The organism is Clostridium saccharobutylicum DSM 13864 (genome assembly GCF_000473995.1).
Classification (GTDB): Bacteria; Bacillota; Clostridia; order Clostridiales; family Clostridiaceae; genus Clostridium; species Clostridium saccharobutylicum.
The window spans coordinates 172501-230171 of record NC_022571.1 but is presented as its reverse complement, the minus strand read 5'-3'; the positions used below and the strand labels follow the sequence as shown (position 1 = coordinate 230171).

The following is a 57671-nucleotide window of genomic DNA, read 5'->3' as shown; positions in this document are numbered from 1 at the left end:
GAAATCCATGTATTACTTGCTCATTTACTGAGATACATAGTGACGAAGGAAAACCATATAAGCCTTTAAATGAAGGTTTTGCTCCATGCTTAGTTATAAATTCTTCTGCCATTCTGTCTAAATCTGCAGTTGTTATACCGGGTTTTACCTCTTTTTCAAGCAATAGCAATGTTTCTCCTACTATTTTACCTGCTTTTCTCATTAGGGATATTTCATCATGATTCTTTATTATAATCATTATTTGTTATTCCCTAAAATTTCACATATTCCTCTGAAAACTTCGTTGATAGCTTGTGTTCCATCTACTTCTGAAAGTAATTTTTTATTATCATAAAAATTAATTAATGGTTGTGTTTCTTTTTCATATACATCAAGTCTTTCCTTTACAGTTTCAACTGTATCGTCTTTTCTTTGTATAACTTCATTTCCACACAAGTTACATTTTCCTTCATTAGTTGGAGGATTAAATTTAACATGATAACTTGCTCCACATGATGGACATACTCTTCTACCTGTCATTCTTTCTAGAATGAACTCACTAGGTACTTTAATTAATAATGCAGTATCTAATTGTTCTCCTCTTTCTAGAAGGAAACAGTTAAGAGCTTCAGCCTGAGCCACAGTTCTAGGAAAACCATCTAATAAATATCCACTCTTACAATCATCCTGCTGTAATCTATCTTTTACCATATTTATAGTAACTTCATCAGGAACTAATTGACCTTTATCCATATAGCTTTTAGCCTCTATTCCTAAAGGAGTGTTTTCAGAAATGTTCTTTCTAAAAATATCTCCGGTAGAAATATGTGGTATTGAATATTTATTACTGATTGATTTAGCCTGTGTTCCCTTTCCAGCCCCCGGAGGACCTAGTAATACTATCTTCACTAGCTTCATCTCCATTTATTCTAATCTATTTAAGAAATCCTTTATAGTGCCTAACTACCATTTGAGATTCTACTCTTCTTGTAAAATCTAATGCAACATTTATAATAATTAATGATCCTGTTCCTGTAAATGCAACATTTTGAAATGCTGTATAATTATCAACAAGTACTGGAGTTATAGCAAGAATAGCTGCTAATATTCCTCCAATAAACGATACTCTATTTAAAACCCTTTCAAAAAACTGTGTAGTTTCTTCTCCAGGTCTCACACCTGGCACAAATCCTGCAGACTTGTGTAAGTTTTCAGACATCTCTTCTGGTTTAAAAGTGATTTGAGTATAGAACCAGTTAAAGAATATTGTAAGCACCGCATATAATGCTATGTACATCCAACTTTTTTTGTTAAATATACATGTAGGATTGGTTAATATCCATTTAGCCCATTCTTTATCGTTACCAAATAATGTTGCTATTGTCTTCGGAAATTCCATTACAGACATAGAAAATATAATTGCAAGTACTGCTGATCCAATAATGCTTAATGGAATATGTGTTGATTGCGATTTCACCATATTACTATTACCAGCTGCAAACTTACCTGCGTATTGAACAGGAATTCTTCTCTCTGATAAGGAGAAATATAGGATTATTGCAAGCAATAACACAACAAATACTCCGAATAAAACAATTTCTACAATGTTTGCACTTCCTGCTTGTTTTAGTGTCATCATTGAAGCAATTGTTGCTGGAACCCTTGAAATTATATTTACAAAAATAATCATAGATGTACCATTACCGATTCCCTTAACCGTAAGTTGATCTCCTAACCACATACAGAATGTTGTACCTACTACTAAAGAAAATACTACAACTAACTTTTGAATTAATTGCAATTGTGCAGTTGCACCGCTACTTGAAATTGTAGCAAATGTTCCATAAGCTAACACGAAAGATAATACTAAAGATACATAACGCGTTGCTTCTTGTATCTTCTTTCTTCCATTTTCACCTTCTTTAGAAAGTTGTTCTAACTGAGGAATAGCAACAGTCAACAATTGTATTATTATTGATGCATTAATATAAGGCATAACTCCCAATGCTAAGATACTCGATCTACTAAAAGCACCTCCGGAAATCATATCATAAAATCCTAATAAACCTCCAGATTGAGATAAACTTTTCAAATATTCTGAGCTAATTCCAGGAAGAGGAATATAACTTCCTATCCTGAAAATTGCAACTAGTAATATTGTCCATAAAAGTCTTTTCCTAAGGTCTGGAACTTTAAATGCATTACTTAGGGTTTGAAGCACTTTACATCACCTCAACTTTTCCCCCAGCTGCTTCAATTTTTTCTATAGCAGACTTAGAGAACTTACATCCTTTAACAGTTAAGCTTTTTTCTAATGTCCCATTTCCAAGAATCTTTACTCCGTCTAATACCTTACTTATAACTCTTCTTTCAAGTAATACTTCTGGAGTAATTTCTGTACCATTTTCAAAGATATTTAATCTGTCAAGGTTTATGCTAACAATCTTCTTAGCAAAAATGTTAGTGAACCCTCTCTTAGGAAGTCTTCTATATAAAGGCATTTGACCTCCTTCAAAACCAGGTCTTACACCACCACCTGATCTTGCATTTTGACCCTTTTCACCTTTACCAGCGTTTCTTCCTAAGCCAGAACCAGTACCTCTACCGATTCTTTTAGGTGCTTTCTTGCTACCTGCTGCTGGTTTTAATTCGTGAAGTTTCATATTCAGTGCACCTCCTTATTTATTATACTTCTTCTACTTTCAATAAGTAGCTAATCTTTTTAATCATACCTTGTACTTGAGTTGTTGCCTCAGGTTCTACAGTTTTTCCAATTTTCTTAAGTCCAAGAGCGTTTGCAGTAGCGATGTGGTCTTTTTTTCTACCGATTAAGCTCTTTACTAATGTAACTCTTACCTTAGCCATTGCAATACCTCCTAACCTAATATTTCTTCTACAGATTTTCCTCTTAATCTAGCAATATCTTCTGCTGTTCTTAAGTTAGCTAATCCGTTTATTGTAGCATTTACCATGTTATTAGGATTGTTTGAACCTAATGATTTAGCTCTAACATCCTTTAATCCTGCTAATTCTAGTACAGCTCTTGCTGGACCTCCAGCGATAACTCCTGTACCTTCTTTAGCTGGCATAATTAGAACATCAGCTGTTCCAAATTTACCATGTATTTCATGAGGAATTGTTGTTCCTACCATTGAAACACTTACTAAATTTTTCTTAGCATCTTCTATTCCCTTTTTGATTGCTTCTGGAATTTCGATAGACTTACCCATTCCTACGCCAACGTGTCCGTTCTCGTCTCCGACAACAACTAATGCGCTGAATCTGAAGTTTCTACCACCTTTAACAACCTTAGTAACTCTGTTTATAAAAACAACCTTTTCCTTAAGGTCTAGTGTACTAGGATCGATTCTCATTTATTTCCCTCCTCATGTATTAGAATTTCAAGCCTGCTTCTCTAGCTGCTTGTGCTAATTCTTGAACTCTTCCGTGATATACGTATCCACCTCTGTCGAATACTACTTCTTGAATTCCTTTTTCTATAGCTCTTTTAGCAATTACTTCTCCAACAAGTTTTGCGCCTTCTTTGTTTCCACCTTTAGCAGCAAAATCTTTATCTAAACTTGAAGCAGCTACTAATGTAACACCGTTTATATCATCAATAACTTGTGCATATATATTCTTTTCACTCTTAAAAACTGAAAGTCTTGGTCTTTCCGCAGTACCAGATACTTTCTTACGAACTCTAAGGTGACGTTTTTCTCTGCTTGCTTTTTTGTCTACCTTTTTGAACATATAAAGTCACTCCTTTCTATTATTTCTTACCAGTTTTACCTTCTTTACGTCTAATCACTTCATTTTCGTATTTAATACCTTTACCCTTATATGGTTCTGGTACTCTCCACTTTCTAATATCTGCAGCTGCAAAACCAACTTTTTCTTTGTCGATTCCTTTAACTACTACTCTAGTAGCCGCTGGAGTTTCAAAAGTAATTCCGTCAATAGGTTCTATTTCAACTGGATGTGAATATCCAAGGTTCATCACAAGTTTTTTTCCTTGTAATTGAGCTCTGTAACCAACACCAACTAAATCTAAAGTCTTTTGGTAACCTTCTTTAACTCCAATTACCATATTATTAATTAATGCTCTTGTTAAACCGTGAAGAGCTCTGTGATCTTTTTGTTCACTATGTCTAGTAACAATTACTTCGTTGTTTTCAACCGCTACACTAATATCTTTGTGCATAGTTTTAACTAATTCACCTTTTGGTCCTTTAACTGTAACAACGTTCTCTGGTGTTACAGTTACAGTTACATCAGCAGGAATAGCTATTGGTAATCTACCTACTCTTGACATAATTGCACCTCCTGTATTATTTCAAAATCGTATGTTCTTACAATTTTTTCTTCTTAATATTTATCTATATATTACCAAACGTAGCAGATAACTTCTCCACCTAAACCGTTCTTTCTAGCTTCTCTATCTACCATGATTCCGTTTGAAGTTGAAACAACAGCAATACCTAATCCATTAAGAACCTTAGGTACTTCGTCTTTCTTACAATAAACTCTTAATCCTGGCTTAGAAATTCTCTTAATACCAGTTATAACTCTTTCTTTGTTAGCTCCATATTTAAGAGATAATCTTAACATTGGAACAACTCCATCGTTATATTCGTTAATTTCTTTTATATAACCCTCTTGTAATAATATATTAGCAATTTCCTTCTTTACGTTTGAAGAAGGTACTTCTACCACTTCATGTCTTACAGCATTAGCATTTCTTACACGAGTTAATAAATCTGCTATAGGATCTGTCATAACCATTTAATGTGCCTCCTTTCACTACATGTGTATCTTACCAAGATGCTTTTCTACAACCTGGAATTTCGCCCTTATAAGCAAGTTCTCTAAAACAAATACGGCATACTCCATATTTTTTTAGTACAGAATGTGGTCTTCCACATATTCTGCATCTTGTATAAGCTCTTGTTTTATATTTAGGAGTTTTGCTCCACTTTTCAATAATAGCCTTACGTGCCATTGTGTTCCCTCCTTATTATTGAGCGAATGGCATTCCAAGGAATCTTAATAATTCCCTAGCTTCTTCATCAGTGTTTGCTGATGTAACGAAGATTATATCCATTCCTCTTACTTTATCTATTTTATCATATTCGATTTCTGGGAATATTAATTGTTCTTTAATTCCTAATGAGTAGTTTCCTCTACCGTCGAACGCTTTACTTGAAACTCCTCTGAAATCTCTAACTCTTGGTAAAGCAATGCTCATTAATTTATCTGCAAATTCGAACATTTGAGCTTTTCTTAAAGTAACCTTGCATCCTAATGCCATGTTTTCTCTAATTTTAAAGTTAGCTACAGATTTCTTAGCTCTTGTTAAAATTGGCTTTTGACCTGCTATTAAAGTCAAGTCAGCAACAGCTGATTCTAACACCTTTTGATTTTCTTTAGCTTCTCCAACACCCATGTTGATTACGATCTTTTCTAGTTTTGGAACTTCCATTAAGTTTTTGTATCCGAACTTTTCTACCATAGCTGGAATTACTTCTTTTTGGTATTTTTCTTGAAGTCTTGTCATATTAGTTACCTCCTTTCAAAGTTTAGAATGTTTCTCCGCATTTTTTACATACTCTAACCTTAGTACCATCATCTAAAATTTTGTTACTAATTCTAGTTGCATTCTTACATTTGTTGCAATATAACATAACTTTTGAGCTGTTGATTGCTGCTTCTTTTTCAATTATAGCGCTTTCAACTTGACCCTTATTAGCTTTTTGATGTTTCTTAACTATATTAACTCCTTGAACAAGAACCTTTCCTGTCTTTGGATATGCTTTTAACACTTCACCAGTTTTGCCTTTATCTTTTCCTGATACGACAATAACTGTATCATTCTTTCTTACATGTATCTTCAAATTAGCCACCTCCTCTTATAGAACTTCTGGTGCTAATGATAAGATTTTATTAAATTCTTTATCTCTTAGCTCCCTAGCAACAGGTCCGAAAATACGTGTTCCTTTTGGTTGTTTGTCATCTTTGATTATAACTGCTGCGTTTTCATCAAATTTAATATATGAACCGTCTGCTCTTCTCACACCTTTAACTGATCTAACTACAACTGCCTTTACGACTTCACCTTTTTTAACAACTCCACCTGGTGTTGCACTTTTAACGCTAGCTACTATAACATCACCGATGTTACCAAACTTTCTTTTAGATCCGCCTAAGACTCTGATACACATAATTTCTTTTGCACCTGAATTATCTGCAACCTTTAATAAGGTTTGTTGTTGTATCATTGAATTACCCTCCTTTCAGCTTTAAAGCTTATTTAGCTTTTTCAACTATTTCAACAAGTCTCCATCTCTTATCCTTAGATAATGGTCTAGTTTCCATTATTGATACTCTATCATTAATTTTAGCTTCGTTCTTTTCGTCATGAACTTTGAACTTTGTAGTTCTGTTAACTGTTTTTCCGTATAGTGGATGTCTAACCTTAGTTTCAACAGCAACTACGATAGTCTTTTCCATTTTATCAGAAACAACCCTACCAATTCTTTTTTTTCTTAATGCTCTTTCCATTAGGGCTTACCTCCTTCCAAAAATTATTGTTCCAATGCTTTTAATTCTTCTTCTCTTAAGATGGTTTTTATTTGGGCTATAGATTTCTTAACTTCTTTTATTCTCATTGGATTTTCTAATTGTCCTGTAGCTAATTGGAATCTTAAGTTAAATAATTCAGCTTTAAGATCACCTAATTTAGCTATTAGTTCTTGAGGATTGCTTGATTTTAATTCTTTTAATTCTCTAGCCTTCATTATTCTTCACCACCCATTTCCTCAAAATCTCTCTTTGAAACAAATTTTGTTTTTACAGGAAGTTTATGTGAAGCAAGTCTCATTGCTTCTCTTGCAGTTTCTTCTGGTACTCCTGATAATTCAAATAATACTCTACCAGGTTTAACTACTGCAACCCAGTATTCTGGTGATCCTTTACCTGAACCCATTCTTGTTTCAGCTGGTTTTTCTGTAACTGGCTTATCTGGGAAAATCTTTATCCAAAGTTTTCCACCTCTTTTGATGTATCTATTGATAGCAATTCTGGCAGATTCGATTTGGTTGCTTGTAATCCATCCACAAGTAAGTGCTTGGATTCCGTAATCTCCATAAGCTAAGAAATTACCTCTTGTAGCTTTACCTTTCATTCTACCACGTTGTACCTTACGATGTTTTACTCTTTTAGGCATTAACATGATTTATTCCTCCTTTCCTATGCGTTAGCCTCTTCCTTTTCTACTTTCTTAGTTGGAAGAACTTCTCCATTATAAACCCAAACTTTAACTCCGATCTTACCATATGTTGTATCTGCTTCAGCAAATCCATATTCGATATCAGCTCTTAATGTTTGTAGTGGTATTGTTCCTTCATGATACTGTTCTGTTCTTGCGATTTCAGCTCCGCCTAATCTACCTGAACATGCAGTTTTAACACCTTTAATTCCATGTTTCATAGCTCTTTGCATTGTTTGCTTCATAGCTCTTCTAAATGAAATTCTCTTTTCTAATTGTGCAGCAATGTTTTCTGCCATTAATTGAGCATCAGCTTCTGCACTCTTAACTTCAACTATGTTTATTAAAACATTCTTGTTACTTACAAATTGAGTTAACATATTCTTTAATTTTTCAATTCCAGATCCACCTTTGCCTATTATAACACCTGGTTTTGCTGTATATATGTTTAACTTAACTCTTTTAGCAGCTCTTTCGATTTCTATTTTAGAAATACCAGCTGAAAATAGTTCTTTTTTAACAAATTTTCTAATTTGATTATCTTCTACAAGATTATCAGCAAAATTTTTCTTATTAGCATACCATTTTGCGTCCCATCCCTTTATAACGCCTACTCTAAGGCCATGAGGATTTACTTTTTGACCCACTTGCTTTTCCCTCCTTCTATAAACTAAGCTCTTTCTTTAACAATTACTGTTATATTGCTTGTTTTCTTTAAGATTTTGAATGCTCTACCTTGAGCATGAGGTTGAAATCTCTTTAATGTTGATCCTTGACCAACAAAACATTCTGAAACATATAAGTTGTCAGCATTTAACTCTAAATTATTTTCTGCATTTGCAACAGCTGACTTTAAAACTTTGTTAATTACTACTGCTGCTTCTCTTGGAGTATATTGTAAAATAGCAAAAGCTTCATTAACTTGCTTTCCTCTTATTAAATCAAGAATTACTCCTACTTTTGTTGGAGACATTCTGACATATTTTGCTATAGCTCTAGCTTCCATTTAATAATCCTCCTTTCCAGGCTATCTTTTTGATGTTTTATCTGCGTCGTGACCTTTATAAGTTCTAGTTAATACGAATTCACCTAACTTATGGCCAACCATATCTTCTGAAATATATACTGGTACGTGTTTTCTTCCATCATGAACCGCAATTGTGTGACCTATGAATTGTGGGAAAATTGTTGAACTTCTTGACCAAGTTTTAACAACCTTTTTATCTCCACTTGCGTTCATTTCTTCTATCTTCTTGAAAAGTCCTTCATGAACAAAAGGTGCTTTCTTTGTTGATCTACTCACTAAATATGCCTCCCTTCATAAATTAGAAGTATTAGTCTTGAAGAGAACTTACTATTCTCCTCAGACTATTTTCTTCTATCCTTAATAATAAATCTATCAGAATATTTCTTATTCTTTCTAGTTTTGTATCCAAGTGCTGGTTTACCCCATGGAGTAACTGGACTTGGTCTACCAACTGGAGATTTACCTTCACCACCACCGTGAGGGTGATCGTTAGGATTCATTACAGAACCTCTTACTGTTGGTCTCCATCCCATGTGTCTCTTTCTACCTGCTTTACCAATATTAACGATATCGTTAGTAGCATTTGAAAGTGTTCCGATTGTAGCTCTACATTCTATTCTTACATATCTCATTTCACCTGATGGTAATCTTAGAGTTGCATAATCTCCTTCTTTAGCCATTAATTGTGCTGAGTTACCAGCAGCTCTAACTAATTGGCCACCTTTACCTTTTTGTAATTCGATATTATGAACAACTGTACCTACTGGTATGTTCTTTAATGGAAGAGCATTACCTGGTTTGATATCTGCGTTAACACCTGATTCAATGATATCTCCAACTTTTAATCCTGCTGGTGCAAGAATATATCTCTTTTCTCCATCTGTATATATAACAAGAGCAATATATGCAGTTCTGTTTGGATCATATTCTATAGATGCAACCTTTGCTGGAACTGCATCTTTATTTCTTTTAAAATCTATTATTCTGTATTTTCTCTTAACAGTACCACCACGATGTCTAACAGTGATTTTACCTTGGTTATTTCTACCCGCTTTAACTTTTAACGCAACAAGAAGTGACTTTTCTGGTTGTTGTGAAGTTATTTCTTCAAATGTTGGCATAGTCATTTGTCTTCTTGATGGTGTAATAGGGTTAAACTTTTTAACTGCCATTTAAAATTCCCTCCTTCTTTAAGCTTCTCTGGTGTTTTCACCAATAATGGCTTTAATACTATTGCATTCCTTCAAAGAATTCAATTGCGTTGCTTTCTTCTGATAATTTAACAATAGCTTTCTTGTAGTCTGATCTCTTACCTACATGTACGCCCATTCTCTTAGTTTTTCCTAAACCGTTTATAGTATTAACATCTTCAACTTTAACATTGAAAACTTCTTCCACAGCTCTCTTTATTTGAGATTTGTTAGCATCCGCATGCACTATGAAAGTGTACTTTTTGTCGGCCATAGACGCCATACTCTTTTCAGTAATAACTGGCTTTCTTATTATATCATGGCTTGTTAACTTCATTATGCGTACACCTCCTCAATTTTTGATACAGCATCTTTAGTTATGATTAATTTTTCATATTTTAATAAATCATAAACATTTATATTGTTAGCTGGTATAACATTGATTCCTTGGATGTTTCTTGCTGATTTGTAAACACCTTCATTTGATTCTGCAGTTATTATTAATGCTTTAGTAGCTTCAAAAGCTTTTAACATTTCTACTACATTTTTAGTTTTTGGTGCATCGAAATTTAATGAATCAAGAACGATCATTTGATTTTCTTGAACCTTGCTAGTTAAAGCAGATTTCATTGCAACCTTTCTCATGCTCTTTGGCACTGAAACTCTGTAATCTCTTGGCTTTGGTGCGAATACAATACCACCCTTAATCCATTGTGGTGCTCTGATAGAACCTTGTCTTGCTCTTCCAGTACCCTTTTGTCTCCAAGGCTTAATTCCGCCCCCTCTAACTTCAGATCTAGTCTTAGTTGATTGAGTTCCTTGTCTCTTGTTAGCTAATAATGCAACTACTACTTGGTGTAATGCATATTCATTAACTTCTGCTGCAAATATGCTTTCGTTTAACTCCATATCAGCAACTTTATTTCCTTCTTTATTAAATACTCCTACTGTAGGCATTCTAATTCCTCCTTTCCTTACAGAAATTAAGCTCTAACTGTGTCTTTAATTACTACTGTACCTTTGTTAGGTCCTGGGATTCCACCCTTGATTAGTATTAAGTTCTTTTCAGCTATTACTTTAACAACTTCTAAATTTAGTACTGTTGTATTAACAGATCCCATATGTCCTGGCATTCTCTTATTCTTGAATGTTCTTGATGGATCTGATGATGCTCCCATTGAACCTGGTGCTCTATGGAATTTAGAACCGTGAGTCATTGGTCCTCTTTGTTGGTTCCATCTCTTAATAGATCCTTGGAAACCCTTTCCTTTTGAAACTGCAGATACATCAATCTTATCTCCTGCTCCAAATACATCAGCCTTTATTTCTTGACCAACTTCATATTCACTTATGTTTTCAAGTCTGAATTCTTTAAGAGTTCTTCTTAAAGTAGCTCCAGCTTTAGCAAAGTGACCTTTTCTTGGCTTATTAGCTAATTTTTCTCTTATTTCATCAAAACCTACTTGTATTGCTTCATACCCATCATTTTCTAATGTTTTCTTTTGAACAACAACACATGGGCCAGCTTCTACTACAGTTACAGGAACTACTTTACCATTTTCATCAAAAATTTGAGTCATTCCTATTTTCTTTCCTATTATAGCTTTTTTCATGTATTTACACCTCCCAAACTAATTAGCGGATTGTTAACAATCATAACTAGCCGTTTTCGTATTTTATTTCCAGTATTATAGTTTGATTTCTATATCAACACCAGCTGGAAGATTTAATCTCATTAATGCATCAACAGTTTTTGGTGATGGATTAACGATATCGATTAATCTCTTATGAGTTCTTATCTCAAATTGTTCTCTTGAATCTTTGTACTTGTGAACCGCTCTTAATATTGTAACAACATCTTTTTCTGTTGGTAATGGTACTGGACCTACAACCTTAGCTCCTGATGTTTTTGCAGTTTCAACAATTTTTTCAGCTGATTGATCTAATATTGTATGATCAAAAGCCTTTAATCTAATTCTTATTTTTTGCTTTGACATTTCATTTCCCTCCTTTTTATGTACGTTTTACTTCGAACGCACAACAGCGGTTGTTCTGTAAACTGCTCCAGGTGTTTCACGCCTTCTAACAATTTACCAAATCCCTGTCGTTGGATTCTAGATCCAAACTTACTTATCAAGAATTACCCGGAAGTCCGGCAACCTCCTGATAGATCGCTGTATGCTATGCAACTTCTTTATTATACTATTGTTGCAAAGCCTTTTCAAGCTTTTTTTAGACTTTTTATCTTTTTAAATTTAAAATTTTTTTATAATTTCTTTCGCTTTTATTATTTTAAATATATTTCCGATAAATTTCAAGGTTTCATTTTAGGTTTTTTGCCCATTTTTTTCTTTAATGAAATCTCAATTCATATTTTTTAATATATTAAAAAGCAAGGAACCTAAGTCCTTGCTTCAAAAACACATATTACATGTGCATATTACTATTGAACTATCTTAGTAACAACTCCTGAACCTACAGTTCTTCCACCTTCTCTGATAGCGAATCTTAATCCTTCATCCATTGCGATTGGAGTGATTAATTCAACGTTCATGTCGATGTGGTCTCCTGGCATTACCATTTCCATTCCATCTGGTAATTTGATTGATCCTGTAACGTCTGTTGTTCTGAAGTAGAATTGTGGTCTGTATCCATCGAAGAATGGAGTATGTCTACCACCTTCTTCTTTCTTAAGTACGTATACTTGACCTACGAATTTAGTGTGAGGATGTACTGAATTTGGTACTGCTAATACTTGACCTCTTTCAATATCAGTTCTTTGAACTCCTCTTAATAATGCTCCGATATTATCTCCAGCTTGCGCTTCATCTAATAACTTTCTGAACATTTCGATTCCAGTTACTACAACTTTCTTCTTTTCTTCACTTAATCCAACGATTTCTACTTCGTCTCCTACGTGAAGTACTCCAGCTTCAACTCTTCCTGTTGCAACTGTTCCTCTTCCTGTAATTGTGAAGACATCTTCGATTGGCATTAAGAATGGCTTATCTGTTGCTCTTTCTGGAGTTGGGATATAGCTATCTACTGCTTCCATTAATTCTAAGATTGGAGCTATTGCTTCTTCATCTGTTGGGTTTTCTAATGCTTTTAATGCTGATCCTGTTATTACTGGAATATCGTCTCCTGGGAATTCATATTCATTTAATAATTCTCTAACTTCCATTTCAACTAATTCTAATAATTCTGGATCATCTACCATATCTGCTTTATTTAAGAATACTACGATATATTGGATACCTACTCTTGATCCTAATAGTATATGTTCTCTTGTTTGTGGCATTGGACCATCTGCTGCTGATACAACTAAGATAGCTCCATCCATTTGTGCTGCTCCTGTGATCATGTTCTTAACGTAGTCAGCATGTCCTGGACAGTCAACGTGAGCATAGTGTCTGTTTTCTGTTTGGTATTCAACGTGTGCTGTATTGATTGTGATTCCTCTTTCTTTTTCTTCTGGAGCCTTATCAATATCTGCATAGTTAAATGCTTCTGCATATCCTTTATTCGCTAATACAGTTGTGATTGCAGCTGTTAATGTTGTCTTACCATGGTCTACGTGACCTATTGTTCCGATATTAACATGAGGCTTATTTCTTTCATATTTTGCTTTTGACATTATAAAATTCCTCCCTTATAGACATTAATAAAAAATATTTCCGTAAATATTATAACCGATAGATATTGTAATATCTACGTTTATTATTCAACTTTTATTAATTATTTAATGTTTTAAATAATTATATATTATAATTATTAACAGCATAGTGACATTTATATACTAAATATCACTATGTTATTTTAAAAATTATTTAGCTCTGTTACCTGCAATTTGTTCTTGAATATTCTTTGGAACTTCATCATAGTGATCAAATACCATTGAGTAAACACCTCTACCTTGAGTTCTTGATCTTAATGCAGTAGCATATCCAAACATTTCTGATAATGGTACAAACGCTCTAATAACTTGAGCTCCATTAACAGCATCCATTCCTTCAATTCTACCTCTTCTTGAGTTAACATCACCAATAACATCTCCCATGTATTCTTCTGGAACTGTTACTTCAACTTTCATCATAGGTTCAAGAAGCACTGGATTTGCTTTAGCCATAGCATTCTTGAATGCCATAGATCCAGCTATTTTAAATGCCATTTCTGATGAATCGACTTCATGGTAAGAACCATGTACTAACTTAACTTTAAAGTTAATAACGTTATATCCAGCAATGATACCATTTAAAGAAGCTTCTTTGATACCAGCATCAATAGCTGGAATGTATTCCTTAGGAATAGCTCCACCAACGATAGCATTTTCAAATACATATTCGCCTTCAGTTGGTTCCATTTCAATTACAGCGTGACCGTATTGTCCTTTACCACCTGATTGCTTAGCATACTTAGCTTCAGCTTTAACAGCATTTCTGATTGTTTCTTTGTAAGCAACTTGAGGAGCTCCAACATTACATTCAACTTTGAATTCTCTTTGAAGTCTATCAACGATGATATCTAAGTGAAGTTCTCCCATACCTGCGATAATTGTTTGACCTGTTTCTTCATCAGTCCAAGTTTTAAAAGTTGGATCTTCTTCTGCTAATTTAGCTAATGCCATTCCCATCTTTTCTTGAGCATCCTTTGTCTTTGGCTCAATAGCTACATTAATAACTGGTTCTGGGAATTCCATCGCTTCAAGGATTATTGGGCTATTTTCTGCACATAAAGTATCACCTGTTGTAGTGTTCTTTAATCCAATTACTGCTCCAATTTCTCCCGCTTCTAATGATTCAACTTCTGATCTTGAATTTGAATGCATCTTAACAAGTCTACCGATTCTTTCCTTCTTACCTTTTGTTGAGTTAAGAACATACGAACCACTTTGCATTACCCCTGAATATATTCTAGTAAATGCTAACTTACCAACAAATGGGTCAGTCGCAATCTTAAATGCTAAAGCTGCTAATGGTTCAGAGTCTGAAGAATTTCTATGATCTTCTTCTCCATCTAATGTTGTTCCTTTTATTGCTGGAACATCTAATGGTGATGGTAAGTAATCTACAACTCCATCAATCATTTCTTGAACACCTTTGTTTTTGTATGAAGAACCACAAATACAAGGATATATTTCATTAGCAATTGTAGCCTTTCTTAAAGCACTTCTTAATTCTTCAATTGAAAGTTCTTCACCTTCTAAATATTTTTCCATTAATTCTTCATCTGTTTCAGCAATAGCTTCTATCATTGCACTTCTATATTCTTCAGCTTGCTCAACATATTCAGCTGGAATTTCTTCTTCTCTCATATCTTTTCCAAGATCATCATAGAATATAAAAGCAACATTTTTTATAAGGTCAACCATTCCTTTGAAGCCTTGTTCACTACCTATTGGAATTTGAATTGGAACTGCATTAGCTTTCAATCTATCTTTAACTGTTTGAATACATCTAAAGAAATCAGCACCTGTTGCATCCATTTTATTTACATATATCATTCTTGGTACACCATACTTATCCGCCTGTCTCCAAACAGTTTCAGTTTGTGGTTCAACCCCACTCTTTGCATCAAGAACTGTAACAGCTCCATCAAGTACTCTTAATGATCTTTCAACTTCAACTGTAAAGTCTACGTGACCTGGAGTATCGATAATGTTTAATTCGTGTTCTTTCCAGAAACATGAAGTTGCCGCTGAGGTAATTGTTATACCTCTTTCTTGTTCTTGAACCATCCAGTCCATTGTAGCTTCACCATCATGAACTTCCCCTATCTTATGACTCACTCCTGTATAGAATAATATACGTTCTGTTGTTGTTGTCTTACCTGCATCTATATGAGCCATTATACCGAAATTACGGAACTTCTCTAAAGGATATTTTCTAGCCATTTATTTGTCCTCCTCTCAATGAGTAAAATATAATTTAATTTGACAAAACTGCCTTAGCATAAGCCAAAACAGTTTTGGTATAGATATTAATATCTGTAGTGAGCGAATGCCTTATTAGCTTCTGCCATCTTATGAGTATCTTCTCTTTTCTTAACAGCTGCTCCTGTGTTGTTACAAGCATCTAATAATTCACCTGCAACTCTTTCACACATTAGCTTTTCGCCTCTTTTTCTTGCTGCTATTAACATCCATCTAATTCCTAAAGTCTGTCTTCTTTCTGGTCTAACTTCTATTGGAACTTGATATGTAGCACCACCTATTCTTCTAGCTTTAACTTCTAGTAATGGCATTACATTATTCATAGCTTCTTCAAATACTTCTAAAGCTTCTTTTCCACTTTTTTGTGCTATTATTTCAAATGCATCATAGCATATTTTTTGGGCTACACCCTTTTTACCGTCTTCCATTATACTATTTATAAATTTAGTAACAACTTTTGAATTGTACACTGGATCTGGTAATACATCTCTTTTTGCAATATGTCCTTTTCTTGGCACTTTTCTTCCCTCCTTAACATTTTAAATTTAAGTTCATCGGTACTCGGTATTATTCTATACCGCAAAGTGCTATATCTCTTCATCTATATAAACTGAATTTCAAATCTATAATCTATGTAGAAGATAAGCACTACATTAAGTTAAAATCCTATTTTTGTTTAGGCTTTTTAGCACCGTACTTTGATCTTCCTTGCATTCTGTTAGCTACTCCAGCGCAGTCTAATGCACCTCTTACAATATGGTATCTAACACCAGGAAGGTCCTTAACTCTTCCACCTCTTATAAGAACAACACTATGTTCTTGTAAGTTGTGACCTACTCCACCAATATATGCAGTTACTTCATATCCATTTGTTAATCTAACTCTGGCAATTTTTCTTAACGCTGAGTTAGGCTTCTTAGGAGTTGTTGTTTTAACTACTGTACATACCCCTCTTTTTTGTGGACACTCTTTAAGTGCTGGTGCAGTTGATTTAACTACTGTTGTTTTTCTGCCTTTTCTTACTAATTGGCTAATAGTTGGCATTTTTTCACCTCCTGAAATTTATTTATCTATTTTTTAATTAAGATAAAGCTAATTTATCATGGGAATATATGTATTAATAAACACTATAATATTTATCCCATTTACATATATATTAAACTAATCTCTAATCTTTTAGCATTAGTCTAATCACACAAGTAACTTTATTGACATTTATTTGTGTGATTCAATATTCTAAATCACACAAATTGTATTTTATCATTTTACTATATACATGTCAACATAATTAAAATCTATTCCTCAATAGATTCAGTCTCTGCTTCTTCTGCGTCTACATTTAGAGTTCTATATCTCATCATTCCAGTACCTGCTGGAATTAACTTACCTATAATAACATTTTCTTTCAACCCTATTAATGGATCAATTTTCCCTTTGATGGCTGCTTCAGTTAAAACTCTCGTTGTTTCTTGGAATGAAGCTGCAGATAAGAAACTATCTGTTGCTAAGGCAGCCTTAGTAATACCTAATAATGTTTGTTCTCCCTTAGCTTCTTCTCCACCAAATTCTCTTACTCTAGCATTTTCTCCGTTAAAATCGAACATATCAATCAGTGTTCCTGGTAACAAATCGGTATCTCCTGATTCAAGAATCTTAATCTTTCTAGTCATTTGTCTAACAACAACTTCTAAATGCTTATCATTGATATCAACACCTTGTAGTCTATAAACTTTTTGAACTTCTGAAAGCAAGTATCTTCTTGCACCATCTATACCTTTTATGCTCATGATATCATGTGGATTAACTGAACCTTCTGTTATTTCATCTCCAGCTTCAATTAAATCTCCATCACTTACCTTTAATCTTGAACCGAATGGTATATCATAGCTATGTTCTTCACCGTCTGAACTCATAACATTAACTATTCTCTTCTTCTTTGTTTCTTCCACCTTGACTGTACCCATAATTTCACTTACAATTGCAAGACCTTTTGGTTTTCTAGCTTCAAATAATTCCTCTACTCTAGGCAAACCTTGAGTAATATCTGCACCTGTAGCAACTCCACCTGTATGGAATGTTCTCATTGTAAGCTGTGTTCCTGGTTCTCCAATTGATTGAGCTGCTATAATACCAACAGCTTCTCCAATATCAATCTTCTTAGCTGTTGCCATGTTCATACCATAACAGTGAGAACATACACCAACCTTACAACTACATGTAAATACAGATCTAATTTTAACCTTTTTGATTCCAGTTGAAACTATTTTTTCAGCTATCTCTGGATCCATATATTTATTATTTTCAAGGACAACTTTACCACTATTAGGATCAATAATATCCTCAGCAGTATATCTACCGATTAATCTTTCTTTCAATTCTTCGATAACTTCGCTTCCTTCTTTAATTTCACTTACATATAATCCTTCTTCAGTTCCACAATCTTCTTCTCTTACAATAACATCTTGTGATACATCAACAAGTCTTCTTGTTAAATATCCTGAATCGGCTGTCTTTAAAGCTGTATCGGCATTACCTTTTCTAGCTCCATGTGTAGAAGAGAAATATTCCAATACATCTAGACCTTCTTTAAATGATGCTTTGATAGGTAATTCAATAATCTTACCTGATGGACTTGCCATAAGTCCTCTCATACCAGCTAATTGCTTAATTTGAGATTTGGAACCTCTGGCTCCCGAATCAGCCATCATGAATATTGGATTAAACTTATCCATACTATCCATTAGCGCATCAGCAACATCTTCTGTTGTTTTAGTCCATTTTTCTATGACTCTTTCATATCTTTCATCATCAGATATGAAGCCTCTTTTATACATCTTTTCTATCTTTTCAACAGTTTCATCTGCTTCTTTAAGTAAATCATATTTAGCCTGTGGCACAGTTATATCAGAAGTTGCAACTGTTACCGCACCAATTGATGAATAATGATATCCTAAAGCTTTTATATTATCAAGCATTATAGATGTTTTAACCGGACCATGTTTCATATAACATTGATCTATTATTGTTCCTAGTGACTTTTTAGTAACTAAGAAATCAACTTCTAAATTAAACTTTTCATCTTCATTATTTCTATCAACTATTCCTAAATTTTGAGGAATAGATTCATTAAAGATAAGTTTTCCTACAGTAGTTTTAATTACCCTTGATTGCATTACTCCATCAAATTCTCTAAACATTCTAACATTTATTTTAGCGTGCACAGCAATTGCTTTAACTTCATATGCCATTATAGCTTCATCTTTGCTTGAGAATGTCATTCCTTCACCCTTGACACCATCTTTATCCATAGTTAAATAATATGAACCAAGAACCATATCTTGTGTTGGTACACAAACTGGTTTACCATCTGAAGGCTTCAATATATTTGTTGCCGCTAACATTAAAAATCTTGCTTCTGCTTGAGCTTCAACTGATAATGGAAGATGGACTGCCATTTGGTCTCCATCAAAGTCAGCATTATATGCTGTACATGCTAATGGATGTAGTTTAATTGCTCTTCCTTCTACCAATATTGGTTGGAATGCTTGAATTCCAAGTCTATGTAGAGTAGGCGCACGGTTAAGTAATACTGGATGATCCGCAATTACTTCTTCCAACACATCCCATACTTGTGGTAATACTCTCTCAACCATTCTCTTGGCACTCTTGATATTATGAGCTATGCCATCTTGTACAAGCTTTTTCATAACAAATGGTTTAAATAATTCTATTGCCATTTCCTTAGGAAGTCCGCATTGATACATTTTAAGTTCTGGACCAACAACGATAACTGATCTACCTGAGTAGTCAACTCTCTTACCAAGTAAGTTTTGTCTAAATCTACCTTGCTTACCTTTTAACATATCTGAAAGAGATTTTAAAGGTCTATTTCCTGGTCCAGTTACCGGTCTACCTCTTCTACCATTGTCAATAAGAGCATCCACTGCCTCTTGAAGCATTCTCTTTTCATTTCTTACAATTATATCTGGAGCACCTAAATCTAATAACTTCTTCAATCTGTTATTTCTATTTATTACTCTTCTATATAAATCATTTAAATCAGATGTTGCAAATCTTCCTCCATCTAATTGAACCATAGGTCTTAAATCTGGTGGAATTACTGGTATTACATTTATAACCATCCATTGAGGATCATTTCCTGATTTTCTGAAAGATTCTACAACTTCAAGCCTTCTTATTATTCTAACTTTCTTTTGTCCAGTACTTTGCTTAAGTTCTTCTTTAAGCTCTTTTGAACCACTTTCTAAATCAATCTCACTTAATAAATTTTGAATTGCTTCAGCACCCATTCCTGCTACGAAGCTTTCATCACCATATTTATCTACAGCTTCTCTATATTCTTTTTCATTAAGAAGTTGTTTCTTCAAAAGTGGTGTTTCTTTTGGATCTATCACTATATAAGATGCAAAGTATAAAACTTTTTCTAATGCTCTTGGTGACATATCTAAAATCAATCCCATTCTTGATGGAATTCCTTTAAAGTACCAAATATGAGATACTGGGGCAGCTAATTCAATATGCCCCATTCTTTCTCTTCTTACTTTAGCTTTTGTGACTTCAACTCCGCATCTATCACAAACTATACCTTTATATCTTACTCTTTTATATTTTCCACAATGACATTCCCAATCTTTCATTGGTCCAAAGATTCTTTCACAGAATAATCCGTCTCTCTCTGGCTTTAATGTTCTATAATTAATTGTTTCTGGCTTTTTAACTTCTCCTCTTGACCATTCTCTTATTTGTTCTGGAGATGCTAAACCAATTTGTATTGCATCAAAATTATTTAATTCAAACAAGGGTAAATCCTCCCTTCAAAATTAGTGTTCATCGTTAAAATCATCTAGTTCTAATTGATTTTCAAGCTCTTCGATGTCGGCATTTTCATCATAATCAATGTCTTCCATGTCATCATCTTTGTTTTCATCGTAACCGTCATCTACTATTTCTGTTTCCTGCACAACTGTTTCTTCTGCGCCTTCAATATTAACATCTAAACCTGCCATATCTTCTTCTGCAAACTCTTTCAATGTTACTTCTTCATGCTCATCATTTAATACCTTAATATCTAAACATAAAGCTTGTAGTTCTTTTATAAGAACCTTAAATGATTCTGGAACTCCTGGTTCAGGTATATTTTCACCTTTAACAATAGCTTCATATGTTTTAACTCTACCTACAACATCATCTGATTTAACAGTTAATATTTCTTGTAACGTATGTGCTGCACCATATGCTTCCAAAGCCCAAACTTCCATTTCACCGAATCTTTGACCCCCAAATTGAGCCTTACCTCCTAATGGTTGTTGTGTTACTAGTGAGTAAGGTCCTGTAGATCTAGCATGAATCTTATCATCTACTAGATGGTGAAGTTTTAACATATACATAATACCAACAGTTACTTCATTATCAAATGGTTCACCTGTTCTACCATCATATAATATAGTTTTTGCATTTGTATTAAATCCTGCTTTTACTAGACATTCTGTAATTTCATCTTGAGTTGCACCATCAAATACAGGAGTAGCTATATGCCATCCTAAATTGCTGGCTGCCCATCCTAAATGAACTTCTAATACCTGCCCTATATTCATACGTGAAGGTACGCCCAGTGGATTTAAGCATATTTGTAATGGTCTACCATCTGGTAGGAATGGCATATCTTCTTCTGGTAATATTCTAGAGATAACCCCCTTATTACCATGACGTCCAGCCATCTTATCTCCTACTGAAATCTTTCTCTTTTGAGCAATATAACATCTTACAAGTTCGTTTACTCCTGGATTCAATTCATCTCCATTTTCTCTAGTAAATACTTTTATATCAACTATTATACCAGCTTCTCCATGAGGAACTCTTAATGAAGTATCTCTTACTTCTCTTGCCTTTTCACCAAAAATTGCTCTTAACAATCTTTCTTCTGCAGTAAGTTCAGTTTCTCCCTTTGGTGTTACTTTACCTACTAATATATCACCTGATATTACTTCAGCACCTATTCTAATAATACCTCTATCATCTACATCTTTAAGTGCATCATCACTTACATTAGGAATATCTCTTGTAATTTCTTCTGGTCCTAACTTTGTATCTCTTGCTTCACATTCGTATTCTTCTATATGCATAGATGTAAATACATCTTCTCTAACCAGTTCTTCTGAAATTAACATGGCATCTTCGTAATTATATCCTTCCCATGTTATGAATCCCATTCTGATATTTTTACCTAATGATATTTCTCCTAAGTCTGTTGATGGACCATCAGCAATTACTTGATTTTTAAATACTATTTCTCCAGTATCTACTATAGGTCTTTGATTAATACACGTACCTGAATTACTTCTTTTAAACTTTAGTAATTTATATACATCTGTTCCACCATCAGAATCTCTCTTAATACGTACTTCACTTCCTGATACATAAGTAACAACTCCAGCATTCTTTGCTTTAGGAAGTACTCCTGAATCTACAGCCGCCTTAAATTCTATTCCTGTTCCAACAACTGGTGCTTCTGGCTTTAATAAAGGAACCGCTTGACGTTGCATGTTTGATCCCATAAGTGCTCTTGTAGCATCATCATTTTCAAGGAATGGTATCATAGCAGTTGCTACTGAAACCATTTGTCTTGCTGATACGTCTATTAAATCAACTTCAGTAGCAGGTACAACAAGTACGTCTTCTAAGTATCTTACAGTAACTTTCTTTTCTTTAAAATAACCATTTTCATCCATTAGCTCTTTTGCTTGAGCTATTAAGCATTGATCTTCTTCATCTGCAGTGAAATATCTAATTTCCTCTGTTGCTCTTGCATTTTCTTTATCTATAATTCTATATGGTGTTTCAATAAAGCCATATTCATTAACTTTAGCAAAAGTTGCTAAAGAGTTTATAAGTCCTATATTTGGACCTTCCGGTGTTTCAATCGGACACATTCTACCATAATGAGAATGATGAACGTCTCTTACTTCGAAACCAGCTCTTTCTCTTGAAAGACCTCCTGGTCCTAAAGCAGATAATCTTCTCTTATGTGTTAATTCTGATAATGGATTTGTTTGATCCATGAATTGTGATAATTGTGAACTACCAAAGAACTCTTTAATAGCTGCTGCTACTGGTCTTATGTTTATTAACATTTGAGGAGTTATTGATTCTTGATCTTGAATAGTCATTCTTTCCTTAACTACTCTTTCCATTCTTGATAAACCAATTCTAAATTGGTTTTGTAATAATTCTCCTACAGATCTTAATCTTCTATTTCCTAAGTGATCTATATCATCAACATAACCAATTCCATAAGCTAAACCTATTTCATAACTAATTGTTGCAAATATATCATCTCTTATTATATGTTTTGGGACAAGTCTACTAATATTTTTCTTTATTTCCTCTTTAATACTCTCTTCATCTGAGAAGTTATCTAGTATTTCTCTTAATGTAGGATAATGAACTAATTCTTTTATTCCTAAATCTGAAACATCAAAAGAGACTTGTTTATTTATATCCACAAAGTGATTGCTAATTACTCTAATAACTTTATCTTCAACTAATATAGCAACTACTTTAATCCCGCTGTTTTGAATATCTTCTGCCATTAATCTACTGATTTTTTGGCCCTTTTCAACCATAACTTCACCAGTTTGTGGGTTAATTATATCCTCTGCTGCCACTTGGTTTGCAATTCTTAGTTGTAATGCAAGTTTTTTATTGAATTTATATCTACCAACTCTAGATAAATCATATCTCTTTGCATCAAAAAATAATGTATCTATTAATGATATTGCACTATCTACTGTTGGTGGCTCACCTGGTCTTAATCTTTTATATATTTCAAGTAATGCTTCTTCTTTAGTCTTTGTATTATCTTTTTCTATTGAAGCTCTAAATCTTTCTTCTTCTCCAAAGAAATCAAGCAACTCTTGATCACTACCAAATCCCATAGCTCTTGCTAATATAGTAATTGGTAACTTTCTTGTCTTATCAATTCTTACATAGATGATGTCATTAGAATCAGTTTCATATTCTAACCATGCACCCCTATTAGGAATTACAGTTGCTGAATACAACTTTTTCCCAGTCTTATCTATAGAGCAATTATAATATACTCCAGGAGATCTTACTAACTGACTTACTATAACTCTTTCAGCACCATTAATTACAAAAGTACCTTGTTCTGTCATTAGTGGGAAATCTCCCATAAAAACTTCTTGTTCTTTAATTTCACCAGTTTCGTTATTTTGTAATCTAACTGAAACTTTTAGTGGTGCTGCATAAGTTGCATCTCTTTCTTTGCATTCTTCGACAGAATACTTGATATTTTCCATATCAAGTTTATAGTCTACGAATTCAAGTACTAAGTTTCCTGTGAAGTTTGTGATAGGATTAATATCATCAAATACTTCGTGCAACCCTTCTCTTAAAAACCATTCATACGAATCTAATTGTACCTCAATTAAATTCGGCATTTCGGTAACATCATTAACCTTACCAAAACTCATTCTTGTTCTTTTTCCAACTTGGACAGGATGTACCATGAATTTTCACCCCTTGTATAAAATAAACTAAAATAGCCAAAAGCGAACTTTCCCTAAGGACTTTTGCTTTCGGACAGCGTCTTTATTATAGTATAACCATTATTGACCAGATTATACTGTTTTTTTCCACCATGAATATACACTATTCCATGGTGAATAATACATTATATTATCATATCACATGACATTTTCTTTGTCAATAAATTTTATATGAATTTCTAGCTATAAAGCTATATAAAATACCTATTCCTTAAACAAGCATTTTATATAGCTTTATAATTAAAGTTTAAAAAAGGTGCTTTACAAAGCACCTTTTTATTAAAAATAAATTATTTAACTTCTACAGTAGCTCCAACTTCAGCTAATTTAGCTTTCATGTCTTCAGCTTCTTCTTTAGAAACGCCTTCTTTTAATGTTTTAGGAGCTCCATCAACTATTTCTTTAGCTTCTTTTAATCCTAATCCAGTTATTTCTCTAACAGCTTTGATAACTTTAATTTTGTTATCTCCAGCACTAGCTAATACTACGTCAAATTCAGTCTTTTCAGCTCCGCCAGCAGCTTCTCCAGCTACAGCGCCTCCAGCTACAACTGCAGCTGCAGCACTTACTCCAAATTCTTCTTCACAAGCCTTTACTAATTCATTTAAATCTAAAACGCTCATTTCTTTTATTGCTTGAATTATATCTTCTCTTGTCATTTTAATAGCACCTCCGAAATTTTTTCTTAAAATTATTTTTCTTTAATTATTCTGCAGATTCAGTTCCCTTGCTATCAGCAATAGCACTTAATACACGTGCAAAGCTTGATATTGGAGACTTGATACTTCCAAGAAGTTTTGCAATAAGAACTTCTTTTGATGGAATTGTTGCAAGTTGGTTAATCTTAGCAGCATCGTAGATTTCTCCTTCTACTACACCAGCTTTTAATTCTAACTTGTTATGAGTTTTAGCAAAATCATTTAGTACTCTTGCTGCTACTGTAACATCTTCGTAACCGAATGCAATAGCAACAGGTCCTTCTAAATATTCAACTATACCTTCTAAGCCTAATTCTTTAGCTGCTAAAGTAACTAAAGTATTTTTGTATACTTTATATTCTACGCCAGCTTCTCTTAAATTCTTTCTAAGAGCAGTATCTTCTTCAACAGTTAGTCCTTGATACTTACTAAGAACAACAGCTTTAGCTTTTTCTAACTTTTCCTTAATTTCAGCAACTTTTGCTTCTTTAAGTTCTCTGTTTTTATTCATTACTGCGATCCACCTCCTAACAGTTATAAACTGCTTATTATATTTAAAAAGATCTTCCCGCAGACAAGGAAGATCTATAATATCATCTATTATATAACCTAGGCGGGCAATTTAATTTTACGCTTTCGCACCCACTGTCTACGGAAAAACTATTTTCTTTTTACAACATTAAATATTGTATCACTTAACTTAAATTAAGTCAATACTAATCTAAAGTTTTTGTAGGATTAATTTTTGCTCCTGGTCCCATTGTACTTGAAACTGATACTGATTTTAAGTATTGTCCTTTAGCTGCTGCTGGTTTAGCTTTAACTAAAGCGTCCATTAATGCAGTAAAGTTTTCTTTTAATTTTTCAGTACCGAATGATTTCTTTCCGATTGGGCAGTGAACGATAGAAGTTTTATCAACTCTATATTCAACTTTACCAGCTTTGATTTCTTCAATTGCTTTAGCAACATCAAATGTTACTGTTCCTGATTTTGGGTTTGGCATTAATCCCTTAGGTCCTAATACTCTACCAATTCTACCTACAACACCCATCATATCTGGAGTTGCAACAACTACATCATAGTCAAACCAGTTTTCACTTTGAATCTTTTGAACTAATTCTTCAGCTCCAACGAAATCTGCTCCTGCTTGTTGTGCTTCTGTAGCTTTATCACCTTTTGCAAACACAAGAACTTTTACAGTTTTACCAGTTCCGTTTGGTAATACAACTGCTCCTCTAACTTGTTGGTCTGCATGTCTTGGATCTACTCCAAGTCTTACATGTAATTCGATAGTTTCATCGAAATTAGCCTTTGCAGTTTTTAAAGTAAGTTCTAATGCTTCTGCTGGACTATATAATGCGCTCTTATCTATAAGTTTTGCGCTTTCAACGTATTTTTTTCCCATAATTTGCCTCCTCTGTGGTATTAGCGGTTTTGACCTCCCACTTATTTTTAAAGAATTACTCTTCGATAGTTACTCCCATACTTCTAGCTGTTCCTGCTATCATTCTCATAGCTGATTCAACATTAGCAGCATTTAAGTCTGGCATTTTAGTTTCAGCGATCTTCTTAAGTTGATCTTGAGTTAACTTACCAACCTTTGTTTTATTAGGTACTCCTGATCCGCTTTCTAATCCTAATTCTTTCTTAATTAGAACTGCAGCTGGAGGAGTCTTTAGTATAAAACTAAATGATCTGTCTTGGTAAACTGTTATAACTACTGGTATTATTAAACCAGCTTGATTAGCAGTTTTAGCATTAAACTCCTTACAGAATCCCATTATATTTACACCATGTTGACCTAAAGCTGGACCAACAGGTGGAGCTGGTGTTGCCTTACCTGCTTGAAGTTGAAGTTTAATCATTCCAGTTACTTTCTTAGCCATTTTGTTATTCCTCCTATTACTGTGGTATATACGAACTTTTAGTTCTCCCACTTAATTAAAATCAGCTTATTATATTATATATTAAACTAATTTTTCAACTTGATTAAAGTCTAGTTCAGCAAGAGTTTCTCTGCCAAACATATCTACTAAAGCCTTAATTTTACGTTTATCTAAAACTATCTCTTGTATTATAGCCACTGAATCTCTTAATGGTCCTGAGATAATTTTAATGCTTTCCCCTATCTCTAAATCAATCTCAATAGGTGTTTCTAGCACTCCCATTGATTCAACTTCTTCATCTGAAAGAGGAACTGGTTTAGATCCTGGACCAACAAATCCTGTTACACCTCTTGTATTTCTTACAACGTACCATGATTCATCGCTCATCAACATTTTCACAAGCACATATCCAGGAAATTTCTTCTTTAATGAGACTTTTTGTTTTCCTTCTTTTTCTTCAATCACTTCTTCCATAGGTACTTGTATATCATGGATTAATGATTCAAGATTTCTGTTTTCAATTGCTTTTTCTAAGTTTGCTTTAACCTTATTTTCATATCCAGAATATGTATGCACTACATACCATCTTGCTTTATCACTCATACTTGTCAGGTGATCTTAACGTCACCCAAACCTCCCTTTTACTTCAATTTTAAAATCATTTCAAAGAGGTTCTGGAAAATAAAATCGAATCCACCTACTAATAATGTGTATATTAGTGTGAATATTACAACTGCAACAAATGCTTTTTTCGCCTCATCTTTTGAAGGCCAAGTTATTCTCTTAACTTCTGCCTTAACCTCTCTAAAAAAACTAAATAGGTTACTATTATTAACAGCCTTTTCAGTTTTTACATTACTTTTTTCTGACATATTTTCACATCCTTAAATTTACTTACTATATGTCATTTCACGTGGCTACTATTTTGTTTCTCTATGAAGAGTGTGCTTTTTACAGAATTTACAATACTTTTTCATTTCTAATCTATCTGGATCATTTTTCTTATTTTTCATTGAATCATAATTTCTTTGTTTACACTCTGTGCATGCTAAAGTTACTCTTGTTCTCATTACTGCACCTCCAGTTTTCATATATATTAAACAAGAGATTAATCTCCTGTTCACCTCTAACTTGTATGACTTAAAATGTCACTTTTACACAATATCATAGAATATGTAAATTGTCAATCTTCCTTTAAATAGGACTAAGTTATATAACTTAGTCCTTTATTAAACTGATTGCCTATCTATAAATCCTATTGAACTATCTTAGTAACAACTCCTGAACCTACAGTTCTTCCACCTTCTCTGATAGCGAATCTTAATCCTTCATCCATTGCGATTGGAGTGATTAATTCAACGTTCATGTCGATGTGGTCTCCTGGCATTACCATTTCCATTCCATCTGGTAATTTGATTGATCCTGTAACGTCTGTTGTTCTGAAGTAGAATTGTGGTCTGTATCCATCGAAGAATGGAGTATGTCTACCACCTTCTTCTTTCTTAAGTACGTATACTTGACCTACGAATTTAGTGTGAGGATGTACTGAATTTGGTACTGCTAATACTTGACCTCTTTCAATATCAGTTCTTTGAACTCCTCTTAATAATGCTCCGATATTATCTCCAGCTTGCGCTTCATCTAATAACTTTCTGAACATTTCGATTCCAGTTACTACAACTTTCTTCTTTTCTTCACTTAATCCAACGATTTCTACTTCGTCTCCTACGTGAAGTACTCCAGCTTCAACTCTTCCTGTTGCAACTGTTCCTCTTCCTGTAATTGTGAAGACATCTTCGATTGGCATTAAGAATGGCTTATCTGTTGCTCTTTCTGGAGTTGGGATATAGCTATCTACTGCTTCCATTAATTCTAAGATTGGAGCTATTGCTTCTTCATCTGTTGGGTTTTCTAATGCTTTTAATGCTGATCCTGTTATTACTGGAATATCGTCTCCTGGGAATTCATATTCATTTAATAATTCTCTAACTTCCATTTCAACTAATTCTAATAATTCTGGATCATCTACCATATCTGCTTTATTTAAGAATACTACGATATATTGGATACCTACTCTTGATCCTAATAGTATATGTTCTCTTGTTTGTGGCATTGGACCATCTGCTGCTGATACAACTAAGATAGCTCCATCCATTTGTGCTGCTCCTGTGATCATGTTCTTAACGTAGTCAGCATGTCCTGGACAGTCAACGTGAGCATAGTGTCTGTTTTCTGTTTGGTATTCAACGTGTGCTGTATTGATTGTGATTCCTCTTTCTTTTTCTTCTGGAGCCTTATCAATATCTGCATAGTTAAATGCTTCTGCATATCCTTTATTTGCTAATACAGTTGTGATTGCAGCTGTTAATGTTGTCTTACCATGGTCTACGTGACCTATTGTTCCGATATTAACATGTGGTTTATTTCTTTCATATTTTGCTTTTGACATTATAAATTTCCTCCTTTTATCTTGTAATAAACTTTGCCTAGTGTTTTTTCATTTTTATTACTTGGAGCTCACAATCGGGATTGAACCGACGGCCTCCGCCTTACCAAGGCGACGCTCTGCCTACTGAGCTATGTGAGCGTTCAAAAACCTTTGTGTTCCTTGATATACCAATTATAAAGTTTACTATTTTTTTTTTTATTTGTCAATATAAATTCTTACTTTAAATCTAAGCATTTTTCTAGTTTTCTTTTTACTCTCTGCAGAGCATTATCAATGGATTTTGAATGTCTTTCCAAATCACATGCAATTTCTTGATAAGATTTCCCATCCAAATATGATGTGAGCACTTCTAATTCTAATCCTGATAATACTTTTGAGATTTTATCTTCAATATAATCCATCTTTTCCTTGCTTATCATTAATTCTTCAGGATCCGAAATTTTTAATCCAGCTAAAACGTCCAACAATGTTCTTTCAGACTCTTCTTCATATATTGGCTTATTCAATGATATATAAGTATTCAAAGGGATATGTTTTTGTCTAGTAGCAGTTTTTATTGCAGTTATAATTTGTCTAGTTACGCATATTTCTGCAAAAGCCTTAAATGATGTTGATTTTTGTGGATTATAATCTCTAATAGCCTTATATAATCCTATCATCCCTTCTTGATAAATGTCCTCTTTATCTGCACCAATCAAGAAATATGATTTTGCTTTAGCTTTCACAAAGTTCTCATACTTTGCCATCAAATATTCTTGAGCTCTATTATTTCCATCTTTAGCTTCTATAACAACTTCTTCATCTAATTTGTCCTTAAATTCTAAAAACCCTTCCAACTATTTCACTCTCAACTCTCTTCTGCGTTAAACTACACTATTCATGTAAACAATTATACCCTAGTAAAAATATGTTAGTCAACTTAATTTACTTGCTCCTTCTAATTTCTTCTAACAATCTAGCTGTATTGTCATCTATATTATCACTTATGCTGTTCCTTTGTTTATTTTCATTCTTCTCAGCTCGACTTTTTATAGATTTTTCTACTTTAAGAATCTCATTATAAAATTCTATAGATGCCATTCTAGTTGCACCTCTTTGGAAAATAGTTTGTTGTTCTAGGTTATCTGATGTAACAACAACTATCTCATGTTTTCTACCTAATTCATTTACTTTTTTTTCTATATAACTATCAGCTGTTTCTCCACTCTTAGTAAAAACTACAGATATATTTTTATTTATTTGTTCTTCCTTCTCAATACTTCCTGCTACCTTATGAGCATCAAATACCAATACTATTTTGCATTCTTTAAATACTCCATAATTGTGTAAAATATCTATTAACAACTGCCTTGAGCCCTCAAAACTGACACCTTTATCCTGTTTTAAATTAGGCCAACTATTAACCACATTATAGCCATCAACAAAAATAGTTTTCACACTGTACCTCTTTCTATTTTAAGCGCCCTTTTAAAACCTCATACATCATTATACCACCAGCAACTGAAGCATTTAAAGAATTAATCTTTCCCACCATTGGTATTTTTATTAGTTTATCACACTTTTGTACTGTTAGTTTTGAAATACCTCTTCCTTCATTACCAATTATAAGTGCACATGGGCCACTAAAATCTACTTGATAGCTGTATTCTTCTGCTCTTATATCTGCTCCATAAACCCAAATCCCACTTTCTTTCAACTCTTCTATTATCGCATTTAAATTTGTAACTTTTGCAATTTTAACATGTTCTACAGCTCCCACTGAAGATTTATATACAGTTGAAGTTACTGATGCACTCCTTCTCTTAGGAATTATTATTCCATGTACACCAAACAACTCTGCTGTTCTTATTATAGAGCCTAAATTATGTGGATCTTCTACTTCATCTAATATAACAATAAAAGGTGATTCACCTCTTTTTTCTGCGAGTTCTAATATATCTGATACTTGCGAATACTTATATGGTGTTATCTTTGCTATTACACCTTGATGTACTTCACCATTACACATAGAATCTAACTTTCTCCTATCAACTTCTCTTATTATTACTCTTTTTTCTTTTGCTAACCCAACTATAGTTTTTATTGAACCTTCAAGATTACCATTGGATATATATAACGTTTCAATTGTTCCTTCACCTTTTAACGCTTCAATTACTGCATTTCTGCCTATTACTATATCTTCTCTTTCTTCTACTTGACTATTTTCTTTATTTCTGCTTACTTCTGCAACGTTATTTACTTTTAAATTATAACTCTTTTTATTTTTTTTATTTCTTTCATAAGTTTTATTTTCTTCATTCTTCAATTTAACTTTAGAATTATTTTTCTTTATTTTTTCTTGCATTAATAATCCTCCTTAATTATGAATCTTTAGTTTATTTTATGACCTCTATACTTTTATTAAAAATTAATTCTAATCTTTCCTTATCTCCAATTAAATATAAATATCCGACTAATGCTTCAAATCCAGTTGCCATTCTATAATCCCTAACATCTGCATTCTTGGGTACTGTAGCTGACTTAGCATTTCTCCCTCTTTTATACACTGCCATTTCTTCTTCCGTCAAGATTTCTTCAATTTGGTGCATTATATACGCTTGACTTTTTGCTTTAACATATTTGATTGCTTTAATATGAATTTTATTTGCCGATAATGCCATATTTTCCGTTAATATGTAATCTCTAATAAAAACCTCAAATACTCCATCCCCTACTAATGCCAATTGGAGTGGATTTAACATCCTAGCTTCATTTTTAGTAAATTCTCTTATTCTAAAATCATCTAACATTAATAAATCTCCTTTAAATAAGGGTTGCATCATTTGCAACCCTTATTTTAATTAATCAACTTTTTTCCATCTAACCCCTTGTGGTGTATCTTCTAATATAATATTTCTAGCTTTTAAGTCATCTCTAATTTTATCTGCTAGAGCAAAATCTCTGTCTTTTCTTGCTTGTTGTCTTTTATCAATAAGTTCTTGAATTTCAGTTTCTAAATTCTTTTCTTGGTGTTTTTGAAGAATTCCAAGTGACATTCCTAATTCTCTGATTAACTCTACTGCACCTTCGCATAATTCCTTCGATGAATCTATATTAATATTATTATTAATATCCTTACTTAAGTCAAACAATACTGAAATTGCATCTGCTGTATTGAAATCATCATCCATTTTTTCAATAAATTTATCTCTGTACTTATCTAAAGATTTTAGATATAACTTTTCATCTTCACTAATATCTTTTATTTTAACTTCGCTTATCAGATTCTCAAGATTATTTATGCAATTATATAATCTTTCAATAGATGCTTTAGCTGAATCTAAAAGTTCTTTTGTAAAATTAATTTGAATCCTATAATGTCCTGATAACATTAAAAATCTTATCGCATCCGAATCATATTCTTCAAGTATTTCTCTTGCTGTGAAAAAATTATTTAATGATTTTGACATTTTTTTATTATCTACATTAACAAATGCTGCATGCATCCAATAGTTTGCAAATGGTTTTCCTGTTACTGCTTCACTTTGAGCTATTTCATTTTCATGATGTGGAAATTTCAAATCCATTCCACCAGCATGTATGTCAATTGTATCACCTAATATTTTCTTAGCCATGCATGAACATTCAATATGCCAGCCCGGTCTTCCAAGTCCCCAAGGACTTTCCCATGCAGGTTCACCTGGCTTTTGAGCTTTCCAAACAGCAAAGTCCATTGGATCATTTTTTCTCTCATCAATATTAATTCTAGCTCCAGCTTGCAAATCTTCTAGATTTTGTCCTGCAAGCTTACCATAAGTCTTAAATTTCTTAGTACTGAAATATACATCACCATCTACTTCATAAGCAAAACCTGCTTTAATTAAATCATCGACAAATTTTATTATATCGCCTATATACTCAGTTGCTCTAGGATTAACAGTAGCTCTTTCTATTTGAAGAGCATCTGCATCTTGATAATATTCTTTAATATATTTATCACCAAGTTCTTTTACAGTAATCCCCTCTGAATTTGCTTTATTAATCATTTTATCATCTATATCTGTAAAGTTTTGTATAAATTTGACTTTGTATCCTCTGTATTCTAAATATCTTCTAACAGTATCAAATATAATAAATGTTCTTCCGTTACCTATGTGAAAAAAGTTATACACAGTTGGTCCACAAACATACATTTTAACTTCGCCTGGAACAATAGGCACAAATTCTTCTTTTTTTCTAGTTAAGGTATTATATATTTTCATAAAATCACCTCTTAATAATTTATCTTAATTTTAAATTGTTCTTGTGAAATTCATTTTTAACAATATCACAAACATCGCTTATTTTAACTACTTCCATTTCATGAGTTCTAAGCTTAAATTCAACTTCACCATCAACAATTTTCTTACCAACAGTTACTCTCATTGGTATTCCCATCAATTCTGAATCTTTGAACTTGACCCCAACTCTTTCATTTCTATCATCTAAAAGTGCTTCTACACCCATACCTATTAATTCTTCATATAGTTTATTAGCAACTTTAACTTGTTCCTCATCTTTAACATTTACAGGAATAACTGAAATATGATATGGAGCAACTGATAATGGCCATACAATTCCATTTTCATCATGATGTTGCTCAATTATTGATGCTACTGTTCTTGTAACTCCAATACCATAACATCCCATTATAAATGGTTTTTCCTTTCCATCCTCATCAATAAAGTTTGCATTCATAGCTTCTGAATATTTTGTTCCAAGTTTAAATATATGTCCAACTTCTGTTCCTCTTGCAATAGTGACTTTTCCTCCACAATGCGGACACTTTTCTCCTTCAGTTACATTTCTATAATCTCCAACAATTCCTTCAAAATCTCTTCCGTAGTTTACATTTTCAATATGATATCCTGTTTCATTAGCTCCAACAATAAAATTATACATATTAGCAACTTCCTCATCTACTAATAGTATATCAACTTTTATTCCTATTGGACCTGCAAATCCAATATCAGCACCAGTAGCTTTTTTCACTTCTTCTGCACTAGCAAGCTCTAAATTCATAACCTCGCCTATTGCATTGCTTATCTTAACTTCGTTAATTTCACGATCTCCTCTAACCATTACTGCTACTATCTTTCCATCTGCATTAAATATAATAGTTTTCGCAAATCTTTTTTCAGTAGTTTTAAAGAAGTTAACTAAATCCTCAATAGTTTTTATATTTGGTGTTTCAATTTTTCTTAATTCTTTAAAATCTTGTTTTTCTTCTTTTTCTGGTGCTGAATAAGCCTTTTCAATGTTTGCTGCATAATCACATTCAGTACAGAATACTACATCATCTTCTCCAACTTCTGATTTAACCATAAACTCAGCTGAATTAGAGCCTCCAATGGCACCCGAATCTGCTGCAACACACTTAGCATCTAATCCACATTTATTAAATATATTTACATATGCATCATGCATTTTATCGTAAGCTATATCTAATCCTTCTTGATCTTTATCAAAGCTATATGCATCTTTCATAACAAATTCTCTAGATCTCATAACTCCAAATCTTGGTCTACGTTCATCTCTATACTTAGTTTGAATTTGATATAGATTTAATGGTAATTGCTTATATGATTTTATTTCATTTCTCGCTATATCAGTAAAAACTTCTTCATGAGTAGGTCCTAGACAGAAATCTCTATCACCTCTATCCTTTACTCTAAACATCTCTGCTCCATATGCATCCCATCTGCCTGATTCTTGCCATAGTTCTGCTGGAATCATAGCTGAAGCTAAAAATTCTTGAGCACCTGCTGCATTCATTTCTTCTCTTACTATATCTTCAACTTTTTTTAAAACTTTTAACCCCAATGGCATATAGTTATATACTCCAGCTGCCATCTTTCTCATCATCCCAGCTCTTAGCATAAGCTTATGACTATCAATTTCTGCTTCTGCTGGTACTTCTCTTAACGTAGAGATTAACATATTAGACATTTTCATTTTTATTTCCTCCTAAATGATATACTTTATTGTATTTTAGGTTGTTATGTAAAACAAAAAAAATTCACCCTAATATAATAATTAGGGCGAATTTCAATCGCGGTACCACCTAAATTTGTTCTCTAATAATGATAACGGTATTAAACCGATAGTTTTTTCCTATTGCTCCGAAGCTGGTTCAAAGTCTGTTAAAAGCCTTACAGCCTATGGACTTTTTCTCTTAAATTTGACTTTTACTATTCTTCATCATAGCACTTTAAAACTCATTTTATTTTAGTTCATTATAACTTTTTGACTTTTAACTGTCAATATACCATAATTGTACTATTTTTTGACTAAATATTCTGCTAAAATCAAATCCTCTGGCGTTGTTATTTTAATATTAGTATATTCTCCATCATAAAGATAAACTTTATTATTAAAAAGTTCTACTACCATTGTATCATCAGTAACTTCAATACCCTTTTGCCTAATTTTTTTATGACATTCATATATCATATCATAATCAAAAGCTTGTGGTGTTTGAACTGCCATAAGATTACTTCTAGCTGGTGTATGTATTGAAAAATTATCTTCATTCTTAACCTTTATAGTATCCTTTGGTACAACTCCCGGTGCTGTAGCCTTGTAAATTTTAGCATATTTAACAGCATCATTTATTATTCTCTGAGATACAAATGGTCTAGCTCCGTCATGGATCAATATTATATCTGTTCCTGCTGCTTTAACTAATGCATTATATACAGAATCTTGTCTTTCTTTTCCTCCGATAATTAATTCATCAACTGACAATTTATATTTGTTTAAAACTTCAATTTTGCAATATTCCAGTTCGTCTTCTGGTACAACTAAAAAAATCTTATCAATCAAATTATTATCTATAAACTGTTTAAGAGTGTAATAAAGAATGGGCTTGCCATTCAAATCTATATATTGTTTACTTTGAACAGCGCCCATTCTTTTACCTCTTCCTCCAGCTAATACTATCGCACTAACCATATCGAAAGTTCTCCTTAATTTCTAATTTTCTTTTGGCTTTGCAAAAATCATTCTTCCCGCTGCTGTTTGAAGAACTGATGTAACTATAACAAGCGTTGTTTGACCTATATATTTTCTTCCACTTTCTACAACAATCATAGTCCCATCATCTAAATAAGCTACTCCTTGGCTTGACTCCTTACCATCTTTTACTATATCAATTTTCATTTCTTCTCCAGGTAATACAACAGGCTTTATTGCATTTGATAATTCATTTATATTTAATACTGGCACGCCTTGAAACTCTGCAACTTTATTAAGATTATAATCATTAGTTATAACTTTTCCATTCATTTTTTGCGCAAGTTTCAATAGCTTAGCATCAACTTCTGCAATTTTAGGAAAATCATCATCTACAATTTGAGTTTCTATTGCCAATTCCTTTTGGATTTTATTTAATATATCTAATCCTCTTCTCCCTCTATTTCGCTTTAGAGAATCAGATGAATCAGATATATGGCGTAACTCATCTAATACAAAATTAGGTATAACCAATGGACCTTCAACAAATCCTGTTTCACAAATATCGAATATTCTTCCATCGATTATAACTGATGTATCTAATATTTTCGGAATTCCTTTTATTGATTCTTTTTTATCTTTTATTGTTTCTTTTACTTTTTTTTCTTTAACAACTGGTTTCTTGATATTAACAAGCAATGCAGTTATATCTTCTTTTTTCTTTATCATTATTTCTGCACCTATTACTGCTGCTAACAAATTTAGTAATATTAGTAGTATTGGTCCTATTAATCGTATATCATTTATTGGCTTTGCTATAAATGTCATAAGAATTAAAGCAACAACAGCTCCTGATGTTCCATAAATTATTTCTGTTATGCTCACTTTTTGCATGCTTTTTTCAATATATTCAATTAGATTAGAAACCCCTTTATATATAACAGGAGAAATAATATAAAATATAATTCCAAAAACAATAGATATAATAATAACAAAAACTACATTTGCGATAGTACTTGAAAGATATGTTAAATTTGCAACTTGTGGTATTGCAAGCAATATCTCAGATACAACATAACCTATAATTAATCCTAAAAGAGAAAACACTCCCGTCAATAACTTCTTTAACAAATACTTCACCTCCTTATTTTTAATTGTTTACACTTTTTTAGTGTTTTAACCTTATTTGCTTAAATATTTTGTTCTATATATTGTTAATTATAACATACAATGAGTGTATCTAAAATTAATAAATTATTAAGTTTAGTAAACAATCCCCCTATGAATATTATAAATTATTGTGTATTATATACACATATTTCAAACCATATAAACTGTTTCCATTATTTTTTATATTATAATACAATTTTTTAATTATGTTAATTTTGTTAAGGAGCTGAAACATATGAAGGATATGATATTTGATAATTTTCAAGATTGTGTAAATGAATCTCTTATTCGCCATAAAAGCATTTTAGATGTTCTTACTAAATATAGTGAATCTACTGCATTAGTAAATAGATCTATTGCAAAAGCTGTTACTAATTGTGGTTGTATAAAAATTAACGCTAGTAAGCAACATTTACCTGATCAAAATTCTTCCATAGAAAACTTAAATAATTATATACATACTCATCTTGCAGGTGAACCCTGTGACAATTGTCGTGAAATTATAGAAAAGGAAATTGGTAATAATATTTTTTATCTTACATCTTTATGTAATAATTTAAATATAAATCTATATGACGTATTTATCAAAGAATATTCTAAACTAAGTACACTAGGCAAATTTAATTTAAGATAAAAGTTAACATCTTAAGCGCATTAACAAAAATATAAAGTCAAACACCAACTTCCATTATTATACTACTAACAAAATTATATTATACATTTATAAAACAATTTCTATAATATTAATTTATATTTTTGATATGCATTAATAAAAAAACTCGGTTAAAAACAATTTACCGAGTTTTTTTATCATATTTCTTTTTTTAATGTTATTTGCTCTTTTATACGTTTCAATCCATCTTTAATAGCAGTTGCTCTTGCTTCTCCTATTCCCTCAACTTTGTCAAGGTCATCTATATCCGCATCTATAACGCTACTTAATTCTTTAAATTCCTTAATAAGATTATCAATTACATTCGATGGTATCCTAGGAACTTTACTTAACACTCTATAACCTTTTGGTGATATTAATGTATCTACAAGTGGAATTCCACCATGACCTAAAGCTCGTGCTATTGCATCTAAATCCACTAATTCAGATGAATTTAACCTTTGAATATGTTCATATACATCATTATATTGTAATTCATCATTACAATAATCCTTGATTAGCAATATTCCATCTCTTTCTATATGTTTAACCAACTCGTTTAATTGCATAGATATTAATCTTCCTTCATTGCCAAGCTCTAATATATACATATTTATTTCTTCAACTATTCTCATGACCATTTCAGTTCTTTGTATTGCAGTAACTACATCAAACAGTGTCGTTAAATCTTGAAATTCTAGCAAATTTAAATTGTTAGTAACTCTATCAAGAACTGACACATATTTTTCTAAAGTTTGAATAGCTTGATTTGCCTTGCTTAAAATTACGCTGCTTTCTCTTAATACATATTTTATATCACCTTTATATACAGTTATTATATTTCTTCTTTGAGAAATAGCGACCACTATATTATTTGTTTGCCTAGCAACTCTATGTGCTGTTCTATGCCTAGTTCCAGTTTCGTATGTTGGAATTGATGAATCCGGTATTAATTGCGTATTAGCGCAAACTATTTTTTTTAAATCTCCTGTTATTACTATTGCACCATCCATTTTAGCTAACTCATACACATACGATGGAGTATAATCAGAATTAATGTAAAATCCTCCATCAACTAATTCCATGACCTCTTCATCGTCCCCAATTACTATTAATCCTCCAGTTTTTGCTCTTAATATATTTTCAAGACCTTCCCTTAGTTGAGTGCCTGGGCACATTATCTTTAAGACATCTTTTATTCCTATTCCCTTTTCTATTCTCATACACTCACCCATTTTCTTTACAAAATATTAATTATTATGAATATAATATTATATATACCTATTATATATTTTTTATGTTAAATTGTTTTTTCGTTACATTAAATATTAAACTCTAAATTCTATAATACTATATTAAATATAATCTCTCAATGCTATTTAATAAGTTTACATATAATATTAATTATATACATGCTGAATTACCTGATTTAATGTTTTTAATTCAATTATTTCTATTCCATCAGACTTATTATAACCTCTCATAAATGAATCTTTAGGAACATAAACTCGTTTAAATCCCATTCTTGCTAATTCTTTAACTCTACTTTCTAATGAAGGCACTTTTTTTAATTCCCCAGTTAATCCTACATCAGCTATAAATGCTATAGTTGATTCTATTCCACGCTGCTTTACAGATGATACTATACTCATTATTACAGCTAAATTAATTCCTTGTTCTCTTATTTTTATTCCACCTGTAGTTTTTATAATTACATTTTTATCATATAAATTAATCCCACCACGTTGTTCTAATATAGATATCAAGGTATTTAATTTATCTTTTCCTAGTGTTTCACCTATCCTGGTTGGATATGGAGTGAAACTTTTAGAAACAAGACTCTCTATTTCAGTTATAATTGCCCTTGTTCCTTCCTTTATCACGGTTAATGCACTTCCTGATACTATTTCGTCATCTTCACGCTTTGTCATAAAAAATTCTGATGGGTTATCTATTGAAATCATACCATTCTCACACATTTGAAAAAATCCGTTTTCAATACCACCGAACCTATTTTTTGAACTAACAAGTACACGTAATTCTTCATCATTATCATCTTCTATAATAAGAACTGTGTCAACTAAATGCTCCAATGCTCTTAATCCCGCAAGCTCATCATTCTTTGTCATTTGTCCTACTATAATAACAGCTCTTGGCTTATTCTCATTTTTAGCTATCTTAAGTAATGCATTCGCACACTCCATAGTTTGAGTTGGTGATCCCGCTCTCGCTGGTAATGCTTTTTCAATAGTGAATGTTTGAATACTATCTATAATTAATAAATCTGGATCTACCTCTTCGACTGAATATAATACATTATCTAAACTTGTTTCTTGAAGTACCCATATATCCTTATTAATTGTTTCAAGAATTCTATCTGCTCTGTTCTTTATTTGACTGTCGCTCTCTTCTCCTGAAGCGTAAATAACCTTACAGCCTTTTTTAGCTACAGCATCTGAAATTTGAAGAAGAAGTGTTGATTTTCCAGCTCCTGGTCTTGCAGTTATAATTGAGATTGAATCTTTTACAATTCCGCCTCCCATTACTCTATCAAATTCATTTATTCCAGTAATAATTCTATCACTTTTATTTGAAATAACTTCGAAAAGTTTTTTGATCGGTTTTTTAGATGATTGAGATACTTTTGATATTGAGGTTTTCATATCAATTATTATCTCATCTAATGTATTCCAACTATTGCATGTCGGGCATTTTCCTAACCATTTTATACTTTCAAATCCACAATTTGAACATCTGTATAATGTTTTTTGTTTCATAAATTTCTCCTTATATTAAATATCGTAAATATTTCTTCGTTATTTATATATTTTTAATTGAATTCATTTTATTACTTTATATAAATCATTTAAATAACAAAAAAACTATTCGTATTATTTAATTATATCAATTTGAATATTTAAATTTGATATGTCTACCATAAATCGTATTTTAATTATCCTTAATAGCTTAAATTATTAATATAATCTACTTTTTCATTCTAACTAAATCATTATTTTTATTATATCATATAATAATTTTAAACTATTTGTATTATTTTTTATACAGTATCTTCATGACTTTATCCTAAACTTATATTGATTTATTTTTGTATAAGTAATTAATTTTTACAAAAACTATTATTGATAAGTTTAATCTAGCTTCAAAATAAAATAACAACTATCATTTTAACAACAATATATTAATGTGTTGATAGGTTATTCAAACTATATTATAATATTAATTATTAAATAATAATTATTAATTAAGGAGGTAGATTTATGATAAAAGTATATACTACTGATTCTTGCCCTTGGTGTGTTAAGGTAAAAAATTATCTTAAATCAGAAAATCTTGAATTTGAAGAATTAAATGTTCAAGATGATATGGAAGCTAGAGAAGAAATGATAAAAAAATCTCATCAAATGGGAGTTCCTGTTTTAGATATCAATGATAATATTATTATAGGTTTTGATAAACCGTCTATATTAAAGGCTTTAGGCAATAAATAGAAGAGGCAGACAATGCCTCTTCTATTTATTTTTATATTAATTAGTTATTCTTTTGTAATATATATTTTTCTGCATTCAATAAAGCTATTGTACCATCAGCAACTGCTGTAGTAATTTGTCTGTATTTCTTTTCTCTAACATCACCTGCTGCATATACACCTTTTATATTTGTTTGCATATCCTCATCCGTAATTATATATCCCTGTTCATTTAAATTTAAATATTTTTTTACTTCATCAGTTTTGGGTTCTGTTCCTATATATCCAAATACAGCTTCTACATTTAAATCGCAAGTCTTTCCAGTCTTTGTATTTTTTATTGTAACTGATTCTAAAAATGTTGTACCTTTTACTCCTATTAAATCCTCATTTAATAACACTTCTATTTTAGGATGTCTAAACACTTCGTCTATTAACGACTGCTCACCTTTAAAATAATCATATCTTCTTATTATATATATTTTTTCAGCAAATCTTGTTAAAAATATAGCTTCTTCCAATGCTGAATTTCCTCCGCCTACAACCGCTATCTTCTTTCCTTCATACATTGCACCATCACAAACAGCACAGTAATGAATACCCTTACCTTCAAATTCCTTTTCCTCTGGAATAGGTAATTTTTTAGGCGTAGCTCCAGTAGCAATTATCACTGCCTTAGGTTTATATATACAAGTTTCAGTTTCAATTATTTTTTTATCATCTGAAAGATCTATATTTTCAATTAAATCAAACTCATCTATTGTTGCTCCTAGTGATTCAGCTTGAGATTGAAAAATATCAGCCAATTCTCCACCCTTTATGCTTTTAAATCCAGGATAATTTTCTATGCTATAGCTATTTCTAACCTGACCACCTAATAGTTTATTTTCTAATAACAATGTATTTAGCTTGGCTCTTCCTGCATACATGGCTGCTGTAAGCCCTGCTGGACCACCACCAATTATAATCAAATCTAATTCCTTTGTATTTTTACTCATATCTTCACCTAATTCTCTTTAAGCTAATTTACTGAAAACAAGTTTATTTTCTAATTCATTAACTTTTATTTTATCTCCAATTTTTATATTTCCTTGCAATATTTCTTCGCTTAATCTATCTTCAACTTCTTTTATAATAAGTCTTCTTAATGGTCTTGCACCATAATCAAGATCAATACCTTTATTCAATAGGAACTTTTTGCTATCATCTTCGAAATTTAAATAAATATCTCTACCTTGAAGTCTTGTTCTTATTGATGCTAACATTAAATCCATAATTTTATCTAAATCCTCATCACTTAATTTATGGAATACTATTGTATCATCAATTCTATTTAAAAATTCTGGCTTAAATGTTCTCTTTAATTCTTCCAATATGTTTTCTTTCATTTTTTCATATTCAGATTCAGTATTAACACTATTATTAAATCCTATACTCTTCTGTTTTTTAATTTCATGTGCACCAACATTTGAAGTCATTATTATTATTGTATTTTTAAAGTTAACAACCTTACCTTTACCATCTGTAAGTCTTCCATCTTCCATAATTTGAAGTAAGACATTAAATATATCTGGATGAGCCTTTTCAATCTCATCTAAAAGCACTATTGAATATGGTTTTCTTCTAACTGCCTCTGTAAGCTGACCACCATCTTCATGACCCACATATCCTGGAGGCGCTCCAATTAATTTAGCAACTGAATGACTTTCCATATATTCTGACATATCAACTCTTATAATACTATTTTCATCACCAAACATTGCTTCTGCAAGTGCCTTAGATAATTCAGTCTTTCCAACTCCTGTAGGTCCTAGGAATATAAAACTTCCAATTGGCCTATTAGGATCTTTTATCCCAACCCTTGCTCTCCTTACCGCTCTAGCTATCGATTTTACGGCTTCATGCTGCCCAACTACTCTTTTATGAAGTATATTTTCTAGATTTAATAACTTCTCACTTTCTGATTCAGTTAACTTTTGAATTGGAATTTTAGTCCAAGTTGATACTACACTTGCTATTTTTTCTGCATCTACAACTAATTCTTGAACTGAGTTGTGAGTTCTCCAATCTTTTTTCATATTGTCTAATTGTTCTTTCAATGCTCTCTCTTGATCTCTCAAATGTGCTGCTCTTTCAAAAGCTTGAACTCTTATAGCATCTTCTTTTTCCTTATCTATATTATCTATTTTTTCTTCTAAATCCTTTAGGTCTGGAGGAGTTGTTAAGTTTTGTATCCTTACTTTGGCAGATCCCTCATCTATTAAATCAATAGCTTTATCTGGCATATACCTATCTGTTATATATCTATCTGATAAATTTACAGCTGCTTCTAATGCCTCATCTGTAATTTTAACCCTATGGTGAGCTTCATACTTATCTCTCAAGCCCTTTAAAATTTGCAAGGTTTCATCTTTTGATGGTTCTCCCACCATTACTGGTTGAAATCTTCTTTCAAGCGCTGAATCTTTCTCAATATACTTCCTATATTCATCAATGGTTGTTGCTCCAATACATTGAATTTCGCCTCTTGCTAACGCTGGTTTTAATATATTAGATGCATCAATAGCACCTTCTGCTCCACCTGCTCCAATTATTGTATGGATTTCATCTATGAATACAATAACGTTTTTATCCTTACGAATTTCTTCCATTGTTTTCTTTAATCGTTCTTCAAATTCACCTCTATATTTTGCTCCTGCAATCATAGATGTCAAATCTAAAGAAATAACCCTTTTATTTTTAAGTGTTTCCGGTATATTTCCTTCAACTATTCTCTGTGCTAATCCTTCAACAACTGCAGTTTTACCTACTCCTGGTTCTCCAATTAGACAAGGATTATTTTTAATTCTTCTGCAAAGAATCTCTAATACTCTTTGATTTTCTATCTCTCTCCCAACTACAGGATCTAATACTTCTTCTCGTGCTAACTGCGTTAAGTCTCTTCCATACTTATCTAGCATAGGTGTTTTTTCCTTTTTATTATTTGGAGCATCTGCATCACTTGATTTGTCCTCATAGTTGCCTGATAAAAATTTATTCAATTCTCTACTTATACCCAAAAAATTTAATTTTAAACTTTTTAAAATTGTGTATGCCATGCCTTCTTCCTGATTAAGTAAAGCAAATAAGATATGCTCTGGACTAACATACTTATGATTTAATTTCTTAGCTTCTTCAAAGCTCTCATCAAGTAACCTTTTAGTTCTAGGTGTCAACAAAATATCTTCTTCTGATTTTATAATATCTCCATATCCAAGATATTTTTGAACCATATCCCTTATATTTTCAATATCAATTCCATATTTTTTCAACAATTTAGCTGAATACCCTTCTTCTTTTAAAATTCCAAGTAAAACATGTTCTGTCCCCACATAACCATGCTTAAATTTTTCTGATTCATTTTCAGCTTCTAAAATTACCATCTGTGCTCTTTCCGTTAATTTGTTATATTCCATCTTTTCAACCCTCACAATCTTCTAAATTATATTAATATTTCTTTTACAAGTTTAGCTCTCTCAAATTTAATTTGTTTAGCATCTAAGGATTTTTCCAAATGATTTTGAAGTGATAAATTCTTTGTCACTACAAGTAATTCATTTAACTTATTTTTATCAATGTCTATAAGTGAAAGTTCTGCTCCCAATCTAACATCAGACAATAAATTAATAGTTTCCTTAAATTCTAAAAGCACTGCTGATTTTAATATTCCATATGCCCTATACACCTTGTCTTCTAATTCATATTTACATTTACTTAATAATATTTCTCTAAATTTCTTTTCTTCTGAAATTATATTTAAAACCATACTTTTTAATTGACTCGTAATATCCTCTTCTGTAATTCCTAAAGATACTTTATTAAATATTTCATATATATTACCATAAACCTCTGTTCCTTCTGAATAAACCCCTTTAATATTTATTCCAACTTGGTCAAGGTGCTTTGAAATATTTTTAATTTCATCACTCATTTTAAGTGCTGGTAAATGTATCACCACTGATGCTTTCATACCTGTACCTAAATTCTCTAATTTTGTAGTTAAGTACCCTAACTTTTCGTCAAATGCATAATTTAAATTTTTTTCTATTTTATCATCAATAATTATCGCATTTTTTAGAGCATCCTCTAAATTTAACCCCGCTGTTATACATTGTAATTTTATATGATCTTCTTCATTTATCATTATACTTAACGTTTCATCTTCATTTACTACAAAAGATGCTTTATCAGCATTTTTAAATAATTCTTTACTGATTAAATTTTTTTCTTCATATTCCTTATTTATATTTTCATCACTATTCCACATCTCATATAAAGTAATTTTTTCATCATTCAATTCATTTACAAGTACATTATATATATTTTTTCCATTCTCTCTACCTTTTATATAATTCAACTTATTAGGAAAAGGTAAATCCTTGAAATTTCTAGATAATTTTATCTTGCTACTAAGTACTATATCATTATCATTCTCATTATTACTTTTATGAATCCAATTGTTCATTACACTTTTCCTCCTTCTTTGTTTTAGTTTCATCTTTTTCTGTATTGCTTTCTAATATAAACATTTCTAATTCTTTTATTTGATCTCTTACAATTGCTGCTTTCTCATATTCTTCAGTTACTATTAATTTTTGTAATTCAAGCTTCAAATCCTTTAATTTTCTTCTTCTTGAAAATTCTTTTCCACTAATCTTAGGTATTCTTCCAATATGCTTTATTTTTCCTTGAGTACTTTGTATTAGAGATTCCAGCAATTGTCCAAATTCCTTATAACAATTAGCACATCCCATTTTACCTGTCTTTTTAAATTCTTTATAAGTCAACCCACAACTATGACAAACAAGATTATTTTCATCTACTTTAGCAATTGGTACATTCGATAATATTCCTGTTAATATGCTTTGAAATGGGAAATTTGCTTCTTCTGCAAATGAACTTAGAAATGGAATATTTGTTATATTCTTCGCACAATCTTCACATAGCCAAATTTCATGTTTCTCTCCATTAACTATTTTAACCAAATTTATTTTAGCTTCATTTTTCTTACATTTTTCACATAACATATATATCCCCACCTTTAAGATAAAATTATCATAATCATTGCTTTTAAAATATCAGCCCTTACCTTATTTCTATCTCCTGCTGAAACTAAAGTTCTATCATTTATTGCTATTTTCATTATTTCATATTCTCGTTCTTCTATTATTTCAGATTCCAATAAATTATTTAATAATGCTAATGCATTATGATATGTTATCATATCTCCTATACTTTGATTTATTAATTCTTCTCTTCTATTAGAACCATCATGTTCTAAATGTTTAATGGCTATATGGCCGCCACCACCTCTTTTACTCTCAATTAAGTATCCCTTTTCATAGGTAAATCTAGTTGTCAATACATAATTAATTTGTGATGGTGCACATCTAAATTGATCTGCTAATTCATTTCTTTGTATAAAAATAACCTTTTTATCATCTTCATTGAACATTTGCTTTATAAAATCTTCAATTATATCTGAAAGTCTTGCCATAACATCACCTACTTAAACCTTAATTTGAATATTTGTTTTTGACTTACTTTGACTTTATACTATTATACTATTATTTTTTTTAATTTTAAAGATATAAATTCTATATATTAATCCTTAAAATTTATGATTATTTTTTCTTATATATGTTAATAATATATTCATACAATCTAGTTTTATATGGAGGACTATTATGCAACTAATTTGGTATGGACATTCATGTTTTTTAATCAAAACATCTACTGGAAAAAGAATCTTAATGGATCCATTTGAAGATTCTATAGGTTATAATAATGACTTTCCAAAGTGTGATTTAATTACCATTAGTCATAATCATTTCGATCATTCATATTTGAATAAAGCTAATGAAAAAACTAAAGTCATTAACGAATTAGGTTTTTTTGACATGAATTATTTAACTATTGAGGGGTTTAGCTCATTTCATGATAAATCTAATGGTGCTAAGAGAGGTCTAAATATTATATATGTTCTAAAAATCAATAATGTTACAATATGCCATTTGGGTGATTTAGGACATATTCCAACTCCATTACTATTAGAAAACCTAAAAAATATTGATATTTTACTTGTTCCTATTGGAGGTCATTTTACATTAAATGGATTTGATGCCACAACAACATGTAATTTAATATCACCAAAATATATAATTCCTATGCATTATAAAAACAATATAACGACTTTATATTTAGATGATCCCAAAAGTTTTATTATATCTATGAAAAATATAAAAAAACTAAACTCAAACACAATAGACTATAATAGTTTACATTATAGTACTAAATGTCAAGTTCTTCTATTAACTCCCCCATATACTTAATTATATTTTCTCAAAAAAAAGACCGTCTTATTCAGACGATCTCCCTTTTATTATTCTTGGTTTGGAGCTCCTACTGGGCAAACATTAGCACAGTTTCCGCAATCAATACAAGTATCTGCATCGATAACAAATTGAGTATCTCCTTGACTTATAGCGCTAACTGGACATTCTGAAGCGCATGCTCCACAACTAACACATGAATCATTAATAACAAATGCCATCTAGAACACCTCCTAATAAATTGTGGTAATTAACCAACTCTATTTTATCATGTATTCCAATGTTTTTAAAGTATTTTGTGATATGCAAATATTAATTTTCATATATTAATTTCTATAAATCACTATTAAATGACTATATACCCCAAATCTTCTATGTTCTCAACAATCTTTTTAATATCTAAAAAGTTATTATATATTATTGTTATTTCTTTTTTGGATAATGATGTCTGAATTGCTATAATACCAGAATTCTTGACAACACATTTCTGAATTATTTTTACATCTTGCTGAGATTCCATATTGCAAATCTTAATAATGGATTTCATAGAAACGCCTCCTATTTTTCATTAATAAGATTTTTTATCAATTTCTTGTCTTCTTCTGATTCAATAACAAGTTTAATATTGCTTTCATCAATTGTATCTTCATATTTTCCGGATATAAGCTCTATTTCATTTATTTTAAAGTCTTCGATCACTTCTTCGTCGCCTCGTTTAAGTTTTACTTTTACAGTTTCTTTAACTATTGAATTTCCCACAACATCTCCAGTTCCATCTATAGTTTTAACAACAGATCCAACCTTAGGTAATCTTTTTCTTATATCTTCATATGTAGATTGCTCATAATTCAAACAACACATTAATCTTCCGCATATGCCTGATATCTTAGTTGGATTTAATGAAAGATTTTGTTCCTTAGCCATTTTAATAGACACAGATGCAAAATCACCTAAAAATGTAGAACAGCACATAGATCTGCCACATGGGCCAAGGCCCCCAACCATTTTAGCTTCATCTCTTACACCTATTTGCCTTAGTTCAATTCTAGTCTTAAAAATAGTAGCTAAATCTTTAACCAATTCTCTAAAATCAACTCTTCCATCAGCTGTAAAATAAAATATTACTTTATGATTATCAAATGTATACTCAACATCTATTAATTTCATATTCAATTTATGTTCTTGAATTTTATTTAAGCATATATCTAATGCATCTTTTTCTTTTTCCTTATTTTCTTTATGTTTATTAATATCCTTATCATCTGCTATTCTTATAACATTTTTTAATGGTGATACAATTTCTTCTTCCTTTATTTCTTTAATTCCTATAACACATTCACCAAACTCTATTCCTCTAGCTGTTTCTACTATTACATAATCACCCTTTTTTACAAGTAGTTCCGCTGGACTAAAATAATAGATTTTTCCTGCTTTTTTGAATCTAACTCCTATAACTTTTATCATAATTATACCTCCGCAAATCCCATAAGCAAAACACTTATGGTCATTGAATAGTTTGTATTGCTATTAAAATTTAGCCTTGCTTCTTTTATGTATTCTAACATACAATTTAACTTTTTATAAGATATGCCTCTTGAAATATATTTTATTTTATCTACTTTATCAAAATTCACAATTAATTCACTCTTATTGAGTTCTTTAAAAATCATGATATCTCTTATATATAAAAGAAGTATATTCAATATTTCCATTTGCTCTTCTTTTAAATTCTTAAATAACTCTTTATATTTTAGCACAATTCCTTGCTCTCTTTTTAAAATATCTTCAAATAATTGTATACATATATTTCTTAAATCTTTTAAACTTTCATCTCCTATAAATCTATCTACTTTTCCTGGAATTCCTGTACTATAAGCTACTGCTGCTCTCTTATCCGATTCTGCTAAATCACTATGTTTATATTCAATATACTGTATCATTTCTTCTTTCGATAGTGGAGTTAATTTATATACCTGACAACGTGATTGTATAGTATCTAAAATTGATTCTAAAGAATCACTCAATAATATCAAGTAAACACCTTTTGGAGGTTCCTCAATAGTTTTAAGTAATGCATTTTGAGCTTGAATTGTTAATTTATCACATCTATATAGAATTAATACTTTTCTGTTTCCTTCATATGGTTTCTTATTAACTTCCTCTATTATATTTCTAACATCATCTACTCCAAAAGAGTTAGACGATGGATGATATTTTACGATATCTACACTTTCTAAATCATTGCTTTTTTTCATGATTTTATTGGAAAGGTATCTAGCTAATACGCTTTTCCCAATACCATCATTTCCAACTATTAAATTTGCATGAGAAAATGAATCATTTAAATTTCTTTTGTTAATACCAGCAATTATATTTTCATGTCCGACTATTTTTCTCAATGCTTATCTCCTCTCAATATCATATTTTTATAAATTGATCTACATCAATTACAAATATAGTAGCGCCTCCTACATTAATTTGTATAGGATAATGCTGCATATATCCACTTTCACTCCCGTTGGAAGTTGTTGGGGTAGCTAATATTTCTTTTCTCTTCTTGCATATTTTCTTAATAATATTAACAACAGATTGAACCTTTTCTTCTTCAACTCCAACCATTAATGTTGTATTACCAGATTTAAGAAAACCTCCAGTTGTCGCTAACTTCGTAACTCCATAGTTTTCATCTGTTAAAGATTGTAGAACCTCTTTTGAATCTTCATCCTGTACAATTGCGATTACTAACTTCATCCAATTCCCACCCTTAATCAATGTAATTATCTATGTCTTAATTCTACCATAAATAAATGCTTTTTTAATTATTTAATTCATATTTGCGCTTATTTTGGCTTTTAATATTTTCTTTATATCACTAATCACATTTTCCTTTGACTTAGATGCATCTATCTTTATTATTCTATGTTTATTATTCTCATAAACAATATTATATCCTACTCTAACATTTTCATGAAAATCCAATTTTTCTAGATCCAACCTGTTTATTTCTCTCTGATTACTACTACTAATTCTTTCTAATCCTATCTTCGGATCAAGATCAAACAATATTGATATATCTGGCATATATTCTCCTATAGCAAACTTGTTTATACTCATTACTTCTTCAATTCCTAGCCCCCTTGCATAACCTTGATATGCTAACGAAGAATCTATAAATCTATCACAAAGAACTATAGTTTCATTTTGTAATGCAGGTATTACTTTTTCAACAAGATGTTGACGTCTTGCAGCTGCATAAAGTAAAGCTTCTGTTCGTCCATCCATTGCTGTATTATCTTTATTCAAAATAACTTGTCTTATTTCTTCAGATATCTTAATACCACCCGGCTCTCTTGTTTTTATACATTTAAAATTGTTTTCTATCAACCAGTTATATATTGCTTCAATAGCAGTAGTTTTTCCTGTTCCTTCTCCACCTTCAAAAACTATAAATAAACCTTTTGTCATTTACATCCCTCACTCTTAGGCATGCTCATTAAATAGAATTTTCTTTATTTCATTTTTATACATATTGTAATCTTGATCAATCACTTTTGTATTTACTATTTTCTCTTCACATGTCCTACAAATTTTTTCTCCATTTAGTATTATACCATTACAATCACTTGCTCCACACAAAAAACATGATTTATTTAGATTGTTCATCTATCTCTACACCTCTTTACATATTGATTATTTATATTTAAATTATTAACCTATTATACATTTTTAATACAACTTATATTTTAAATAATCTTTAGGTTTCTATGCATAATGAAAATATTTTTATTTCTATTTGGCAACAATAATAAAGTACAGAAAAGTTTATTATTGTATTAGACTAATCTAATTTTTTCATTTAAAGCCTAATAATTTATTCTATACATTAAACAATAATAAAAGGAAAGGAGACGTTACTGCAAATCAAAAGTTTTATAAAATCAAGTTTCTAATTTTATAAGTTTTCAGTAACAAAATTAATTTTATGAAGCAAAAAATTATTTCTTTTTTATCAACTTGTAATGAAGATATAAAAGACTTGTGTACTTATTTATATAAAAATCCAGAGACTAGTTATAATGAATCTAAATCTTCCAATTACATTTGTGAATTACTAGAAAAATATGATTTTAAAATCACAAAAAATTTTTTAAATATTAATAATTCTTTTGTTGCCAAGAAGGGCAGTGGTCATCCAAAAATATGTTATCTTTGCGAATATGATGCTATAGAAAATAAAGGACATATAACTGGTCATAATATGGTGACAGCAATGTCTGTTGAAGCCACATTAGCATTAGGTCATGTTATAGATACTATTGGCGGATCTGTGATACTAATTGGTTGCCCTGGTGAATATTTAGGTGGAACTAAAGGAACCATGGTAAAACAAGGAGTGTTCGACGATATTGATATAGTAATGCTAGCCCATCCGGATACATTGACTTGCGAAAGTGGATCTTCCTCAGCAATAATTCCATTAGGAGTAACATTTGAAGGTGAAGATGGGTTAAGCTTTTTAAACAAAAATACCTATACACCTTTAGACTCAGCTTTGTTAACTATTAATATCTTAAATTCCATAAAGAAAAGCTTTCCTGATAATTTAGAAATAAATTCCATTATATCAAACGGCGGATATACTCCATTATTAATACCATCAAAGTCTGACGTTAAATTTTATATTCGTGCATCAAATTCAAAAACAGCTGAATATGGTGATACTAAAATAAGAAAAATAGTAAAACTTGTAACTGATTTAACAGAAATAAAGAGTAAATTCTTCCTATATGAATATCCAAATAAAGAACTAATCACAAATCGCACTCTGAATAGATTGTTTAGTCACAATTTAAAGGAAAATGGAATAATCAATATAAATCCTCCGCGAGATATATATGCAGGACTGAGTATTGGTGATGTAAGTCATAAAGTTCCTTGTATACATCCTTATGTATCAATAATAGAAGAATCCTCAATCACAAAATATGGTAGCACAGATTTTGCAAAAGCTACTGTATCTGATTTTGCATTAAAGCAATGTCACATAGTAGCATTGTCTCTCGCATGTACAGCGATAGATTTAATTAAAAATGAAACTTTGCTAAATGAAGTTAAACACGAATTTTTTAATAACCTAAAATAATTAAACATAATACATAATAAAATTTTTTCAAATATAATTCTAATACTTCAATAAAACAATGATATAATCTCATTTATAATTTATTAAAAACCTAGGTTTAAATAAATTTGAATGAGATTATATTTATTTTAATTACAAATATAATTTATTCAGATTTTGATACAAAATAAGCATTAAATAATAAACGATTCTCATTAAAAAATACTTATATAATATTAATTTTAAATTTCTTATATATTGTTTATCTATCAACTATTTATGTTATACTTCTTGTTTACAAACTATTGCTTAATAGTATAATATTAATTGAACTGCAAGGAGGTGTTTTTAATTGATTCAAATATACAAAAGTGAAAGTGAATATAATTCTAATTTAAAATCAATTGATACGATAGAAAATGGTTCATGGATAAATATAGTAGCTCCATCAGATGAAGAATTAATATTAATCTCAAAAAAAACTGGCGTTACTCTTGAATTTTTAAAGGCAGCATTAGATGATGAAGAAACTTCACGTATTGATATGGAAGATGATTCTTTACTTGTAATAGTAGATATTCCATTTACAGAAATGGAAGATAATTCACTTACATATGATACTTATCCATTAGCAATAATACATACTGAAAAACAACTAATTACTGTATGCCTTAAAAATAGTAAGATTTTAACGGACTTTGCTAATTCAAGGGTTAAATCCTTTTACACCTTTAAAAAATCTAGATTTACTCTCCAAATTCTAAATAGGATATCAACTTATTATTTACTATATTTAAGACAAATTGATAAAAAAAGTTTAATGATTGAAAAAAGACTTCATAAATCAATGAAAAATAGAGAACTTATACAATTACATTCATTAGAAAAATCTCTTGTCTATTTTTCTACGTCATTAAAAGCTAATGAAATTACATTAGAAAAAATGTTAAAAGTAGAATTAATGCAAAAATATGAGGAAGATAAAGATGTTTTAGAAGATGTTATTATTGAAAATAAACAAGCTATAGAAATGACTGAAATTTATAGTAACATATTAGCTAGTACAATGGATTTCTTTGCCTCTGTAATATCTAACAACCTAAATATCGTAATGAAAGTTCTTGCATCCGTTACAATACTTATGGCAATACCTACTATTATGGGTGGAATTTACGGAATGAATATAGATTATTTACCTTTTGCACAAGGACCCCATTCGTTTGCAATTGTTATGGGGATGACTGTAGCAATATGTTTATTAGTTGCATTTATATTATATAAAAAGGATATGTTTAATTAACATACCCTTTATATATAATACACATAAATAATATGTGGATTATAACAATTAAAAATCATTTTTTTGAGACTTATTATATTTTAAATACACAAATTTTGTTTATCGTTTTCACCTGAACGTGCTCTAAGTGTAGCTTCAATCTCTTCAAGAGAACGATTACGTGTTTCAAATACCTTAGACTTAACAAACCAAATTGCTACAAAACAAATAATACCATAACCAATAAACAGACTTCCTGTGCCAAAGTAATCCAATAATGTAGGGAATGTTAATGATACCACCATATTTGAAGCCCAATTAATTACACTACTAAAAGAATTACCTAAACCACGAATGTTTAATGGGAATACTTCTCCAATCATTACCCACATTACAGGTCCCCAAGTAGCTGAAAAGAAAGCAATATAAATAGTTAAGGCAATAACACAGATAATTGAAGCCGTGAATGAACCATTAGAAAATTTCATTGAAACACTCATAATTATTAAAGAAACACCCATTCCAATAGCACCATAAATTAACATTTTTTTACGATCAATTTTATCCATAATAGCAACAGCTATAGCCGTAATTATAACATTAAAAATTCCAATTCCGATATGAGCAAGCAAGGCTGCTTGAACACCAAAGCCAACATTAGTAAAAATAGTTGGTGCATAATATAGAACTGTATTACATCCCATAACCTGTTGAAAAACAGCTAAACCAAAACCAATAATTAAAGCTGGACGAACAAAGTTACCAAATAGTTCCTTAATCCCACCACTTTTAATTTCAGCTTGCTTTTTAATTTGAATAAGTTCCTTTTTAACAATACTTTGATTATTTTTGTTCATTTGTATTAAAACTTCTTTAGCTTCATCAAGTCGACCATCTTTAACTAAAAATCGAGGACTTTCTGGCAATATAAGAGCACCTAAGAAAAGAATTGCAGCTGGAATTGCAGCAAAACCAAGCATTATACGCCAACCGCTATACAAACCTGAGAAACTATAATTAGTTATATAAGCTAAAAGGATTCCACTCATAACCATTAATTGAAATAAACTTGACATAGATCCACGTTTTTCAGCTGGTGATAATTCAGCTAGATATGTTGGAATTAAAGCAGATGATGCTCCAACCGCAATACCAAGAACAATACGAGATAACATCAATGTCCAAAATTCTGGCGAAAATGCTGATCCAAGTGCACCAACAAAGAAAATAAGTGATGATAACAAAATCAACTTTTTACGCCCATACTTATCTGACATTGGTCCAATAATTGCAGCTCCAAGTACAGCTCCTAATAATACAGAACTAACAATCCACCCTTGTTGCCATGAATTAAGATTCATTTGTTTTTCAATAAATAAAATAGCACCTGAAATAACTCCAGTATCATAACCAAACAAAAGACCACTAAGTGCACCAAAAACATATATTAAAGAATTACGAACTTTTATATTCACTAAAAATCATCTCCTATTTTTTATTTTATTGGATCGTAAATTTATATATTGCAGTGCATTTATAGTATTCCTCCGATTTATCCCGTTAGAATACTACATTCATCATTTGCAGTAAGGTTGTCTGATTTTACTATAACTTTATCTAAAAACACTCCCGAAAGTTTTAAGTTCCAATTCACTATGCTATCAACTTAACTACTTACATATCTATAATCTAGTTATCTTGTTAGTATTCTGATACATTACTCTTTTTAAGCTAGAAACTTTCTTTCAGAAACTTTAAGCATTATCTGCAACTACTTAATCAGACCTATAATTTTTATTAAAACGTTATCATAAAGCTTTGAAAAATCCATTCCCTTCTTAATAATATTGTCAATCTAAAATGTTCTCTCATTAATTAATCTATTACTTGTTAAATATTATAATTTAATATGAATATTAATTTTAAATTAGGTACCTAATACTTTTTACAAATTTAGTATATCACTTTCAGTAAACTTTTTCAACAAACTTTATAAAGTTATTTTAATATTATATTTATAAAGTTTATTATATTAATTTACTATTATATAAACTTACAAATTACTTTAAAAATAATCATATACTTACACAAAAAATAAAATCTAAACAAAAAAAATTCTCATTACACTTTTTTGTGATGTGAGAATTCCCTTTAAAATTATACCATTTACTAATAAATTGTACACATATCTAAAAAAACAAATACAGCGTATACTGTACAAATCACAGTATACGCTGTATCTAATAAATTGGAGGCGCCACCCAGATTTGAACTGGGGAATAAAGGTTTTGCAGACCTCTGCCTTACCACTTGGCTATAGCGCCATATATGGTGGCTCGAACTGGAATCGAACCAGTGACACGAGGATTTTCAGTCCTCTGCTCTACCGACTGAGCTATCGAGCCATCTTACCTCGCAACTTCTTACTCTTCCACACAGTCTCCCATGCAGTACCATCAGCGTTATAGACCTTAACTGTCCTGTTCGGAATGGAAAGGAGTGTTACCTCTATGCCATCGTCACGAGATTTATTGAAAGATATTATTCTTTCAAAATTGCATATAATTTTTAATGTATTACAACTTGATTATATTGGTCAAGCCCTCGACCTATTAGTATCAGTCAGCTAAATACGTTGCCGCACTTACACCTCTGACCTATCAACCTTGTAGTCTTCAAGGGGTCTTACTAGCTTATGCTATGGGAAATCTCATCTTGAGGTGGGCTTCACACTTAGATGCTTTCAGCGTTTATCCCTTCCCGACTTAGCTACCCAGCTATGCTTCTGGCGAAACAACTGGTACACCATAGGTCAGTCCATCCCGGTCCTCTCGTACTAAGGACAGCTCCTCTCAAATTTCCTACGCCCGCGACGGATAGGGACCGAACTGTCTCACGACGTTCTGAACCCAGCTCGCGTGCCGCTTTAATGGGCGAACAGCCCAACCCTTGGGACCTACTTCAGCCCCAGGATGCGACGAGCCGACATCGAGGTGCCAAACCTCCCCGTCGATGTGAACTCTTGGGGGAGATCAGCCTGTTATCCCCGAGGTAGCTTTTATCCGTTGAGCGATGGCCCTCCCACGAGGTACCACCGGATCACTAAGCCCGACTTTCGTCCCTGCTCCACTTGTAGGTGTCGCAGTCAGGCTCCCTTCTGCCTTTGCACTCTTCGAACGATTTCCGACCGTTCTGAGGGAACCTTTGGGCGCCTCCGTTACATTTTAGGAGGCGACCGCCCCAGTCAAACTGCCCACCTAACAATGTCCTGTCACCAGTTTCATGGCATCCAGTTAGAATTTCAATACTATCAGGGTGGTATCCCAACAACGACTCCACTAAGGCTGACGCCCTAGTTTCCCAGTCTCCCACCTATCCTGTACAGACAATACCGAAATTCAATGCTAAGCTACAGTAAAGCTCTACGGGGTCTTTCCGTCCAATCGCGGGTAGCGAGCATCTTCACTCGCACTACAACTTCGCCGGATTTGCAGTTGAGACAGTGCACAAGTCATTACGCCATTCGTGCGGGTCAGAACTTACCTGACAAGGAATTTCGCTACCTTAGGACCGTTATAGTTACGGCCGCCGTTTACTGGGG

General features: G+C 31.6%; 66 protein-coding genes, 3 tRNA genes, 2 rRNA genes and 2 other annotated features (2 of these 73 only partly in view). Of the genes, 5 read left to right on the top strand and 66 right to left on the bottom strand.

The annotated features are described in order from the left end of the window. The 47 genes from map to CLSA_RS00885 form a co-directional block, all read right to left on the bottom strand. Positions 1–238, bottom strand: partial view of a type I methionyl aminopeptidase gene (map, locus tag CLSA_RS01115; protein WP_022743568.1) — the 5' end (the start) only. The gene continues 512 nt to the left of window position 1, outside the view; 238 of the gene's 750 nt are visible here — the first part of the coding sequence; its start codon is at positions 236–238; the stop codon falls past the left edge of the window. After that, positions 238–888: an adenylate kinase gene (locus CLSA_RS01110; protein ID WP_022743567.1), complete on the bottom strand. Its 651-nt coding sequence runs from the start codon at positions 886–888 to the stop codon at positions 238–240. The genes map and CLSA_RS01110 overlap by 1 nt, the downstream gene beginning before the upstream one ends. Before the next feature lie 25 nt (positions 889–913). Continuing rightward, positions 914–2200, bottom strand: coding sequence for a preprotein translocase subunit SecY (secY, locus tag CLSA_RS01105; protein ID WP_022743566.1), 1287 nt, complete (start codon positions 2198–2200; stop codon positions 914–916). Between the two features lies 1 nt (position 2201). Then, positions 2202–2642 carry a 50S ribosomal protein L15 gene (gene rplO, locus CLSA_RS01100; RefSeq protein WP_022743565.1) on the bottom strand — a complete coding sequence of 147 codons (441 nt, stop codon included), beginning with the start codon at positions 2640–2642 and terminating at the stop codon, positions 2202–2204. Positions 2643–2664: 22 nt separating this feature from the next. Continuing rightward, positions 2665–2844: a 50S ribosomal protein L30 gene (gene rpmD / locus CLSA_RS01095; RefSeq protein WP_022743564.1), complete on the bottom strand. Its 180-nt coding sequence runs from the start codon at positions 2842–2844 to the stop codon at positions 2665–2667. An 11-nt stretch (positions 2845–2855) separates the two neighbouring features. Then, positions 2856–3353: a 30S ribosomal protein S5 gene (gene rpsE, locus CLSA_RS01090; protein ID WP_022743563.1), complete on the bottom strand. Its 498-nt coding sequence runs from the start codon at positions 3351–3353 to the stop codon at positions 2856–2858. Positions 3354–3372: 19 nt separating this feature from the next. Further along, entirely contained in the window at positions 3373–3732 is a 360-nt protein-coding gene (gene rplR / locus CLSA_RS01085) for a 50S ribosomal protein L18 (RefSeq protein ID WP_022743562.1), read from the bottom strand. Positions 3733–3751: 19 nt separating this feature from the next. After that, on the bottom strand, positions 3752–4294 hold the full coding sequence (gene rplF, locus CLSA_RS01080; RefSeq protein WP_022743561.1) for a 50S ribosomal protein L6: 543 nt from the start codon (positions 4292–4294) through the stop codon (positions 3752–3754). 71 nt (positions 4295–4365) lie between these two features. Then, entirely contained in the window at positions 4366–4764 is a 399-nt protein-coding gene (rpsH, locus tag CLSA_RS01075) for a 30S ribosomal protein S8 (protein WP_008426597.1), read from the bottom strand. Between the two features lie 31 nt (positions 4765–4795). After that, complete coding sequence (locus CLSA_RS01070; RefSeq protein WP_002582619.1) at positions 4796–4981, bottom strand: type Z 30S ribosomal protein S14; 186 nt, start codon at positions 4979–4981, stop codon at positions 4796–4798. A 15-nt stretch (positions 4982–4996) separates the two neighbouring features. Next, a complete protein-coding gene (rplE, locus tag CLSA_RS01065) occupies positions 4997–5536 on the bottom strand; it encodes a 50S ribosomal protein L5 (RefSeq protein WP_022743560.1) in 540 nt (179 codons plus the stop codon). A gap of 22 nt (positions 5537–5558) precedes the next feature. Then, entirely contained in the window at positions 5559–5873 is a 315-nt protein-coding gene (gene rplX / locus CLSA_RS01060; RefSeq protein ID WP_022743559.1) for a 50S ribosomal protein L24, read from the bottom strand. A 15-nt stretch (positions 5874–5888) separates the two neighbouring features. Continuing rightward, positions 5889–6257 carry a 50S ribosomal protein L14 gene (gene rplN / locus CLSA_RS01055; RefSeq protein ID WP_002582616.1) on the bottom strand — a complete coding sequence of 123 codons (369 nt, stop codon included), beginning with the start codon at positions 6255–6257 and terminating at the stop codon, positions 5889–5891. A 28-nt stretch (positions 6258–6285) separates the two neighbouring features. Then, entirely contained in the window at positions 6286–6540 is a 255-nt protein-coding gene (rpsQ, locus tag CLSA_RS01050) for a 30S ribosomal protein S17 (RefSeq protein ID WP_022743557.1), read from the bottom strand. Between the two features lie 23 nt (positions 6541–6563). Next, positions 6564–6776, bottom strand: coding sequence for a 50S ribosomal protein L29 (gene rpmC, locus CLSA_RS01045; protein ID WP_022743556.1), 213 nt, complete (start codon positions 6774–6776; stop codon positions 6564–6566). Beyond that, complete coding sequence (rplP, locus tag CLSA_RS01040) at positions 6776–7210, bottom strand: 50S ribosomal protein L16 (protein ID WP_008426579.1); 435 nt, start codon at positions 7208–7210, stop codon at positions 6776–6778. The genes rpmC and rplP overlap by 1 nt, the downstream gene beginning before the upstream one ends. A gap of 17 nt (positions 7211–7227) precedes the next feature. Beyond that, the gene (rpsC, locus tag CLSA_RS01035) at positions 7228–7893 is read right to left on the bottom strand and encodes a 30S ribosomal protein S3 (protein WP_022743555.1); all 666 of its coding nucleotides are present in this window, start codon (positions 7891–7893) and stop codon (positions 7228–7230) included. Positions 7894–7916: 23 nt separating this feature from the next. Then, the gene (gene rplV, locus CLSA_RS01030) at positions 7917–8252 is read right to left on the bottom strand and encodes a 50S ribosomal protein L22 (RefSeq protein WP_022743554.1); all 336 of its coding nucleotides are present in this window, start codon (positions 8250–8252) and stop codon (positions 7917–7919) included. 21 nt (positions 8253–8273) lie between these two features. Next, on the bottom strand, positions 8274–8549 hold the full coding sequence (gene rpsS / locus CLSA_RS01025; protein WP_022743553.1) for a 30S ribosomal protein S19: 276 nt from the start codon (positions 8547–8549) through the stop codon (positions 8274–8276). 65 nt (positions 8550–8614) lie between these two features. After that, a complete protein-coding gene (gene rplB, locus CLSA_RS01020; protein WP_022743552.1) occupies positions 8615–9445 on the bottom strand; it encodes a 50S ribosomal protein L2 in 831 nt (276 codons plus the stop codon). A gap of 58 nt (positions 9446–9503) precedes the next feature. Further along, positions 9504–9800: a 50S ribosomal protein L23 gene (rplW, locus tag CLSA_RS01015; RefSeq protein ID WP_022743551.1), complete on the bottom strand. Its 297-nt coding sequence runs from the start codon at positions 9798–9800 to the stop codon at positions 9504–9506. Beyond that, entirely contained in the window at positions 9800–10420 is a 621-nt protein-coding gene (rplD, locus tag CLSA_RS01010; RefSeq protein ID WP_022743550.1) for a 50S ribosomal protein L4, read from the bottom strand. Before rplD ends, rplW begins: the two co-directional genes overlap by 1 nt. Before the next feature lie 26 nt (positions 10421–10446). Further along, positions 10447–11076: a 50S ribosomal protein L3 gene (gene rplC, locus CLSA_RS01005; RefSeq protein WP_022743549.1), complete on the bottom strand. Its 630-nt coding sequence runs from the start codon at positions 11074–11076 to the stop codon at positions 10447–10449. 75 nt (positions 11077–11151) lie between these two features. Beyond that, entirely contained in the window at positions 11152–11460 is a 309-nt protein-coding gene (gene rpsJ / locus CLSA_RS01000; protein WP_002582605.1) for a 30S ribosomal protein S10, read from the bottom strand. Positions 11461–11906: 446 nt separating this feature from the next. Beyond that, positions 11907–13100 (bottom strand): elongation factor Tu, encoded by a 1194-nt coding sequence (tuf, locus tag CLSA_RS00995; protein WP_022743536.1) that lies wholly within the window; start codon positions 13098–13100, stop codon positions 11907–11909. Positions 13101–13289: 189 nt separating this feature from the next. After that, positions 13290–15356 carry an elongation factor G gene (gene fusA / locus CLSA_RS00990; protein WP_022743548.1) on the bottom strand — a complete coding sequence of 689 codons (2067 nt, stop codon included), beginning with the start codon at positions 15354–15356 and terminating at the stop codon, positions 13290–13292. Between the two features lie 86 nt (positions 15357–15442). Then, complete coding sequence (rpsG, locus tag CLSA_RS00985; protein ID WP_022743547.1) at positions 15443–15913, bottom strand: 30S ribosomal protein S7; 471 nt, start codon at positions 15911–15913, stop codon at positions 15443–15445. Positions 15914–16061: 148 nt separating this feature from the next. Continuing rightward, positions 16062–16439, bottom strand: a complete 378-nt coding sequence (gene rpsL / locus CLSA_RS00980; protein WP_022743546.1) for a 30S ribosomal protein S12 — start codon at positions 16437–16439, stop codon at positions 16062–16064. Between the two features lie 251 nt (positions 16440–16690). After that, positions 16691–20215 carry a DNA-directed RNA polymerase subunit beta' gene (rpoC, locus tag CLSA_RS00975; RefSeq protein WP_022743545.1) on the bottom strand — a complete coding sequence of 1175 codons (3525 nt, stop codon included), beginning with the start codon at positions 20213–20215 and terminating at the stop codon, positions 16691–16693. Between the two features lie 21 nt (positions 20216–20236). Then, positions 20237–23944, bottom strand: a complete 3708-nt coding sequence (gene rpoB / locus CLSA_RS00970) for a DNA-directed RNA polymerase subunit beta (RefSeq protein ID WP_022743544.1) — start codon at positions 23942–23944, stop codon at positions 20237–20239. Between the two features lie 329 nt (positions 23945–24273). Next, complete coding sequence (rplL, locus tag CLSA_RS00965) at positions 24274–24642, bottom strand: 50S ribosomal protein L7/L12 (RefSeq protein ID WP_022743543.1); 369 nt, start codon at positions 24640–24642, stop codon at positions 24274–24276. Positions 24643–24688: 46 nt separating this feature from the next. Beyond that, on the bottom strand, positions 24689–25192 hold the full coding sequence (gene rplJ / locus CLSA_RS00960; protein ID WP_022743542.1) for a 50S ribosomal protein L10: 504 nt from the start codon (positions 25190–25192) through the stop codon (positions 24689–24691). Positions 25193–25227: 35 nt separating this feature from the next. Continuing rightward, positions 25228–25354: a sequence feature (ribosomal protein L10 leader region), on the bottom strand. 43 nt (positions 25355–25397) lie between these two features. Next, entirely contained in the window at positions 25398–26087 is a 690-nt protein-coding gene (gene rplA, locus CLSA_RS00955; RefSeq protein WP_022743541.1) for a 50S ribosomal protein L1, read from the bottom strand. Between the two features lie 55 nt (positions 26088–26142). After that, positions 26143–26568, bottom strand: a complete 426-nt coding sequence (gene rplK, locus CLSA_RS00950; protein ID WP_022743540.1) for a 50S ribosomal protein L11 — start codon at positions 26566–26568, stop codon at positions 26143–26145. An 81-nt stretch (positions 26569–26649) separates the two neighbouring features. After that, positions 26650–27171 (bottom strand): transcription termination/antitermination protein NusG, encoded by a 522-nt coding sequence (gene nusG, locus CLSA_RS00945; RefSeq protein WP_022743539.1) that lies wholly within the window; start codon positions 27169–27171, stop codon positions 26650–26652. Positions 27172–27209: 38 nt separating this feature from the next. Then, entirely contained in the window at positions 27210–27440 is a 231-nt protein-coding gene (secE, locus tag CLSA_RS00940; protein WP_022743538.1) for a preprotein translocase subunit SecE, read from the bottom strand. 48 nt (positions 27441–27488) lie between these two features. After that, positions 27489–27638 (bottom strand): 50S ribosomal protein L33, encoded by a 150-nt coding sequence (gene rpmG, locus CLSA_RS00935; protein WP_022743537.1) that lies wholly within the window; start codon positions 27636–27638, stop codon positions 27489–27491. A gap of 185 nt (positions 27639–27823) precedes the next feature. Further along, positions 27824–29017, bottom strand: coding sequence for an elongation factor Tu (tuf, locus tag CLSA_RS00930; protein WP_022743536.1), 1194 nt, complete (start codon positions 29015–29017; stop codon positions 27824–27826). Between the two features lie 62 nt (positions 29018–29079). After that, a tRNA-Thr gene (locus CLSA_RS00925) sits at positions 29080–29155 on the bottom strand. Positions 29156–29232: 77 nt separating this feature from the next. Next, positions 29233–29853 carry an RNA polymerase sporulation sigma factor SigH gene (sigH, locus tag CLSA_RS00920; protein ID WP_022743535.1) on the bottom strand — a complete coding sequence of 207 codons (621 nt, stop codon included), beginning with the start codon at positions 29851–29853 and terminating at the stop codon, positions 29233–29235. Between the two features lie 88 nt (positions 29854–29941). After that, complete coding sequence (locus CLSA_RS00915; protein ID WP_022743534.1) at positions 29942–30454, bottom strand: NYN domain-containing protein; 513 nt, start codon at positions 30452–30454, stop codon at positions 29942–29944. Positions 30455–30467: 13 nt separating this feature from the next. After that, positions 30468–31361 carry a 23S rRNA (guanosine(2251)-2'-O)-methyltransferase RlmB gene (rlmB, locus tag CLSA_RS00910; RefSeq protein ID WP_022743533.1) on the bottom strand — a complete coding sequence of 298 codons (894 nt, stop codon included), beginning with the start codon at positions 31359–31361 and terminating at the stop codon, positions 30468–30470. A 31-nt stretch (positions 31362–31392) separates the two neighbouring features. Further along, positions 31393–31806, bottom strand: coding sequence for a Mini-ribonuclease 3 (locus CLSA_RS00905; protein WP_041715987.1), 414 nt, complete (start codon positions 31804–31806; stop codon positions 31393–31395). 51 nt (positions 31807–31857) lie between these two features. Further along, positions 31858–33258, bottom strand: coding sequence for a cysteine--tRNA ligase (gene cysS / locus CLSA_RS00900; protein ID WP_022743531.1), 1401 nt, complete (start codon positions 33256–33258; stop codon positions 31858–31860). Between the two features lie 19 nt (positions 33259–33277). Next, the gene (locus CLSA_RS00895; protein ID WP_022743530.1) at positions 33278–34990 is read right to left on the bottom strand and encodes a proline--tRNA ligase; all 1713 of its coding nucleotides are present in this window, start codon (positions 34988–34990) and stop codon (positions 33278–33280) included. A gap of 79 nt (positions 34991–35069) precedes the next feature. Further along, positions 35070–35249: a binding site (T-box leader), on the bottom strand. A gap of 65 nt (positions 35250–35314) precedes the next feature. Beyond that, positions 35315–35989: a 2-C-methyl-D-erythritol 4-phosphate cytidylyltransferase gene (gene ispD, locus CLSA_RS00890; protein WP_022743529.1), complete on the bottom strand. Its 675-nt coding sequence runs from the start codon at positions 35987–35989 to the stop codon at positions 35315–35317. 21 nt (positions 35990–36010) lie between these two features. Further along, complete coding sequence (locus CLSA_RS00885) at positions 36011–37120, bottom strand: PIN/TRAM domain-containing protein (protein ID WP_022743528.1); 1110 nt, start codon at positions 37118–37120, stop codon at positions 36011–36013. Between the two features lie 274 nt (positions 37121–37394). Here CLSA_RS00885 and CLSA_RS00880 point away from each other — a divergent pair, with 274 nt between their 5' ends. After that, positions 37395–37793 (top strand): nucleoside triphosphate pyrophosphohydrolase family protein, encoded by a 399-nt coding sequence (locus CLSA_RS00880; protein WP_022743527.1) that lies wholly within the window; start codon positions 37395–37397, stop codon positions 37791–37793. 176 nt (positions 37794–37969) lie between these two features. Here the strand turns inward: CLSA_RS00880 and disA are convergent, their stop codons facing one another. Both disA and radA read right to left on the bottom strand, forming a co-directional pair. Then, on the bottom strand, positions 37970–39034 hold the full coding sequence (gene disA / locus CLSA_RS00875) for a DNA integrity scanning diadenylate cyclase DisA (RefSeq protein ID WP_022743526.1): 1065 nt from the start codon (positions 39032–39034) through the stop codon (positions 37970–37972). A gap of 177 nt (positions 39035–39211) precedes the next feature. After that, entirely contained in the window at positions 39212–40588 is a 1377-nt protein-coding gene (gene radA / locus CLSA_RS00870; RefSeq protein WP_022743525.1) for a DNA repair protein RadA, read from the bottom strand. 501 nt (positions 40589–41089) lie between these two features. Here radA and CLSA_RS00865 point away from each other — a divergent pair. Next, a complete protein-coding gene (locus tag CLSA_RS00865) occupies positions 41090–41320 on the top strand; it encodes a glutaredoxin family protein (protein WP_022743524.1) in 231 nt (76 codons plus the stop codon). 40 nt (positions 41321–41360) lie between these two features. On the opposite strand, the gene trxB is transcribed toward CLSA_RS00865, so the two are convergent. Genes trxB through CLSA_RS00840 form a run of 5 tightly spaced genes read right to left on the bottom strand, consistent with a single transcriptional unit; the run spans position 41361 to position 46834 of the window. Further along, the gene (gene trxB / locus CLSA_RS00860) at positions 41361–42296 is read right to left on the bottom strand and encodes a thioredoxin-disulfide reductase (RefSeq protein WP_022743523.1); all 936 of its coding nucleotides are present in this window, start codon (positions 42294–42296) and stop codon (positions 41361–41363) included. Between the two features lie 18 nt (positions 42297–42314). Continuing rightward, positions 42315–44753 (bottom strand): ATP-dependent Clp protease ATP-binding subunit, encoded by a 2439-nt coding sequence (locus tag CLSA_RS00855; RefSeq protein ID WP_022743522.1) that lies wholly within the window; start codon positions 44751–44753, stop codon positions 42315–42317. Positions 44754–44779: 26 nt separating this feature from the next. Next, positions 44780–45802: a protein arginine kinase gene (locus CLSA_RS00850; RefSeq protein WP_022743521.1), complete on the bottom strand. Its 1023-nt coding sequence runs from the start codon at positions 45800–45802 to the stop codon at positions 44780–44782. Then, a complete protein-coding gene (locus CLSA_RS00845) occupies positions 45783–46364 on the bottom strand; it encodes a UvrB/UvrC motif-containing protein (RefSeq protein WP_022743520.1) in 582 nt (193 codons plus the stop codon). Before CLSA_RS00845 ends, CLSA_RS00850 begins: the two co-directional genes overlap by 20 nt. Positions 46365–46378: 14 nt before the next feature. After that, positions 46379–46834, bottom strand: a complete 456-nt coding sequence (locus CLSA_RS00840) for a CtsR family transcriptional regulator (RefSeq protein WP_022743519.1) — start codon at positions 46832–46834, stop codon at positions 46379–46381. A gap of 190 nt (positions 46835–47024) precedes the next feature. Between CLSA_RS00840 and CLSA_RS00835 the strand changes: the two genes are divergently transcribed. Continuing rightward, positions 47025–47669 (top strand): MBL fold metallo-hydrolase, encoded by a 645-nt coding sequence (locus CLSA_RS00835; protein ID WP_022743518.1) that lies wholly within the window; start codon positions 47025–47027, stop codon positions 47667–47669. A gap of 50 nt (positions 47670–47719) precedes the next feature. On the opposite strand, the gene CLSA_RS00830 is transcribed toward CLSA_RS00835, so the two are convergent. The 7 genes from CLSA_RS00830 to CLSA_RS00800 all read right to left on the bottom strand — a co-directional run bounded on the left by CLSA_RS00830 (position 47720) and on the right by CLSA_RS00800 (position 51332). Further along, positions 47720–47890 (bottom strand): DUF362 domain-containing protein, encoded by a 171-nt coding sequence (locus CLSA_RS00830; RefSeq protein ID WP_022743517.1) that lies wholly within the window; start codon positions 47888–47890, stop codon positions 47720–47722. Positions 47891–48015: 125 nt separating this feature from the next. Then, entirely contained in the window at positions 48016–48216 is a 201-nt protein-coding gene (locus CLSA_RS00825; RefSeq protein ID WP_041715984.1) for a heavy-metal-associated domain-containing protein, read from the bottom strand. Between the two features lie 11 nt (positions 48217–48227). Then, the gene (locus CLSA_RS00820) at positions 48228–49133 is read right to left on the bottom strand and encodes a PSP1 domain-containing protein (protein WP_022743515.1); all 906 of its coding nucleotides are present in this window, start codon (positions 49131–49133) and stop codon (positions 48228–48230) included. 2 nt (positions 49134–49135) lie between these two features. Next, positions 49136–50068, bottom strand: coding sequence for a DNA polymerase III subunit delta' (locus tag CLSA_RS00815; protein WP_022743514.1), 933 nt, complete (start codon positions 50066–50068; stop codon positions 49136–49138). Positions 50069–50087: 19 nt separating this feature from the next. Next, positions 50088–50420, bottom strand: a complete 333-nt coding sequence (locus tag CLSA_RS00810) for a cyclic-di-AMP receptor (RefSeq protein ID WP_022743513.1) — start codon at positions 50418–50420, stop codon at positions 50088–50090. 72 nt (positions 50421–50492) lie between these two features. Beyond that, complete coding sequence (gene tmk, locus CLSA_RS00805; protein ID WP_022743512.1) at positions 50493–51134, bottom strand: dTMP kinase; 642 nt, start codon at positions 51132–51134, stop codon at positions 50493–50495. A gap of 15 nt (positions 51135–51149) precedes the next feature. Next, positions 51150–51332: a sigma factor G inhibitor Gin gene (locus CLSA_RS00800; RefSeq protein ID WP_041715982.1), complete on the bottom strand. Its 183-nt coding sequence runs from the start codon at positions 51330–51332 to the stop codon at positions 51150–51152. A gap of 319 nt (positions 51333–51651) precedes the next feature. Between CLSA_RS00800 and CLSA_RS00795 the strand changes: the two genes are divergently transcribed. Continuing rightward, on the top strand, positions 51652–52812 hold the full coding sequence (locus CLSA_RS00795) for a zinc-binding metallopeptidase family protein (RefSeq protein ID WP_022743510.1): 1161 nt from the start codon (positions 51652–51654) through the stop codon (positions 52810–52812). A 331-nt stretch (positions 52813–53143) separates the two neighbouring features. Beyond that, complete coding sequence (locus tag CLSA_RS00790) at positions 53144–54091, top strand: magnesium transporter CorA family protein (protein ID WP_022743509.1); 948 nt, start codon at positions 53144–53146, stop codon at positions 54089–54091. 80 nt (positions 54092–54171) lie between these two features. Here the strand turns inward: CLSA_RS00790 and CLSA_RS00785 are convergent, their stop codons facing one another. The 5 genes from CLSA_RS00785 to CLSA_RS00765 form a co-directional block, all read right to left on the bottom strand. Next, the gene (locus CLSA_RS00785; RefSeq protein ID WP_022743508.1) at positions 54172–55545 is read right to left on the bottom strand and encodes a sugar porter family MFS transporter; all 1374 of its coding nucleotides are present in this window, start codon (positions 55543–55545) and stop codon (positions 54172–54174) included. Positions 55546–56319: 774 nt separating this feature from the next. Then, positions 56320–56394: transfer RNA gene (locus CLSA_RS00780), tRNA-Cys, on the bottom strand. Between the two features lie 5 nt (positions 56395–56399). Continuing rightward, positions 56400–56475: transfer RNA gene (locus CLSA_RS00775), tRNA-Phe, on the bottom strand. 5 nt (positions 56476–56480) lie between these two features. After that, a 5S ribosomal RNA gene (gene rrf, locus CLSA_RS00770) occupies positions 56481–56597 on the bottom strand. 65 nt (positions 56598–56662) lie between these two features. Beyond that, positions 56663–57671, bottom strand: a 23S ribosomal RNA gene (locus CLSA_RS00765); it runs 1901 nt beyond the window's last position.

What these genes read in the sequence shown, in the direction of transcription:
- rplO (WP_022743565.1), bottom strand. Translation starts at nt 2,642, where the DNA reads ATGAAACTTCACGAATTAAAACCAGCAGCAGGTAGCAAGAAAGCACCT.
- rpmD (WP_022743564.1), bottom strand. Translation starts at nt 2,844, where the DNA reads ATGGCTAAGGTAAGAGTTACATTAGTAAAGAGCTTAATCGGTAGAAAA.
- rpsE (WP_022743563.1), bottom strand. Translation starts at nt 3,353, where the DNA reads ATGAGAATCGATCCTAGTACACTAGACCTTAAGGAAAAGGTTGTTTTT.
- rplR (WP_022743562.1), bottom strand. Translation starts at nt 3,732, where the DNA reads ATGTTCAAAAAGGTAGACAAAAAAGCAAGCAGAGAAAAACGTCACCTT.
- rplF (WP_022743561.1), bottom strand. Translation starts at nt 4,294, where the DNA reads ATGTCAAGAGTAGGTAGATTACCAATAGCTATTCCTGCTGATGTAACT.
- rpsH (WP_008426597.1), bottom strand. Translation starts at nt 4,764, where the DNA reads ATGGTTATGACAGATCCTATAGCAGATTTATTAACTCGTGTAAGAAAT.
- CLSA_RS01070 (WP_002582619.1), bottom strand. Translation starts at nt 4,981, where the DNA reads ATGGCACGTAAGGCTATTATTGAAAAGTGGAGCAAAACTCCTAAATAT.
- rplE (WP_022743560.1), bottom strand. Translation starts at nt 5,536, where the DNA reads ATGACAAGACTTCAAGAAAAATACCAAAAAGAAGTAATTCCAGCTATG.
- rplN (WP_002582616.1), bottom strand. Translation starts at nt 6,257, where the DNA reads ATGATACAACAACAAACCTTATTAAAGGTTGCAGATAATTCAGGTGCA.
- rpsQ (WP_022743557.1), bottom strand. Translation starts at nt 6,540, where the DNA reads ATGGAAAGAGCATTAAGAAAAAAAAGAATTGGTAGGGTTGTTTCTGAT.
- rpmC (WP_022743556.1), bottom strand. Translation starts at nt 6,776, where the DNA reads ATGAAGGCTAGAGAATTAAAAGAATTAAAATCAAGCAATCCTCAAGAA.
- rplP (WP_008426579.1), bottom strand. Translation starts at nt 7,210, where the DNA reads ATGTTAATGCCTAAAAGAGTAAAACATCGTAAGGTACAACGTGGTAGA.
- rplV (WP_022743554.1), bottom strand. Translation starts at nt 8,252, where the DNA reads ATGGAAGCTAGAGCTATAGCAAAATATGTCAGAATGTCTCCAACAAAA.
- rplB (WP_022743552.1), bottom strand. Translation starts at nt 9,445, where the DNA reads ATGGCAGTTAAAAAGTTTAACCCTATTACACCATCAAGAAGACAAATG.
- rplW (WP_022743551.1), bottom strand. Translation starts at nt 9,800, where the DNA reads ATGAAGTTAACAAGCCATGATATAATAAGAAAGCCAGTTATTACTGAA.
- rplD (WP_022743550.1), bottom strand. Translation starts at nt 10,420, where the DNA reads ATGCCTACAGTAGGAGTATTTAATAAAGAAGGAAATAAAGTTGCTGAT.
- rplC (WP_022743549.1), bottom strand. Translation starts at nt 11,076, where the DNA reads ATGAAAAAAGCTATAATAGGAAAGAAAATAGGAATGACTCAAATTTTT.
- rpsJ (WP_002582605.1), bottom strand. Translation starts at nt 11,460, where the DNA reads ATGTCAAAGCAAAAAATAAGAATTAGATTAAAGGCTTTTGATCATACA.
- tuf (WP_022743536.1), bottom strand. Translation starts at nt 13,100, where the DNA reads ATGTCAAAAGCAAAATATGAAAGAAATAAGCCTCATGTTAATATCGGA.
- fusA (WP_022743548.1), bottom strand. Translation starts at nt 15,356, where the DNA reads ATGGCTAGAAAATATCCTTTAGAGAAGTTCCGTAATTTCGGTATAATG.
- rpsL (WP_022743546.1), bottom strand. Translation starts at nt 16,439, where the DNA reads ATGCCAACTATTAGCCAATTAGTAAGAAAAGGCAGAAAAACAACAGTA.
- rpoB (WP_022743544.1), bottom strand. Translation starts at nt 23,944, where the DNA reads ATGGTACATCCTGTCCAAGTTGGAAAAAGAACAAGAATGAGTTTTGGT.
- rplL (WP_022743543.1), bottom strand. Translation starts at nt 24,642, where the DNA reads ATGACAAGAGAAGATATAATTCAAGCAATAAAAGAAATGAGCGTTTTA.
- rplJ (WP_022743542.1), bottom strand. Translation starts at nt 25,192, where the DNA reads ATGAATAAAAACAGAGAACTTAAAGAAGCAAAAGTTGCTGAAATTAAG.
- rplA (WP_022743541.1), bottom strand. Translation starts at nt 26,087, where the DNA reads ATGGGAAAAAAATACGTTGAAAGCGCAAAACTTATAGATAAGAGCGCA.
- rplK (WP_022743540.1), bottom strand. Translation starts at nt 26,568, where the DNA reads ATGGCTAAGAAAGTAACTGGAATGATTAAACTTCAACTTCAAGCAGGT.
- nusG (WP_022743539.1), bottom strand. Translation starts at nt 27,171, where the DNA reads ATGAGTGATAAAGCAAGATGGTATGTAGTGCATACATATTCTGGATAT.
- secE (WP_022743538.1), bottom strand. Translation starts at nt 27,440, where the DNA reads ATGTCAGAAAAAAGTAATGTAAAAACTGAAAAGGCTGTTAATAATAGT.
- rpmG (WP_022743537.1), bottom strand. Translation starts at nt 27,638, where the DNA reads ATGAGAACAAGAGTAACTTTAGCATGCACAGAGTGTAAACAAAGAAAT.
- tuf (WP_022743536.1), bottom strand. Translation starts at nt 29,017, where the DNA reads ATGTCAAAAGCAAAATATGAAAGAAATAAACCACATGTTAATATCGGA.
- rlmB (WP_022743533.1), bottom strand. Translation starts at nt 31,361, where the DNA reads ATGCAAGAAAAAATAAAGAAAAATAATTCTAAAGTTAAATTGAAGAAT.
- CLSA_RS00905 (WP_041715987.1), bottom strand. Translation starts at nt 31,806, where the DNA reads ATGTTAGATGATTTTAGAATAAGAGAATTTACTAAAAATGAAGCTAGG.
- cysS (WP_022743531.1), bottom strand. Translation starts at nt 33,258, where the DNA reads ATGAAAATATATAATACCTTAACTAGAAAAAAAGAAGAATTTGTGCCT.
- CLSA_RS00895 (WP_022743530.1), bottom strand. Translation starts at nt 34,990, where the DNA reads ATGAAAATGTCTAATATGTTAATCTCTACGTTAAGAGAAGTACCAGCA.
- ispD (WP_022743529.1), bottom strand. Translation starts at nt 35,989, where the DNA reads ATGGTTAGTGCGATAGTATTAGCTGGAGGAAGAGGTAAAAGAATGGGC.
- CLSA_RS00880 (WP_022743527.1), top strand. Translation starts at nt 37,395, where the DNA reads ATGAAGGATATGATATTTGATAATTTTCAAGATTGTGTAAATGAATCT.
- disA (WP_022743526.1), bottom strand. Translation starts at nt 39,034, where the DNA reads ATGAGAATAGAAAAGGGAATAGGAATAAAAGATGTCTTAAAGATAATG.
- radA (WP_022743525.1), bottom strand. Translation starts at nt 40,588, where the DNA reads ATGAAACAAAAAACATTATACAGATGTTCAAATTGTGGATTTGAAAGT.
- CLSA_RS00865 (WP_022743524.1), top strand. Translation starts at nt 41,090, where the DNA reads ATGATAAAAGTATATACTACTGATTCTTGCCCTTGGTGTGTTAAGGTA.
- trxB (WP_022743523.1), bottom strand. Translation starts at nt 42,296, where the DNA reads ATGAGTAAAAATACAAAGGAATTAGATTTGATTATAATTGGTGGTGGT.
- CLSA_RS00855 (WP_022743522.1), bottom strand. Translation starts at nt 44,753, where the DNA reads ATGGAATATAACAAATTAACGGAAAGAGCACAGATGGTAATTTTAGAA.
- CLSA_RS00850 (WP_022743521.1), bottom strand. Translation starts at nt 45,802, where the DNA reads ATGAACAATTGGATTCATAAAAGTAATAATGAGAATGATAATGATATA.
- CLSA_RS00845 (WP_022743520.1), bottom strand. Translation starts at nt 46,364, where the DNA reads ATGTTATGTGAAAAATGTAAGAAAAATGAAGCTAAAATAAATTTGGTT.
- CLSA_RS00840 (WP_022743519.1), bottom strand. Translation starts at nt 46,834, where the DNA reads ATGGCAAGACTTTCAGATATAATTGAAGATTTTATAAAGCAAATGTTC.
- CLSA_RS00835 (WP_022743518.1), top strand. Translation starts at nt 47,025, where the DNA reads ATGCAACTAATTTGGTATGGACATTCATGTTTTTTAATCAAAACATCT.
- CLSA_RS00830 (WP_022743517.1), bottom strand. Translation starts at nt 47,890, where the DNA reads ATGGCATTTGTTATTAATGATTCATGTGTTAGTTGTGGAGCATGCGCT.
- CLSA_RS00825 (WP_041715984.1), bottom strand. Translation starts at nt 48,216, where the DNA reads ATGAAATCCATTATTAAGATTTGCAATATGGAATCTCAGCAAGATGTA.
- CLSA_RS00820 (WP_022743515.1), bottom strand. Translation starts at nt 49,133, where the DNA reads ATGATAAAAGTTATAGGAGTTAGATTCAAAAAAGCAGGAAAAATCTAT.
- CLSA_RS00810 (WP_022743513.1), bottom strand. Translation starts at nt 50,420, where the DNA reads ATGAAGTTAGTAATCGCAATTGTACAGGATGAAGATTCAAAAGAGGTT.
- tmk (WP_022743512.1), bottom strand. Translation starts at nt 51,134, where the DNA reads ATGACAAAAGGTTTATTTATAGTTTTTGAAGGTGGAGAAGGAACAGGA.
- CLSA_RS00800 (WP_041715982.1), bottom strand. Translation starts at nt 51,332, where the DNA reads ATGAACAATCTAAATAAATCATGTTTTTTGTGTGGAGCAAGTGATTGT.
- CLSA_RS00795 (WP_022743510.1), top strand. Translation starts at nt 51,652, where the DNA reads ATGAAGCAAAAAATTATTTCTTTTTTATCAACTTGTAATGAAGATATA.